Source organism: Geodermatophilus ruber (genome assembly GCF_900114385.1).
Taxonomy (GTDB): Bacteria; Actinomycetota; Actinomycetes; order Mycobacteriales; family Geodermatophilaceae; genus Geodermatophilus; species Geodermatophilus ruber.
In genome coordinates, this window is the sequence record NZ_FOSW01000007.1 from 1 (window position 1) to 43,805 (window position 43,805).

At 74.8% G+C, this 43,805-nt stretch carries 40 protein-coding genes and 1 pseudogene; 16 read left to right on the plus strand and 25 right to left on the minus strand.

The window, feature by feature from the left end:
• Positions 1-379 precede the first annotated feature (379 nt).
• On the plus strand, positions 380-835 hold the full coding sequence (locus BMZ50_RS12330; protein ID WP_091324845.1) for a cupin domain-containing protein: 456 nt from the start codon (positions 380-382) through the stop codon (positions 833-835).
• A 106-nt stretch (positions 836-941) separates the two neighbouring features.
• Here the strand turns inward: BMZ50_RS12330 and BMZ50_RS12335 are convergent, their stop codons facing one another.
• A complete protein-coding gene (locus BMZ50_RS12335; RefSeq protein ID WP_091325402.1) occupies positions 942-1,586 on the minus strand; it encodes a DUF1326 domain-containing protein in 645 nt (214 codons plus the stop codon).
• A 263-nt stretch (positions 1,587-1,849) separates the two neighbouring features.
• Between BMZ50_RS12335 and BMZ50_RS12340 the strand changes: the two genes are divergently transcribed.
• Positions 1,850-3,229, plus strand: coding sequence for an MFS transporter (locus tag BMZ50_RS12340; protein ID WP_177212762.1), 1,380 nt, complete (start codon positions 1,850-1,852; stop codon positions 3,227-3,229).
• 16 nt (positions 3,230-3,245) lie between these two features.
• Here the strand turns inward: BMZ50_RS12340 and otsB are convergent, their stop codons facing one another.
• The 5 genes from otsB to BMZ50_RS12365 form a co-directional block, all read right to left on the minus strand.
• A complete protein-coding gene (gene otsB, locus BMZ50_RS12345) occupies positions 3,246-4,046 on the minus strand; it encodes a trehalose-phosphatase (protein WP_091324846.1) in 801 nt (266 codons plus the stop codon).
• Positions 4,043-7,276: an HAD-IA family hydrolase gene (locus BMZ50_RS12350; RefSeq protein ID WP_177212763.1), complete on the minus strand. Its 3,234-nt coding sequence runs from the start codon at positions 7,274-7,276 to the stop codon at positions 4,043-4,045. The genes otsB and BMZ50_RS12350 overlap by 4 nt, the downstream gene beginning before the upstream one ends.
• 46 nt (positions 7,277-7,322) lie before the next feature.
• On the minus strand, positions 7,323-8,348 hold the full coding sequence (locus BMZ50_RS12355) for a carbohydrate kinase family protein (RefSeq protein WP_091325407.1): 1,026 nt from the start codon (positions 8,346-8,348) through the stop codon (positions 7,323-7,325).
• Positions 8,349-8,447: 99 nt separating this feature from the next.
• Positions 8,448-9,728: an L-fucose:H+ symporter permease gene (fucP, locus tag BMZ50_RS12360; RefSeq protein ID WP_245753610.1), complete on the minus strand. Its 1,281-nt coding sequence runs from the start codon at positions 9,726-9,728 to the stop codon at positions 8,448-8,450.
• 221 nt (positions 9,729-9,949) lie between these two features.
• A complete protein-coding gene (locus BMZ50_RS12365) occupies positions 9,950-10,252 on the minus strand; it encodes a putative quinol monooxygenase (RefSeq protein ID WP_091324850.1) in 303 nt (100 codons plus the stop codon).
• 152 nt (positions 10,253-10,404) lie between these two features.
• Between BMZ50_RS12365 and BMZ50_RS12370 the strand changes: the two genes are divergently transcribed.
• The 4 genes from BMZ50_RS12370 (at position 10,405) to BMZ50_RS12380 (ending at position 13,484) form a co-directional block, all read left to right on the plus strand.
• Entirely contained in the window at positions 10,405-10,866 is a 462-nt protein-coding gene (locus BMZ50_RS12370; protein ID WP_091324852.1) for a hypothetical protein, read from the plus strand.
• Between the two features lie 80 nt (positions 10,867-10,946).
• A complete protein-coding gene (gene pgi, locus BMZ50_RS12375) occupies positions 10,947-12,578 on the plus strand; it encodes a glucose-6-phosphate isomerase (protein ID WP_091324854.1) in 1,632 nt (543 codons plus the stop codon).
• Between the two features lie 129 nt (positions 12,579-12,707).
• A complete protein-coding gene (locus tag BMZ50_RS24185; RefSeq protein WP_177212764.1) occupies positions 12,708-12,881 on the plus strand; it encodes a hypothetical protein in 174 nt (57 codons plus the stop codon).
• Between the two features lie 189 nt (positions 12,882-13,070).
• Positions 13,071-13,484 (plus strand): DUF2267 domain-containing protein, encoded by a 414-nt coding sequence (locus tag BMZ50_RS12380; protein ID WP_091324856.1) that lies wholly within the window; start codon positions 13,071-13,073, stop codon positions 13,482-13,484.
• A gap of 137 nt (positions 13,485-13,621) precedes the next feature.
• On the opposite strand, the gene BMZ50_RS12385 is transcribed toward BMZ50_RS12380, so the two are convergent.
• The 6 genes from BMZ50_RS12385 to BMZ50_RS12410 all read right to left on the minus strand — a co-directional run bounded on the left by BMZ50_RS12385 (position 13,622) and on the right by BMZ50_RS12410 (position 17,488).
• Positions 13,622-13,981 carry a nitrile hydratase accessory protein gene (locus tag BMZ50_RS12385; RefSeq protein ID WP_091324858.1) on the minus strand — a complete coding sequence of 120 codons (360 nt, stop codon included), beginning with the start codon at positions 13,979-13,981 and terminating at the stop codon, positions 13,622-13,624.
• Positions 13,978-14,580, minus strand: a complete 603-nt coding sequence (nthA, locus tag BMZ50_RS12390) for a nitrile hydratase subunit alpha (RefSeq protein ID WP_091324860.1) — start codon at positions 14,578-14,580, stop codon at positions 13,978-13,980. Before nthA ends, BMZ50_RS12385 begins: the two co-directional genes overlap by 4 nt.
• The gene (gene nthB, locus BMZ50_RS12395; protein ID WP_091324866.1) at positions 14,577-15,242 is read right to left on the minus strand and encodes a nitrile hydratase subunit beta; all 666 of its coding nucleotides are present in this window, start codon (positions 15,240-15,242) and stop codon (positions 14,577-14,579) included. Before nthB ends, nthA begins: the two co-directional genes overlap by 4 nt.
• Positions 15,243-15,329: 87 nt before the next feature.
• Positions 15,330-15,821 (minus strand): MSMEG_0572/Sll0783 family nitrogen starvation response protein, encoded by a 492-nt coding sequence (locus BMZ50_RS12400; RefSeq protein WP_091324870.1) that lies wholly within the window; start codon positions 15,819-15,821, stop codon positions 15,330-15,332.
• 55 nt (positions 15,822-15,876) lie between these two features.
• Complete coding sequence (locus BMZ50_RS12405; protein WP_091324872.1) at positions 15,877-16,131, minus strand: hypothetical protein; 255 nt, start codon at positions 16,129-16,131, stop codon at positions 15,877-15,879.
• 1 nt (position 16,132) lies between these two features.
• A complete protein-coding gene (locus BMZ50_RS12410; RefSeq protein ID WP_218146222.1) occupies positions 16,133-17,488 on the minus strand; it encodes an FAD-dependent oxidoreductase in 1,356 nt (451 codons plus the stop codon).
• 128 nt (positions 17,489-17,616) lie between these two features.
• On the opposite strand from BMZ50_RS12410, the gene BMZ50_RS12415 reads away from it, so the two are divergent.
• Complete coding sequence (locus BMZ50_RS12415) at positions 17,617-18,192, plus strand: cupin domain-containing protein (protein WP_091324875.1); 576 nt, start codon at positions 17,617-17,619, stop codon at positions 18,190-18,192.
• Positions 18,193-18,338: 146 nt separating this feature from the next.
• On the opposite strand, the gene BMZ50_RS12420 is transcribed toward BMZ50_RS12415, so the two are convergent.
• Positions 18,339-19,298, minus strand: coding sequence for an amino acid kinase family protein (locus tag BMZ50_RS12420; RefSeq protein WP_091325412.1), 960 nt, complete (start codon positions 19,296-19,298; stop codon positions 18,339-18,341).
• A gap of 125 nt (positions 19,299-19,423) precedes the next feature.
• Between BMZ50_RS12420 and BMZ50_RS12425 the strand changes: the two genes are divergently transcribed.
• Complete coding sequence (locus BMZ50_RS12425; RefSeq protein WP_091324876.1) at positions 19,424-20,122, plus strand: hypothetical protein; 699 nt, start codon at positions 19,424-19,426, stop codon at positions 20,120-20,122.
• A 100-nt stretch (positions 20,123-20,222) separates the two neighbouring features.
• On the opposite strand, the gene BMZ50_RS12430 is transcribed toward BMZ50_RS12425, so the two are convergent.
• The 3 genes from BMZ50_RS12430 to BMZ50_RS12440 are packed head-to-tail and all read right to left on the minus strand — an operon-like array spanning position 20,223 to position 22,630.
• Entirely contained in the window at positions 20,223-21,140 is a 918-nt protein-coding gene (locus BMZ50_RS12430; protein ID WP_091325414.1) for an SMP-30/gluconolactonase/LRE family protein, read from the minus strand.
• Between the two features lie 52 nt (positions 21,141-21,192).
• Positions 21,193-22,014 (minus strand): DUF2182 domain-containing protein, encoded by an 822-nt coding sequence (locus BMZ50_RS12435; RefSeq protein WP_245753611.1) that lies wholly within the window; start codon positions 22,012-22,014, stop codon positions 21,193-21,195.
• Positions 22,015-22,027: 13 nt separating this feature from the next.
• Positions 22,028-22,630, minus strand: a complete 603-nt coding sequence (locus tag BMZ50_RS12440; protein WP_091324881.1) for a DUF1326 domain-containing protein — start codon at positions 22,628-22,630, stop codon at positions 22,028-22,030.
• 157 nt (positions 22,631-22,787) lie between these two features.
• On the opposite strand from BMZ50_RS12440, the gene BMZ50_RS12445 reads away from it, so the two are divergent.
• From BMZ50_RS12445 to BMZ50_RS12455, 3 genes are all read left to right on the plus strand, one after another.
• Positions 22,788-23,165: a DUF2267 domain-containing protein gene (locus BMZ50_RS12445; protein ID WP_091324883.1), complete on the plus strand. Its 378-nt coding sequence runs from the start codon at positions 22,788-22,790 to the stop codon at positions 23,163-23,165.
• Positions 23,166-23,193: 28 nt separating this feature from the next.
• A complete protein-coding gene (locus BMZ50_RS12450) occupies positions 23,194-24,003 on the plus strand; it encodes a DUF2267 domain-containing protein (protein ID WP_091324885.1) in 810 nt (269 codons plus the stop codon).
• A gap of 159 nt (positions 24,004-24,162) precedes the next feature.
• The gene (locus BMZ50_RS12455; RefSeq protein WP_091324887.1) at positions 24,163-25,572 is read left to right on the plus strand and encodes a selenium-binding protein SBP56-related protein; all 1,410 of its coding nucleotides are present in this window, start codon (positions 24,163-24,165) and stop codon (positions 25,570-25,572) included.
• A gap of 11 nt (positions 25,573-25,583) precedes the next feature.
• On the opposite strand, the gene BMZ50_RS12460 is transcribed toward BMZ50_RS12455, so the two are convergent.
• The 4 genes from BMZ50_RS12460 to BMZ50_RS12475 all read right to left on the minus strand — a co-directional run bounded on the left by BMZ50_RS12460 (position 25,584) and on the right by BMZ50_RS12475 (position 29,671).
• Positions 25,584-25,994, minus strand: a complete 411-nt coding sequence (locus tag BMZ50_RS12460; RefSeq protein WP_091324894.1) for a DUF6221 family protein — start codon at positions 25,992-25,994, stop codon at positions 25,584-25,586.
• A 128-nt stretch (positions 25,995-26,122) separates the two neighbouring features.
• Positions 26,123-27,301: an MFS transporter gene (locus tag BMZ50_RS12465; RefSeq protein WP_177212765.1), complete on the minus strand. Its 1,179-nt coding sequence runs from the start codon at positions 27,299-27,301 to the stop codon at positions 26,123-26,125.
• A gap of 8 nt (positions 27,302-27,309) precedes the next feature.
• Positions 27,310-29,133 carry a flavin-containing monooxygenase gene (locus tag BMZ50_RS12470; protein ID WP_091324899.1) on the minus strand — a complete coding sequence of 608 codons (1,824 nt, stop codon included), beginning with the start codon at positions 29,131-29,133 and terminating at the stop codon, positions 27,310-27,312.
• Between the two features lie 97 nt (positions 29,134-29,230).
• On the minus strand, positions 29,231-29,671 hold the full coding sequence (locus BMZ50_RS12475; RefSeq protein ID WP_091324901.1) for an NAD(P)H-dependent oxidoreductase: 441 nt from the start codon (positions 29,669-29,671) through the stop codon (positions 29,231-29,233).
• Positions 29,672-29,797: 126 nt separating this feature from the next.
• Between BMZ50_RS12475 and BMZ50_RS23710 the strand changes: the two genes are divergently transcribed.
• Entirely contained in the window at positions 29,798-29,983 is a 186-nt protein-coding gene (locus BMZ50_RS23710) for a hypothetical protein (protein ID WP_143087164.1), read from the plus strand.
• Between the two features lie 90 nt (positions 29,984-30,073).
• On the opposite strand, the gene BMZ50_RS12485 is transcribed toward BMZ50_RS23710, so the two are convergent.
• Positions 30,074-32,785, minus strand: a complete 2,712-nt coding sequence (locus tag BMZ50_RS12485; protein WP_091324905.1) for a S8 family serine peptidase — start codon at positions 32,783-32,785, stop codon at positions 30,074-30,076.
• A gap of 111 nt (positions 32,786-32,896) precedes the next feature.
• Positions 32,897-33,124, minus strand: a complete 228-nt coding sequence (locus tag BMZ50_RS12490; RefSeq protein ID WP_177212766.1) for a hypothetical protein — start codon at positions 33,122-33,124, stop codon at positions 32,897-32,899.
• Between the two features lie 160 nt (positions 33,125-33,284).
• Between BMZ50_RS12490 and BMZ50_RS12495 the strand changes: the two genes are divergently transcribed.
• A complete protein-coding gene (locus BMZ50_RS12495; protein ID WP_091324907.1) occupies positions 33,285-34,013 on the plus strand; it encodes a hypothetical protein in 729 nt (242 codons plus the stop codon).
• Between the two features lie 9 nt (positions 34,014-34,022).
• On the opposite strand, the gene BMZ50_RS12500 is transcribed toward BMZ50_RS12495, so the two are convergent.
• Positions 34,023-35,297, minus strand: a complete 1,275-nt coding sequence (locus BMZ50_RS12500; protein WP_091324910.1) for an FAD-dependent oxidoreductase — start codon at positions 35,295-35,297, stop codon at positions 34,023-34,025.
• A gap of 211 nt (positions 35,298-35,508) precedes the next feature.
• Here BMZ50_RS12500 and BMZ50_RS12505 point away from each other — a divergent pair, with 211 nt between their 5' ends.
• The gene (locus tag BMZ50_RS12505; RefSeq protein ID WP_091324912.1) at positions 35,509-36,804 is read left to right on the plus strand and encodes a hydroxyacid-oxoacid transhydrogenase; all 1,296 of its coding nucleotides are present in this window, start codon (positions 35,509-35,511) and stop codon (positions 36,802-36,804) included.
• Positions 36,805-36,983: 179 nt separating this feature from the next.
• Positions 36,984-37,400 (plus strand): annotated as a pseudogene (locus BMZ50_RS24770) (aromatic acid exporter family protein); the annotation flags it as partial.
• Between the two features lie 251 nt (positions 37,401-37,651).
• Here BMZ50_RS24770 and BMZ50_RS12515 read toward each other — a convergent pair.
• Positions 37,652-42,580 (minus strand): cation-translocating P-type ATPase, encoded by a 4,929-nt coding sequence (locus BMZ50_RS12515; RefSeq protein ID WP_091324918.1) that lies wholly within the window; start codon positions 42,578-42,580, stop codon positions 37,652-37,654.
• Between the two features lie 78 nt (positions 42,581-42,658).
• Positions 42,659-43,375: a CPBP family intramembrane glutamic endopeptidase gene (locus BMZ50_RS12520; RefSeq protein WP_245753612.1), complete on the minus strand. Its 717-nt coding sequence runs from the start codon at positions 43,373-43,375 to the stop codon at positions 42,659-42,661.
• Between the two features lie 260 nt (positions 43,376-43,635).
• Here BMZ50_RS12520 and BMZ50_RS12525 point away from each other — a divergent pair.
• Positions 43,636-43,805: cold-shock protein (locus BMZ50_RS12525; RefSeq protein ID WP_091324920.1), on the plus strand; the 170-nt coding region annotated here is incomplete at its 3' end.

A 43,805-nucleotide genomic window follows, 5' to 3' on the forward strand; every position in this document is an offset into this window, starting at 1 on the left:
CGACCGGACCGCAACCACGATCACCGCGCTGGCCCGACTCGCCGTCACGCTGATCTGCGCCCGCCGCCTACCGCCGAACTAATGAAACGTCTTCTTACTCGTCTAGGTGCACCGAGCCACGACGTCGGTGACACGGTGGGCCGGACCGTGATCCGGCCGACCTGGGCGCCCCCGGCGAGGTGGAGCAGCTCGAGGCGCCGGTTGTCACCCTCACGGGCCTCATCGGGCGTGTCGAACGACAGGTGTTCCAGGGGTTGCGTCATCGTGGCTCCTCCTCTCGATGCCGTGTCGGGCAACGTTCGCCCGGGGCGGCGCCCTGAAGGGCCCAACGCCCTCATCCCGAGTGATCGAATACGGCCCTCTCGACGAGGGAGGACGCATGACTGTCACGGTCACCGCGCCGGGCGAAGGCGAGCAGTTCCCGGCCGGCCCGGTCCGGTTCCGCATCCTGGAGGACGGCACCAGCGTCGACAAGCGGTTCGGCGTCGCCGAGTGCTACCTGCCGCCGGGCTGGCCGGGGCCGCCTCAGCACACCCATCGCGCGCACGACGAAACCTTCTACGTCGTGACCGGAACGGTCCTGTTCATGAGTGGGACCGACGAACTGCTCGCCCCCGCGGGCAGCCTGGTCACCGCGCCCATCGGCGATCCCCACACCTTCGGCAACGCCGACGCAGACGCCCCTGCCACCCTGCTCTGCACCGTCACGCCGGAGCGCTACCTCGGGTACTTCCGTGACCTGCAGGATCTGCGTCCTGGGCCGGACGGCATGCTGAACCCGTCCGAAGTTCTCGGGATCATGGCTCGCTATGCCACGGAGCCCTATCGCCCGTGAACTGATGCCTCCTCGTCCTGGCTCAACCGGATCGAGGCCCAGTTCCAGATGGCGTAGGTGCGAGGACCTCGCGCCATCGGTGCCCGCCGTGCTGGTGCGTCGGGGGTCACTCGTCCGGGCCGCGCCAGTCGAACGGGAAGTGCTTCGACGACCGGCCGCCCCACTCCCAGGCGAAGCCGAAACCGGGCGTCTCGACGCGCTCGCTCGTCCCGACCGCCCACGTGGCGACCTGCCCGGGGCCGACCTCGGCGCCGGGGGCGTTGTGCAGCTGCACCCGCGCACCCGGCGGCGTGGTCGGTCCGCTGAGCGCCTCGGCCGTGGCGTGCACGCTCCCGGGCACCTCGGCCCGGAAGGTGGACAGGTCCTCGGCCACCTCCACGGTGATCGGCGCCGACACGACCCCTCGGGGATCGTTGACCAGCCCGGCGAGCATGGCCGGCCACCCCCCGGCCTGACCGCCGAAGATCGTCTGCAGCGCCTGCAGCTGCGGCTCGTCGGCGCGGTCGTCGAGGAAGACGCCCATCGCCACGTCCGCCTCCACCCAGACGTTGCCCTCGAACTCCGAGACGGCGAGCACGTTGAGCCCGTCCAGCCGCACGTCGCCGAAGCTGCCCTCCCGGATGTGCCAGGCGAGGATCCCCTGGCAGTGGTTGTTCGTCGGCGGCTGGGCGAAGGTGCACGGACAGGGGACGCTGCAGCTGCAGACGTCGAACCAGTCCCCCACGAGGTGCCACTGCGGGATCTCGCTCATCGCGTCCTCCCCGGCGCACCGCTCGGGCTCGCCGGCCCTGCCGGCCACGGGCGCCGCACCCACCCTGCACCGCGGGCCCCGGCGGAGCCAGGGGCCGACGGCCCTCGATGAGGGTGTGACCACACTCACGACCGGCAGCCCGCGCGGGCGGGCGCGGGGGCATGGCACCGTGGTCGTCGGGTGCCCGAGGTCGTGTGCTCTTCCCGCCCGCTCGCAGCCACCTGTCGACGCGGTGGTCGCGCCCACCCCCGAGAGGTGTGTCCATGCGCACCACTGACCTGCTGTCGCGTGCCTTCTCCCCGGTGACCGTCCTGGCCCGGTCGGCCTCGACGGCCCCCGGGCCCTCGCTGCCGCGGCTGCACCGCGCGGTCGCCGCCGTCTTCGTCCTCGACGGAGCGGTCTTCGGCAGCTGGGCGGCGCGGGTGCCCGACGTCGCCGCGCAGGTCGGCGCCGGGCACAGCGCGCTCGGACTCGCCCTGCTGTGCCTGTCCGTCGGCGCGCTGGCCTCCATGCAGGTGACCGGCGGGCTGTGCGCCCGGCTCGGCCCCGGGCTGGTGAGCACGGCCGGAGCGCTGCTGCTGTCCCTCGCGCTCGTCCTGCCCGGCCTGGCGGCGTCGATACCGGCGCTGTGCGCGGCCCTGTTCGTCTTCGGCGCCGCCAACGGCACGGTGAACGTGGCGGCCAACGCCGTCGGCGTCCAGGTCGAGGCGCGCACCGGCCGGCCGCTCATGTCCGCCCTGCACGCCGGTTTCAGCATCGGCGGGCTGGCCGGCGCCCTGCTCGGCGGTCTCGGCTCCGCGGTCCTCGGTGTCGCCGCGCACCTGGTGCTCGTCGCGGCCCTCGGGCTGGTGGTCACCGCGGGGGTCGCGCCGGCGCTGCTCGCCGCGGCCGGCTCCCCGGCCCCGGCGCGAGAGGCTGCCGGCGAGCCGGGGCCGGGCCGGCCGACTGCCGTCCTGGTCGTCCTCGGCGCGATCGCCGGGTGCACCGCCTTCGGGGAGGGCGCCCTGTCCGACTGGGGCGCGCTGCACCTGCGCACCGAGCTGCATGCCTCCTCCACGCTGGCCGCGGCCGGCTACGCCGGGTTCTCCCTGGCCATGGCCTGCGGCCGCCTCGCCGGGAGCCGGCTGCTGGCCCTCGTGGGGGAGCGCCGGCTGCTCACCCGCGGCACGGTGCTCGCCGCCGCGGGCGGGGTGGTGCTGGTCGCCGCGCCCTCCGCGCCGGTCGCGGTGGCCGGCTTCGTGGTCGTGGGCCTGGGACTGGCCAACGTCTTCCCGCTGGCCATCGCCCGGGCCGGCGTCCTGGACGGCGCGCGGGGCATCGCGCTGGCCACGACCGTCGGCTACACGGGGCTGCTCGGCGGCCCACCCATGGTCGGTCTCGCGGCCGAGCACCTGGGCCTGCCCCTGGCGCTGAGCACGGTGCCGCTGCTCGCGCTGGTCGCCACCGTCCTGGCGGTGTCGCTGTCCGGGGACGCCGTCTGGCGGCCGGCGACGCCGGCCACGCTGGCCCGGGCGGTCCGCGACCGCACCGACACCCTGGTCGAGGCCGTCGTCCCCCGCCTGCAGCCGCTGGTCTCCGGCTTCGGGCACGGCACGGCCGTCTACATCCGCGACCTCTCCGCTCTGGTGCCGCCGCCCCGGTGACGCGCCCCGGGGGTGCTCAGGCGGCGAGCCGGCGGAGGAACTCGAGCACGCCCTCCGGCCCCTCCAGCACCAGGTCGGCGCCGGCCAGCAGCTCGGGTGGGGACTCCGCCGACCGCACGGCCACCCGCAGCCCGTCGACGCCGGCGGCGGCGAGTTCGGTCACCGCGGCGAAGGCCGGGAGGTCACCGAGGTCGTCCCCGATGACGACGACCGCCCGCGCGCCGGACTCGTCCACCACCCGGCGGACGGCGTCCCCCTTGTCGCCGCGCACCGGCGGTCGCAGCTCCCAGACCATCTTCCCGGGGACGATCTCGAGCCCGTGCTCCTCGGCGATCCGCCGGGCGGTCCGGTCGATCTCGTCGGTCCACCGGTCCCGGTCGGGGACCCGGCGGGTGTGCACCGCGATCGAGTACTCCTTGTCCTCCAGCCAGGCGCCGCTGTCGCGCACGGCCGGGGAGTCCCGCAGCGCAGCGGCGGCGGCACCGACCGCAGCGCGGGCCGCCGCCAGCCGCGGGTCCACCCGCACCTCGCCCTCGTGCACCTCCTGCAGCCCGTACAGCCCGAGGTAGCGGACACCGGGGGCGCCGACGTGCTCGGCCAGGTACGGGGCGGGCCGGCCGGAGATGATGGCAACGGCGGCGAACCGGTCCGCGAGGGGGCCGAGCAGGTCCACGATCCCCGCCAGCGGCCGGGCCGCCTGCGGGTCGTCGACCACCGGGCTGAGCGTGCCGTCGAAGTCCAGCCCCAGGGCGACCTCCCCCGCCCGCCCGGCCAGCTCGCGGGCCACCTGCTCCGGCGTGGCCGTGCCCGCGGTCACGGTGCGCTCTCCAGCACGAGCTCCCGCTCCTGCCCGGGCGCGAGCTCCACGGCCTGCCCGCGCACCAGCAGGTTGACCGGGGTCGTACCGCCCGGTCGCGCGCTGAGCCGGATGCGGTCCTCGCCCAGGTCGACGTCCACCCGCTGACCGCGGTAGTGGACGCTGAACCGCAGCTGCTTGACCTCCGTCGGCAGCGCCGGGTCGAAGCGGAGCACCGGCCCGAGGGCCCGCATGCCGGTCAGACAGCGCAGCACGATGTCCACCGTCCCGGCCATCGCGCCCAGGTGGATCCCCTCGGCCGTCGTCCCGCCCTGGACGTCGGAGATGTCGCTCTCCAGCGCGTGCTGGAGGAAGCGCCAGGCCTCCTCCGGGCGGTACCGCGCCAGCACCCAGGCGCTCACCACACCGCTGAGCGTGGACCCGTGCGAGGTCCGCTCCAGGTGGTAGTCCACGGTCCGGGCCAGCTGCTCCGTGCTCAACTCGTACCCCAGGCCGTGCAGCAGCCCGCGCAGCTCGTCGCGGGAGAGCAGGAACAGCAGCATGAGGACGTCGGCCTGCTTGGCCAGCTTGTACCGGTTGGTGCTGTCGCCCTCGGCCTCCAGCAGCCGGTCCAGCCGCTGGATGTTGCCGTAGCGCTCCCGGTAGCCCTCCCAGTCGAACTCCGGCAGCTGCTCGTAGCCCTCGAACTGGGTCAGGACCCCGTCGGCGTGGAAGACGACCTTCATCTTCTTCGTGATGTCCTGCCAGCGGTCGAGCTCGTCCTCGCGGATGGTGAGCTCCTGGACGAGCTCCTGCCGGTAGTGCGGCGGGAGCACCTCCAGCGTCTCCAGCGCCCGCTGCAGGACCCACACCGCCATGACGTTGGTGTAGGTGTTGTTGCGCAGCCCCGCCTCGTCGGAGTCCGGGTAGGCCTCGTGGTACTCGTCCGGACCCACCACGCCGGAGATCTCGTAGCGGTCCTGCGCCGGGTCGTAGGTGGCGATGCTCGACCAGAACCGGGCGATCTCGATCAGCAGCTCGGCGCCGGTGAAGCGCAGGAACGACGTGCTCCCGGTGACCATGTAGTGCTGCCAGACGTTGTAGGCCACGGCGATGTTGACGTGCCGCTGGTTGTGCGAGTGGTCGGGCAGCCAGCGCCCCGACTTGGGGTTGAGGTGGACCTCCTGGGTCTCCTCCCGCCCCGTGGCCCCGCTCTGCCACGGGAACATGGCGCCGTCGAAGCCCGCCGCGCGGGCCGCCGCCCGGGCCACCCCGAGCCGCGCGTGCCGGTAGTCCAGCAGCGCGCTGGCCAGGCTGGGCCGTTCGAAGTTGAGGAACGGGAAGATGAACATCTCGTCCCAGAAGACGTGCCCGCGGTAGGCCTCCCCGTGCCAGCCGCGCGCCGGGACGCCGACGTCCAGGTGGTGCGTGTGCGGGGAGACGGTCTGCAGCAGGTGGAAGATGTGCAGGTGCAGGACCGTCTCGGTCCACTCGTTGGCGCTGTCGAGCTCGATGTCGAAGCGGTTCCACAGGCTGTTCCACGCGCCCTCGTGGCGGACGAGCAGCCGGCCGAAGTCCTCGGCGGTGCCCACGGTCAGCTGGGCGTCGGTGCGGCTGTCCGAGATCGCCCGGTCCCGGGAGGTGTACAGCGCGACGACCTTCTCCACGCTGGTCGGGCGCCCCTCCTCGAGGTCCAGGGTCAGGTCGTGGGCGACGTACCCGAGCTCCTCGACCAGCCGCCGCGGCGCGTCGACCCGCTGCCCGTCGCGCAGCACCCGGGTCCGCGCGGCCAGCGCGATCCGCACGTGCGAGTGCAGGGTCTCGGCCTCCAGGTCGATGGTCTCCGGGTCGACCTGCCCCTGCCCCAGCAGCTGCAGGTGGCGGCCGTTGAGGTCGCGGTAGCGCTTGACCCCGGCGTTGACCACCCGGCCGTCCAGTCCGGAGGACACCTCCAGGCGGCCCGACCAGTTCTCCGCCGTGAAGGTGGTCTCCAGGCCGGCGACGTGCTCGTCCTTCATGCTGACGAACCGGCGCTGGGTCATGCTGGTCCGCCGGCCCTCGGCGTCCTGCCAGGTGAGGTCGCGGGTCAGCACGCCCCGGCGCATGTCCAGCTCGAAGCGGTGGTCCAGGACGCCGGGACGCCGGGCGTCGAACCACTCCCCGCCCTCGATCCGGAACCGCAGCGGCAGCCAGTTGGGGACGTTGACCAGGTCCTCGTTCTCGACCTGCCGGCCGGCCACCTCGGTCACGGCCCGGTCGTAGAGGCCGGCAACGTAGGTGCCGGGGTAGTTCACGTCGTCGGCCCGGGCCTCGGGCAGCGCACCGCGGGTCACGAAGTACCCGTTGCCCAGCGCCAGCAGCGCCTCCCGCAGCCCCTGCCGGGCCGGGTCGAAGGAGTCGTAGACCAGCGTCCACACGCTGGGCGGCTGCTGGGTGAGCCGCCTCCTGATCTCGCCGGCGGCCCGGCGCTCCTCGAGCCGGCCCTCGGCCAGCGCGCGCCGCGAGACGTCGTCCAGCGTGGTGACGACGAGGTCCGCGCCCGCCTCGACCAGCAGGTCGCGGTCGTCGAGCCGGGCCACGCCGAGCGCGGCCATCCCGGCCGCCTTCGCGGCCTGGATGCCGCTGCTCGCGTCCTCGGTGACGAAGCACTCGGCCGGGTTGATGCCGAGTTCCTCGGCGGCGGTCAGGAAGATCGTCGGGTCCGGTTTGCCCCGCGGGAAGTCCCGCCCGGAGATGTCGGCGTCGAACAGCTCGAGCAGCGTCATGCCCTCGTGGACGAAGTCGCAGTCGATCCGCTGCTCCGCGGCGAACAGGTCCAGGCGGATCCGCTCCAGGAAGAGCTTGGCGTTCTTCGAGGACGACGCCGCCGCCACGCGGATGCCCATGGACTTGACGTCGAGGATGAACCGCAGCGCGTCCGGGAAGGCCATGAACCGGCCCTCCTCGATGAGCTTGACGACGTGCTCCTGCTTGGCGGCCGCGTACTGCTCGATCCGCGCGTCGATGTCGGGCACCCCGAAGTGCTCCATGGCCGCGCGGGCACCCTCCATGCGCGGCCTACCGGCCATGACCTCCTGGTAGACGCCCGGCGTGAACCGCTCGGGGGTCCAGCTGGTCCGGTCCCGGATGTCCCGCCACTCGCTCTCCATGAGCGCCTTGAACGCCTCCCGCCAGGCCAGCTCGTGCGGCGAGTCGACCAGGACGCCGTCGACGTCGAAGATCGCGCCACGGAAGCCTGCTGTCTGGGCCATCGGTGTCTCCCTCGCTCGGGTGCGACCCGGGCGGTCGCGCGGGTGGTCAGGTGCGGTGCTGCGTGGGGCCCTGCGTAGCGGAGGGGACGGTGACGCCCGGCGCCGCGCGCGGCGTCACCGGCGGCACGGATGCCGCGGCCGCCGCGCGCTGGGCCTGTTCCGCCTCGAGTTCGGCGCGGGTGGGCGGGTTCGCGCCCGGCCGGGAGCAGGTGATCGCGGCCACCAGGGAGGCCTCGTCCAGGATGCTGATCAGCGTGGACTCGTCGATGGCGGCGAGCGCGTCCCGGCGGGCGCCGCCGATCAGGTCGGCACGCCGCAGCCCGTCGAGCAGGCCGGAGGTGAAGGAGTCGCCCGCGCCCACGGTGTCCACGAGATCGACCGGTGTCGCCGGGCGGCGCAGTTCCAGGTCGTCGGTCACCGCATGGACGCCCTTGCCGCCGCGGGTGACGACGACGAGGACGGGACCTCGCCCGAGCCACTCCCGGGCCACGTCCTCGTCCTCGCGGTCGGGGTAGAGCCAGCGCAGGTCCTCGTCGCTGACCTTGACGACGTCCGACAGCGCGACGAGTCGCTCGATGCCTGGACGCGCCTGCTCCGGTGTCCCGAGCAGCGCCGGGCGCACGTTGGGGTCGTAGGAGATGGTCACCCGGCCCCGCCGCTGCTCCCGCTCCATCAGGTCCTCGACGTGGGCGTTGCCCGGGGGCAGGGCGGTGGCCAGCGAACCGGTGTGCAGGGCGCGGGTCTCGATGGGCAGGGGCTCCAGCGCCCCGATGTCCCAGTCGATGCGGAAGTCGTAGCTCGCGATCCCGGCGGCCAGGGTGGCGACCGCCAGGCTCGTGGACGTGCCCTCCGCCGGCCCGCCGGCGATCCGCACACCGCTGGTCTGCAGGTGCTCGGTGACCATGTCCCCGAACGCGTCACGACCCAGGCGGGTCATGAGCGTCACGGGGTCGCCCAGCCGGGCCAGCCCGAGGGCGACGTTGGCCGGGCTCCCGCCCGGATGTGCGACCAGGGTCCGGCCGCCCCGCTGCCCGACCAGGTCGACGAGCGCTTCCCCGACGACGACGAACATCGGCCCCACTCCCCTTCCGACGACGTACCGGTGCACCGGGCGGGACGGACACCGCCGGTCCGTGCCCGCCCGCCGGGCGCCGGCGTCCGGGGACGCCGGTCAGTGCGCGGCGCCCTCGGCCACGAGCGGGCCGGTGTGCCGTGCGGTCCGCAGGTCGAACAGCGCGTAGAGCGCCACGCCGGCCAGGCAGAGAGCGGGGACGACGAAGGCCTCCGCCGCGCCGAAGGCGTCCATGACCTTGCCGTGGACCATGGGCATCAAGGCCCCGCCGAGGATGGCCATGACCAGCCCGGCTGCACCGAACTTCGTGTCCCTGCCCAGTCCCTGCAGGGCGACGCCGTAGATCGTCGGGAACATCAGCGACAGCGACAGCGAGATCCCGACGACGGCGATCAACCCGACCCTGTTCGGTGAGAACACCGCGACGAGGCAGAACAGCACCCCCAGCGCAGCCATGACGAACAGCAGCCGCGTCGGCCGGAAGATGCCGAGCAGGTAGACCATCACGAACCGGGCGACGAGGAACAGCAGCAGGCTGGCCTGCAGGTACCACCCCGAGGAGCCGGTGGGCACGCCCACCACGTCCTGGGCGTACTGGATGGTGAACGTCCACGCGCAGACCTGGGCGCCGACGTTGAGGAACTGGGCGACCACGCCGTAGCGGTAGTGGCGGTTGTGCCACAGGCGGCCCAGTGCCCCGGTCCCCCTCTCCTCCAGCCCGAAGTGGGCGTGCTCGTCCGGGACGTCGATCTTGCGGAGGGCGATGAAGATCCAGATCACCAGGAGCGCGAGCGCGATCCCGGCGTACGGCCCCAGCACCAGGGACAGGTCCTGCTCCTGCGCCCGCGCCAGCTGGTCGGCCGTCATCGAGGCCTTCTCCGCCTCCGGCGTGATGTTGGGGAGGATCACCACGGCACCGAGCAGGACACCGATGTTCGCGCCGACCGGGTTGAACGCCTGGGCCAGGTTCAGCCGCTGGGTGGCGCTCTCCTCCGGGCCCATGGCGATCACGAAGGGGTTGGCCGAGGTCTCGAGGATGGACAGGCCGGCCGCCAGCACGAACAGCGCGATCAGGAAGAAGCCGTACTCGAGCAGCCAGCTCGCCGGGAAGAACAGCAGGCCGCCGAGCGTGGCCAGGCCCAGCCCGGTGAGCACGCCGGCCTTGTACCCGAACCGCTTGTTGATCAGCGCCGCGGGGATGGCGAGGGAGAAGTACGCGCCGTAGTAGGCGAACTGCACCAGTGCCGACTGGAAGTTCGACATCGAGAAGATGTGCCGGAACACGCCCACCAGGACGTCGGTGAGGTTGGCCGCCGATCCCCACGCGGCGAAGCAGGTGACGACGAGGATGAAGGGGAGCGTCAGGCCGGGATAGACCAACCCTGGTTTCCGTGCGCCCCCGGCTTCCGGTCTCGTCTGCACGACGGACACTCGTGCCATTCGGACCACCCCTCCCCGCCCCCTGGACAGGGGTACGTGGGTGTGTCGTGGGTCACACGGCGTGTGAGCGACGATAGCGGCCGCTCGCGTTCCCTTCCAGAGGCGCAGCCACGGACGGCGCGACGTCCCTGCGGACTCCCCGTCCGGACCGGCCGGGGCGGCTACTTCTCGTCGAGCAGGCGCAGCTCCGAGGGCTCGCGCAGCAGGCTCTCCAGGATCTTGTTGCCCTCGACGTTGTAGGGCTGCTGCATGTGCTCGTCCCACGCCGCGCGGGACCGGAACATCTCCAGCATCACCCAGTTGTCGGGGTCGTCCTGCGGCTGCGTCAGGTGCATGAAGACGCAGCCGGGCTCGTTCAGGGTGTTGCGACGCATCGACTGCAGCTGCGCCTCGGCTTCCTCGAGCCGGTCCTTGCGCGGCTTGATGGTCACGACGAGGAAGAGTGGACGGTCGGGTTCGCTCATGCGCGCGTTCCTACACCCGGCCGCCCCGCCCCAGCGGGTTCCCGGCTGCGCCGGCAACCGTTCTCAGCGCGCCCGGACAGCGGTAGCGTGCCGCCGTCGGCCCGGTGGCGCCGTACGCCCACCGGTGTCCGCGCGCTCGCCCGGGAGGCGCCATGCACCGGTATCTGATCGTGGCCAACCAGACGCTCGACAGCGACGAGCTCATGGAGCTCGTCCGGGAACGCGTGGCCGCCGGGCCCTCGGAGTTCTGGCTCGTCGTGCCGGCGACGCCGGTGAAGGACCTCGCACAGAACGCCGTGGCGATCCCGATGCCGGTCATGGGCGGGGTGCTGACCCTGCCGGGGCCCCCGGAGGAGGCGCGCCGACTGGCGCAGGTGCAGCTCGATGCGGCGGTGAAGAAGTTCACCGGCGCGGGCGCGACGGTGAGCGGCACGGTGGCCGACTCCGATCCCATGCGGGCGGTGGAGGACACCATGGGCGACCGGGAGTTCGACGAGATCATCGTCTCGACCCTCCCCGCGCGGCTGTCCCGTTGGCTGCACCACGACCTGCCCGGGCGCCTCGAGCACGCGTTCCACCTCCCGGTCACCCACGTCGTCACCCGGGACGTCTGAGCCGGCTCCCGCAGGCCCCACCGGCGAATCTGCGAGAGGCTGCCCGGTACGGCTCGGGCGGGACGGACCAGGAGGGCGGCATGGGCATCAGCGGGACCCCGGAGTGGAAGGCGCTGGCCGACCACCACCTCCAGGTGCGGGATGCACACCTGCGCGACCTGTTCGCGGAGGATCCCGAACGGGGCACGCGATTCACCTGCCGCGCCGGCGACCTGCACCTCGACTTCTCCAAGAACCGGCTCACCGGCGAGACCCTCCGCCTGCTCGCCGCGCTGGCCGAGCGCGCGGGGCTGCGGGCGCGCACCGAGGCGATGTTCCGCGGCGAGCACATCAACACCACCGAGGACCGCGCCGTCCTGCACACGGCACTGCGGGCGCCGCGGGACCGGGTGCTCGTCGTCGACGGGCAGGACGTGACCGGCGACGTCCACCGGGTCCTGGACCGGATGGCCGACTTCGCGCAGCGCGTCCGGAACGGCACGTGGAGGGGGCACACCGGGGAGCCGATCCGCGCGGTGGTCAACATCGGCATCGGCGGCTCCGACCTCGGGCCGGCGATGGCCTACACCGCCCTGCGCGACTACTCCGACCGGTCGCGCACCTTCCGGTTCGTGTCCAACATCGACCCGACCGACCTCGCCGAGGCCACCCGCGACCTCGATCCGGCGACCACGCTGTTCATCGTCTGCTCCAAGACGTTCACCACGCAGGAGACGCTGGCCAACGCGACCGCCGCGCGGCGCTGGCTGGTCGACGGGCTCGGCGGCGACGACAACGCGGTGGCGGCGCACTTCGTGGCGGTGTCGACCAACGCCGAGAAGGTCGCCGAGTTCGGCATCGACCCGGCCAACATGTTCGAGTTCTGGGACTGGGTCGGCGGCCGGTACTCCTTCACCTCGGCGATCGGCCTGTCGCTCATGGTCGCGATCGGCCCGGAGCGGTACCAGGAGATGCTCGACGGCTTCGCGACCATCGACGAGCACTTCCGGACGGCGCCCTGGGAGCAGAACCTGCCGGCGCTGCTCGGGCTGATCTCCGTCTGGTACATCGACTTCTTCCGCGCGCAGACCTCCGCGGTGCTGCCGTACTCCCTCTACCTGGCACGTTTCCCGGCCTACCTCCAGCAGCTGTGCATGGAGTCCAACGGGAAGTCGGTGACCCTCGACGGCACCCCGGTCGACGTGCCGACCGGGGAGATCGTGTGGGGCGAGCCCGGGACGAACGGCCAGCACGCCTTCTACCAGCTGCTCCACCAGGGCACCCACCTCGTCCCGGCGGACTTCCTCGCCTTCGCCCAGCCCCACCACGACCTCGACGGGATGCACGACCTGCTCCTGGCCAACTTCCTGGCCCAGCCGGCCGCGCTCGCCTTCGGCCGCACCGCCGAGGAGGTCGCGGCCGACGGCACCGACCCGGCGGTGGTCCCGCACAAGGTCATGGCCGGCAACCATCCCTCCAACGCCATCGTCGCGCCGAAGCTGACCCCGAACGTGCTGGGCCAGCTCGTCGCCGCCTACGAGCACCGGGTCTTCACCCAGGGCGTCGTCTGGGGCATCAACCCCTTCGACCAGTGGGGCGTCGAGCTCGGCAAGGTGCTCGCCCAGCAGCTTGCGCCCAAGCTGCAGTCCGACACGGCCCCGACCTACGACGCGGACTCCTCCACCAACGCGCTCGTCCGGCTGCTGCGGCAGCTGCGCGGCCGGCCCGCCTGAGTTCCCGTTCCCGTTCCCGGGCACCGGCGCACCGGGAGGGGTAAGCGCCCTCACGGCGGAGAGCCGGAACAGCGCCTCCTCGCGCACCGCTGCCCTCAGTGGAACCTGACGACGAGCGAGGAGATCCAGATGCGCACCGCCCTGTCCACGCTGACCGCCCGCCTCACCGCGGTTGCCCGCCGGAACGCCGACACGTACCTCCCCTGGAGCCCGCTGTCCGGCATCGGGCGGGCCGGCGAACTGGCTGCACAGCACCCGGCCTTCGCTCCCACCGCCGAGCCCGCGCCGCGGCACGACGCCTGACACCGCCCGCCGCGCTCAGCGTGGGGCGGCCGATCGACGTCGAACGCCATCGCCCCGCGCTCGTCCCGCCGCAGGCCGAGCACCAGGCAATCGAGCGGCACGGCGCTCGGGCGGCGGGACGCATCGCGTTCGGGGCCGGGCTCGCCGGGTACGCAGCGGGGTGTCGGGAACTCCCAGGGGAGGCGCCGCGTGGACCACGACCAGTTCATCGAGCTCGTTCGCCAGCGCGCCGGCGTCCCGGCGTCCCGGCGCCTGGACGCCATGCCCCTCTCAGACACGGAGATGGCCGAGATCCTCACCCGGGCCACGCTGCAGGTGCTCGCCCAGCGGATCAGCGGTGGCCAGGCGCGCGACCTCGCGCTGCAGCTGCCACCGGGGGTGGACGTGTGGCTGCAGCCGGAGCGCGAGAAGGCCGAGCCGTTCGACCTCGAGGTGTTCATCCAGCGCGTCGCCGACCGCGCCCTCGTCGACTTCGACGCCGCACGGGCCGGCGTGCGGGCGGTGTTCCAGACGCTGCGCGACGCGGTGACCGGCAACGAGTGGAAGGACGTGCTCTCCGAGCTGCCCCGGGAGTACACCGCGCTGCTGGAGGAGACCGACTGACCGTCCTCGCGGGCGGTGACCGGGTCGGCCAGGCGCACCTCGATGCCGGGCGCGTCCGCGACGGCCTGCACCGAGCACAGCCCCCTCCCAGGTGGCGACGGCGGTGTTCGTCCCGCCGCGCTCCGGGGCGGCGGCCATCAGCCGGCGGAGTCGTGCCGGTGGTCGTGCCCGGCCGGACGGTGGGCGAAGGCCGCGGACCTCTCCTCCACGTCCCTCGCCGAGACCAGCCCCGCTCCGGCCGTCACCTGCTCCAGGGCCTGGAGCCAGCAGCGGTAGTAGCGGAACTCCTCCCCCGGCGGCGGGTCCGCCTCCCAGGCCGCGATCCGTTCGATCAGCGCGGCCCGGAAGGCCCCGTAGGAGATCGTGCCGCCGTGCACCAGGGCCATGGTCAGCCCGAACGCCCGCCCCTCCCACGGCTCGGCGAAGACCAGCTCGCCGTTCGAGCGCGGCGGCGCCGCCGGGCCCTCGATGTCGAGATCGAGCGTCGGCGTGGTCACGGCGCCGCGACCTTCCGCACGCCGACCATCGCGTCACGGGTGACCAGCGCGGCCAGCTCCTCCTCCGACATCGATTCCGTACCCGGCGGGCGTTCGGGCAGAACCAGATACCGCACCTCCGAGCTGGAGTCGTAGACCCGGAGCTCGACGTCCGGCCCCAGCTCGGTGCCCCACTCCGCCAGCACCGCCCGGGGTTCCTTGACCACCCGCGAGCGATAAGCCGGGTCCTTGTACCAGGACGGCGGCAGCCCGAGCACCGGCCACGGGTAGCAGGAGCACAGGGTGCAGACGACGACGTTGTGCACCGTCGGCGAGTTCTCCAGCACCACCATGTGCTCGCCCTGTGGGCCCTTGAAGCCCAGCGAGGCGATCGCCGCGGTGCCGTCCTCGAGCAGCCACTGCCGGTACTCCGGATCGCTCCAGGCCTTCGCGACGACCTTTGCCCCGTTCATCGGCCCGACCGCGGTCTCGTAGGTGCGGATGAACGTCTCGACGGTGGCGCTGTCGACCAGCCCGCGTTCGAGCAGCAGCGACTCCAGCGCCTCCACGCGCAGCGCCGGGCTCAGCGTCGGGTCGGCGGTCTGCCGCAGGTCGGTCATCGCGCGCGCTCCAGGTAGCTCTCGTAGAGGTCGACGGTCACGCTGCCCGGTTCGGCGTCCGCGCCCCACAGCTCCCGGGCGTCGAACCGGACCTCGTAGACGTGCTGCGGGTTCTCCCCGGTGAACTGCGCGGCGGTGTCGGGGAAGACCTGGGCCGGGCGCAGCGCCACGACGGTTCCGGTCCTCCCGCGGGCGTACCCCGGCAGCCGGGTGTGCGGCGCGGGCTCGTCGGCCCGGGCGGTCACCGGGTCGCCGACCGCGAATGCCGGTGCCGCCTCGACGGTGCGCAGGTTGCCCGGGCCGCCGCTGGGCATGCCCGGCTTGTGCGGCTCCGGTACGGGGGGCTCGCCGACCTCCTCCCCCTGGAGCCGGCGGGCCCGGGCCTCGACCGCGCCGGGCGCCAGGATGCCGCTGTCGAGCAGCAGGAGCTCGGCGCTGGCCAGCCACCGCTGGTAGTACCCCGACAGGTACTCCTCCTCGGGCACCCGCTCGATCGCGTGCCGGAAGGCGTGCAGGTTGGCCCCTGAGACCCGGTTGGCCAGCAGTGCGAGTGCGAAGGTCCTCGCCTCCCAGACCTCGTGGAAGACCGGTTCGTCGGGGTCGATCGGCGGGAGCGGCCCGAAGTAGCGGGTCCGGCCGCCCATGTCGTGCACGCGTGCCATCGCGGTTCCCTCCTGGAACACGCTCGCGGCGGCCCCCTGCAGGGACCCGTCCCCAGCGTGCGAGCGGTGGGGGCAGGGGGTCCTTTCTCAGACGGTCCAGGTGTTGAGCTGGAAGGCGCCTTCCTTCCAGGCGGTCAGCGCCGAGTCGAGGACGTCGAGCGGGTGGAAGGCCTTGATCCCGTCGATGAGGTCGTCCTCCCGGAAGCCGTACAGCGCGCCCATCGCGAAGCGGCAGGCGTAGACGTTGGCGCCCTCCTTGAGCAGCGTCTTGATCTGCTCGTTGACCGCGAGGTTGCCGGGGAACCCCTCGGTGCCCACCGACGGGAAGCCGCGGGTCCGGGAGCCGAGGAGCACACCGGGGCCGTAGAGGACGATGTGCACGTCGAAGCCCTTGCGGACCAGCCGGGTCGACGTCTTCAGGTTCACCAGCGCCACCGACCCCTCGAACGGGACGGTGTGGATGAACACGAACGCCTTCTGCCCCGGCTCGGCCTGGACGTCGGGGAACACCTTCTCCTCGAGGTCGTAGAGGACGTCGCCTTCCTGCGCCCTGGGGATGTCGACGGTCTTGGTGCTCATGACGGGTCCTCCTGGACTCGGTGGCTACCTGGTGACAGTTCCTTCGTGCAGGTCGTCAGACGGCCGGGCCGCTCCCCTGCTCGGGCGGGTGCCAGGTCCGGCGGTGACTGCCCGGCATCGCCTGCATCACCGCCGCGCGCAGCTTCCAGGGGAGGCGGTGGTAGACGGGGACGTAGACCTGCTGCCAGAAGCGGTCCACGCCCCGCGGTGGCAGCGGCGGCAGCGTGCCCAGCCGCGCGGCGACGTCGCGCTGCGCGGCGGTCATCAGCTGCCGTTCGGAGACCGCGCGCACCCGCCGGGCCAGCCCCATGTCAGCTCCCCAGCCGCGCGAGCGCGTCCTGCGCGGCCAGCGCGATCGGCTCGTTGAGCGCCCCGATGGGCGGCGAGTAGACGTTCTCCATCGTGGCCAGGTCGCGCAGCGTGATGCCCGTGCGCACGGCCATCGCCAGGAAGTCGGCCCGCTCCTTGATCCCCTCTCCGCCCACCATCTGCGCCCCGATCAGCCGCAGCCGGTCGGGCTCGGCGAGCAGCTTGACCATGACCGGCTTCACGTCGGGGTAGTAGCGGGCGCGGGAGATGCCCTGCGCCTGGCCGGTCACGAACGGGATGCCCAGCGCGGTCGCCAGCGTCTCGCTGAAGGAGACCCCGCCGATCATCCACGTGCCGGCGACCATCGCCCAGGGCACGTACACCGGCTGGTAGGCCCGCCGTCCGCCGGCGGCGTTGACCCCGGCGACCTTGCCCTGCGCGTACGCGTGGCTGCCGGACAGCCCCTGGATCGGCACGTTGCTGACCCCGTGCGGGATCTCCGCGCAGTCCCCGGACGCCCAGATGCCGGGCACCGAGGTGGCCATCGTCTCGTCGACGGCGAACCCGCCGGCCGAGCCGACGGCGAGCCCGGCGGCCGCACCGAGGTCGGTGCGCGGCTCCTTGTGGGTGCACACGACGACCAGATCGCAGGGGATCTCGCCGTCGGTGGTGGCGACGGCGCGCACCTGCCCGTTCCCGTCGCCGCGGATCGCCTCGAGCTTGGTGTTGAAGTGCAGCCAGGCACCCATCTCCCGCCAGGACTCCTCCACCGGCGCGACGATGTCGGGGTCGGTGGCCATCGACAGCGCCCACGGGCCCGGGTCGACCAGGTGGGTCTCGATGCCGCGGTGGCACAGCGCGGTGACCATCTCCATGCCCAGCGGGCCGGCCTCGAGGACGACGGCGCTGCGCACCTCCTCGAGCACCTCGTGCCACCGCATCGCCTCGCGGATGTTCTTCATGTAGTAGATGCCGGCGAGGTCGGCACCCGGGACGTCGGGCCGGCCGTAGTCCCAGCCGGTGGCGATCACCAGCGCGTCGTAGGGCACCGGGGGGCCGTCGCCGACGCGCACGTTGCGCCCGCGCGGGTCGATCGCCCGCACCGGGGTCCGGTAGCGGATGTCGATGCCGGCGTCGGCGTACTGCTCCTTGGTGCCGAGGAACAACCGGGCGAAGTCGGGGATCTCACCGCCGTGCACGTAGGGGATCCCGCACGGGCTGTAGGCGGCGTCCTCGTATTCGGTGTAGACGGTGATCTCGGCGTCCCGGTCGGTGCCCCGCGCCGCACCCGCGGCGCCGATGCCCGCGGCCCCGCCCCCGACGATCACGATGCGCCGTGAACTGGTGCGCTCGGCCACGAGGGCCTCCTTCGGCGGGATGGGACCCGCTGTGCCGTTCAGCATGGAGAACGAGGCGTGCACTATCCTCAGCAGGCCGCCCAGTGACGTCAAGGGGCCCGACGACGGCCGCGCGCGAAGGGCGAGAGATGACCGAGGACCTCACCCGCATCGTCTCGGGGATCGGCCCCAAGCTGCGCGCGCTGCGCAAGCAGGCCGGTCTGTCCCTCCAGCAGCTGGCCACCCGATCCGACGTCTCCGCCGCCGCGATCCACAAGATCGAGCAGAGCGGCATGGTCCCGACGATCACCACCCTGCTCAAACTCGCCGGGGCGCTCGGCCGCCCGGTGGCCTACTTCGTCGACGAGGAGGGGGTGCCCGCCGACCCGACGGTGTTCATCCGCGACGGCGAGCAGCGGCCGATCCTCACCTCGCACACCGGCATCGACCTGGCCGGGATCAGCGGCGCCTACGGGCGGTTCTTCCTGGCCGGTGCGCGGGCCACCGTCGTCCCCGGCGCCAGCAGCGGTGAGCGGGCGATGGAGCACCCCGGCGAGGAGCTGGTGTACCTGCTCGAGGGCGAGCTGGAGTTCGACGTCAACGGGCAGAGCTACTGCCTGCGCCCCGGCGACTCGCTGCACTTCCGCACCGTGCAGCCGCACTTCTGGCGCAACCCCGGCAGCGCCGATGCCGTCGCCCTCTGGATGGCCTTGCGCCCGCAGTAGAAGGACCCCGCTGCTCCCCACCGCTCGCACGCTCGCGGTGGGCCCCTGCAGCGGGGCCGTTCCATGGCCTCACCAGGCCGGGGCGCGGTCGAGCGCGGGGTAGACCGTCAGGTGGGTGGCGCGGTGCACCCGCAGGCCGCGGACGGTCATGGCACGTTCACCACCGGGACCGGGAAGCGCTCGATCTGGGTGCCCGCGCCGGGCACGCCCTCGGCGGCGGCCCGCAGCAGCCGCGCGGAGGTGATGATGGCGCGGTGCCCGCCGTCGCGCACGAAGGCCAGGGCCGCGGTGATCTTCGGCCCCATGCTGCCGGGCGGGAACTGCCCGGCGGCCAGGTGCTCCGCGGCCTGCTCGGGGTCGAGCCGGTGCACCGGCCGCTGCCGGGGGGTGCCGTGGTCGAGCAGCACGCAGTCGACGCCGGTGAGCAGGTAGAGCTCGTCGGCGCGCACCGCGGTGGCCATCGCGGCGGCGGCGAGGTCCTTGTCGACGACCGCGTCCAGCGGCGCCATCGACCCGCCGTCCACGGCGATCCCTCCCCCGCCCGCGGCGAGCACGACGGCGCCGGCGGCGAGCAGCATGCGGACGGCGGAGAGCTCGACGATGCCGGTCGGCCGCGGCGAGGGCACCACCCGGCGCCACCCGCGGCCGGCGTCCTCGGCCACCGTCCAGCCGCGCTCGCGGGCCAGCGCCCCGGCCGCCGTCCGGTCGAGGAACGGGCCGATGGGCTTGGTGGGGTGGGTGAAGGCCGGGTCGGCGGGGTCGACGGCGACGTGCGTGACGACGCAGACGGCCAGCCCGGCGCCGCACTCCGCGTCGATCGCCCGGACCAGGACGCCGCCGAGCTGGGCCTGGGTCATCGCGGAGAGCTGGTGCAGCGGCTGCGCCGGCACGGTGGTGGCCGCCTCCTGCTGCAGCGCCAGGTTGCCGACCTGCGGGCCGTTGCCGTGCACGACGGCGACCCGCCGGCCGGCCCGCACCAGCCCCGCCAGGGCCGCGGCCATGTCCGCCGCGTTCGCCGCGATCTCCTCGGCGGTGCCGCGCTGGTCGGGCCGGGTGAGGGCGTTGCCCCCGACGGCGACGACAGCGGTGCCCGCTCGCGGCTGCATCACGGCCGGTCCGCTCCGCGCCCGGCAGGCCCCGGCCGGTCCCGCTCCGCGCCGGGCCCCACCGGGCCGCGTCGGATAGGAGACGGCATGTTGATGATGGTTTACCGCCTGCCCGGAGGAGCGCAATGAGCACCGACGCCGTCCCGCCGGATCCCTTCGCCGGGCCGGCTCCGGGTGCGCCGGACCCCGACGACGGCCCGGTGCCCACCCTGCTGGCCGCCTCCTGGGAGCAGGCCGAGGCCCGGCTCTACCCGGTCGTCCTGGAGCAGACGGAGGTCTACCAGCGGATCGTCCGGCTGGTCCGCGCGACCGCCGACCGCCTGCGGCTGCTCGGCCCCGGCACGAGCGCCCTGGTCGCGGCGGCCGAGCGGGGGCCGGAGCTGGTCGCCGCCGCCGTCGACGACAGCGGCGTCCCGGCGGCGGGTCTGGACCTGGAGCTGCTCGCCCGCGCCGCGCTGGCGCTGCGCTACCGCGAGCTGCGCGGCGAGCAGGCCGCGCGGCGGCGGCTGCGCCGGCTCGGGGAGGGCCGCACCGCGGGCGCCGCCTGGGTGGTGGTGGAGGAGGCCGGCGACCCCGCGGGCGACCCGTTCCGCCCCTACTCCCGGCTCGAGGTGGCGTCCGCGAGCGGCCGGGGCGTGCTGGTCACGACCGCGCCCGACGACGCCTACCGCGCCGTCACCCACGCCGTCCGGCGGGTGCTCCTCGACCTCGGCACCGGCGAGGTCGAGGAGGACCCCGACGAGCCCGACGCGCTCCCCTGCGCCGACGCCGACGCGCGCGAGGCCACCGCCGCTGCTCTCCGGAGCCGGATCGCCAGCTTCTGACACGGGCCCCCGCCGGTCAGGTGGGCGCCGGCGTCGCCGAGGCCCCGCTGGGCTGCTTCCGCGCCGCCCTGCTCGACCTGGACGCGCGCCTGGCCGGCGGCTAGACCTCTCTCAGGTCACGCAGCGGGCCCCGATAGGGCGAGGAGGCCCGGCCCAGGACGTCGGGGATGCGGGCGGTGAACAGCCGGCCGGCGTCGGGCTGCTGCGCCCGCTGGTCGTCGGAGAGCCCCTCGGCGGCCGTGGTCACGACCAGGGTGTCCAGCAGAGGGCCGGCGAAGGCGCAGCCGCAGGTCCCGGTCACCGGCACGCGCACGATCTCCTCCAGCCCCCGCCGGGTGCTGTACCGGCGCACCTCCCCGGCGCCCTCCAGGGCGATCCAGAGATGACCCTCCCGGTCCACCGCCAGGCCGGCCGGGGTGCCGGGCTCGTCGTCGGCGAACTCGAGCAGCACCCGCGGCTCGCCCAGCGTGCCGAGGTCCACGTCGTAGTCGAAGGCGGTGACCGTGCGCGCGCCGGAGTCGGCGAGGTAGAGGACGTCGTCCTGCGGTGACCAGGCGATCCCGCTGCTGGCCGTCAGCCCGGTGAGGGCGACGCTGATCAGCCCGTCGAGGTCCACCCGGTACAGGGAGCCCGTCCCCGGCTCCCCCTGCAGGCCCGTCGTGCCGGCGAAGAACCGGCCGGCCCGGTCGCAGGCACCGTCGGTCATCCGGGTCCGCCCGGCGCCCTCCCCGGACAGGTCCAGCAGGAAGGTCACCTGCCCGTCCGGAGCCAGGTAGCGGAACCCGCCGCTGGTGGCCAGCAGCCAGCCGGGGCCCGTCGTGGGGGTGACCGCGGCCACCGGCTCGCCGACCGGCCGCATCGCCTGGTCGCCCACCGCGCCCGCCGGGTCGACCCGCGCCCAGCGCACCTGGCCGGCCGCGGAGTCCACCCAGAGCAGCTCGCCGTTCCCGTCGTCCCAGACCGGTCCCTCCCCGCGCCGGGAGGGGCGGACCGGCGCCGGCTGGGCATCGAGATGCATCACAGAGCGGTTCTGCCCACCGCGCGGGACCGTCACACGACCGGCGGCGGCCTCACCGCGCCCCCATCGGGGTCATCCCGCCCATTCCCCCGTCCCCGGGGACGGTGAGGGCGGGGACGGCGTCGGGGACGGCGAGCAGCAGCACGCCGAGGACGAACAGGAACGCCGCCGTCCCCCAGGTGGCCACCCGGCGCCACGGCAGGGTCTTCTCCACGGCGATCAGCCCCGCGACGACGGCCATCCAGGCGACGCTCATGACGCCCAGCGCGAAGAGCGAGGCCATCAGCGCCCAGCAGCAGCCCACGCACCAGGCGCCGTTGTTCGCACCCATCCGGAGCGCGCCCCAGCGGCCGTCGCGCCACGCCCCCAGCAGGAAGCCGAGCGGGCTGCGGCACTTGCCCAGGCAGACGTCCTTGAGGGGGGTCAGCTCGTAGACCGCGGCGACCAGGAGCGTGACACCGGCGGCCCAGCGGCCCGCGCGGTCCCACGCCAGCGCCCCGCCGGAGATCCGGGCCGCGACCGCCGCGAGCACGAATGCGCCCACCCCGGCGGCGGTCCAGGTGAGCAGGTACCCCGCCGCGAACAGCAGCGGCGACAGCGGTGAGCGCTGCCGGGTCATCCGGGAGTACAGCGCGATCGTCGGCGACACCGACGGGAACATCATCGCGGCCATCATCACGACCCACACGCCGAGGAACCAGCCCAGCGAGCCCAGCGCGGTCCACGGACCGGTGTCCATGCCGCGCATCCGGTCGACCGTCCACCACCACCCGAGGGCGGCGAGGGCGAACAGCAGCGCGACCAGCCCCAGCCGGACGCGGGCCGCGGCGAACGCCGGGGCGAGGCTCTCGCCGGGGCGGAGTCGCTGCTGCACCGAGGCGCTCCGGTCAGCCCGACCAGGAGAACTCGGCGGTCGACAGGCCGGTCTTCCCCTCGTAGCGGATGCCGAAGGCATCGATCCGGGAGCGTCGCGCCTCGGCCATCGTGAGGTCCGGCGCGACCGGGTGGAACATGCCGTCGAACCGGACCGGCCGGCCGTCCTCCTTCCCGAACGGCACGATGTCCTCGACCTCGAAGTCGATGACGTCCCCGACGCGGACGCTGTGCCGCAGCCCGTCGTCCCGGACCTCGATCGCCGCCCGCTCGACCCCGACCACCTCGCCGACGAGCGGCGCGAGTGCGGCCATCGGGCCGCCGAGCTGCCCGCCGAAGACCTGGACCAGCTTGTCCAACTGCTCCTCGCTCGCCTGGTCGTCGACGAAGACCCCAAGCCGCCAGTTCCCCTCGGTCATCACCTTCGGGGTGTCCGCGATCAGCGCCACCCGGCGGCCGCCGATGTCGGTGCCGTCCACCTCGCCGGTGCGGATGCTGAACACCAGGGTGACCCGGCAGAAGTCGTACGTGGCGCCGTGGTCCAGGCTGAGGTTGCACGGGCACATCAGCTCGCACGAGCAGGTCTCGACGTAGCTGCCCCTGAGGTTCCACGCCATCGAAGGCTCCCTCCGCGGGCCGCCAGTGTCCAACCGGCGGCGGAGAGCGGTCAACCGCCTCGGCATCGGCGGATCGACCGATGCGCACGGCCGCCGGGCGGCCCTAGCGTCGACAGACGCCGACGACGGCGTCGCGAGCGGCTCGGAGGGCGCAGCGTTGGACTACCAGACGTTCACCAGGACCGCGGCCCAGCGGGCCGGCGTGCCCGAGGAGATGGCCGAGCGGATCGAACACGCCACGCTCGAGGTCCTCGCCGACCGGATCAGCGGCGGTGAAGCGGAGGACCTGGCCGCCCAGCTGCCGGCAGAGCTCAAGGAGTGGCTGCGCCCCCCGCGGGAGGAGGCCGAGGCGTTCGACGTCGACGAGTTCGTGCGTCGCGTCGCGGCCCGGGGTCACGTGGACCCCGCCGAGGCCCGGACCGGCGCCGCCGCCGTTCTGCTCACGGTGCGCGAGGCGGTCACCCCCGGGGAGTTCGACGACGTCCTGTCCCAGCTGCCGCAGGAGTACCGGGAGCTGGTCGGCCCCTGGGCCTGAGGACACCGAGCGGGACGGAGACCCTGCCGTGCACGCCTTCGATCGCTTCATCACCGCCGTCCAGCTGGGGGCAGACCTGGACCGGGGATCGGCCGAGCGGGTTGCGCAGGCCGTGCTCACCACGCTGAGCGAGCGCCTCTCGGGCGGTCAGGCCGACGACCTGGCCCAGCAGCTCAAACCCCCGGACGGCTTCCTGCCCGGCACGGCCACCCTGCGCAACCGGCAGGCGGAGTCCTTCGAGCTCGACGAGTTCCTGCGTCGCGTCGCCGGGCGGGAGCAGGCCGACGAGGACGCCGCCCGCGCGCACACCACCGTCGTCCTGCACGCGCTGCGGCTGGTCGTCCCGTCCACGGAGGTCGAGGACGCGGTCGCCCAGCTGCCGGCGGACTTCGCCGGGCTCCTGTCGTCGCCCTGGCGTTCCCAGCGCCCGGTGAGCGCGGGCCGGGACCTGGTGCAGCTCGTCACCGCCCGCGGCGGGCCGGACGGCCAGGAGGCGCGGCGGGTCACCGAGGGTGTGCTCGAGGTGCTCGCCGAGCGGTTGCCCGACAGGGAGGTCGGCGCCCTGGCGCAGCAGCTGCCCGACGACCTGCGCCCCGCCCTCGAGCGCGGCCGCGCCGCGCGCACCGCACCCCGCCGGCTCACCGCCGAAGCGTTCCTCGAGGTGCTCGCCGAACGCCTGCAGACCGATCCGCTGCAGGCCCGTGAGCACGCCCGGGCGGTGCTGTCGGCGCTGGTGGAGGTCGTCGACGACGCGCTCCTGGCCGGCCTGCTGACCGAGCTGCCCGACGACTACGCGGATCTGCTCGTCCCCCGGCGCTCACCGGCCGGCTCCGGCTGACCGCACGGACCCGGCACCTCTTCCCCCCACCCCGGCACCGCGGGAGCATGACCGCGCCCACCGGGCGTCGAGCCGGGGCGGTTCGGGGTGCCGGGCGCGTCGCCCGCACGGATCCAGGCGGTACGGAGTTCCGCCGACCGGTTCGCTCGAGGTAGACCGATGAGCAGCACCGACCCGACGTTCTACCGCAGCCCGGCCGAGGCGATCGCGGCCCCCACCGAGCGCCTCGCCTACGTGGCCGCGTTCGACCGCGCCGGTGTGCTCCCCGACGCGCTCGCGGTCGTCGACGTCGACGAGGACTCCGACACCTACGGGACCGTCGTGGGCTGGACCGGCCTCCCCACCACCGGTGACGAGCTGCACCGCTTCGGGTGGAACGCCTGCTCCAGCGCGCTCATGCACGAGGGCCACGACATGGGCGGCGCCGGCCTGCAGCGCCGGTTCCTGCTGCTGCCCGGGATCCGCAGCTCGCGCATCCACGTCTACGACACCCAGCCCGACCCGCGCTCCCCGCGGCTGCACAAGACCATCGACCCCGAGGAGCTGGCGGCGCGGGCCGGCTACTCCCGGCCGCACACCCTGCACTGCGGGCCGGACGGCGTCTTCCTCACCTGCCTGGGCGGGGCCGACGGCAACGACGGGCCCGGTGGCGTCGCGCTGCTCGACCACACCACGTTCGACGTCCTCCGGGCGTGGGAGACCGAACGGGGGCCGCAGTACCTGGCCTATGACGCCTGGTGGCACCTCAACCAGAACGTCCTCGTCTCCAGCGAGTGGGGCACGCCCTCGATGATCGAGGACGGCCTGGTGCCCGAGCTGCTGCTCGGGCAGGAGTACGGCCACCGGCTGCACTTCTGGAGTCTCACGGACGGCCGCCACCTGCAGGCGGTGGACCTCGGCCCCCAGCACCAGATGGTCCTGAAGTTGCACCCCGCGCACGACCCCGAGGCGACGTGGGGGTTCGCCGGCGTCGTCGTCGACACGACCGATCTCTCCTCCTCGGTGTGGCGCTGGCACCGGGACGGGGCGGAGTGGCGGGCCGACAAGGTCATCACGATCCCCGCCGAGCCGGCTGATCCGGCCGACCTCCCCCCGGCGCTGCAGCCCTTCGGCGCCGTCCCTCCGCTCATCACCGACATCGACCTCTCGGTCGACGACCGGATGCTCTACGTGTCCTGCTGGGGAACCGGCGAGCTCAAGCAGTTCGACGTGACCGACCCGGCAGCCCCCCGCGAGGTCGGCTCGGTCCGGCTCGGCGGGGTCGTGCGCCGCACGCCCCACCCGGCCGCGCCGTCGGAGCCGCTGTCCGGCGGCCCGCAGATGGTGGAGGTCAGCCGCGACGGGCGGCGCGTCTACATCACCAACTCGATGTACGGCGCGTGGGACGACCAGTTCTACCCCGACGGCGTCGGCGCCTGGATGGCCAAGATCGACACCGACCCGGCCACCGGGGGCCTCGACGTGGACGAGCGGTTCTTCCCGCACGGCGAGGACTTCCACGGGCGCCGCGTGCACCAGGTCCGCCTGCAGGGCGGGGACGCCTCCTCGGACTCCTACTGCTCCCGCTGAGCCCTGCCGGCTCAGGGGCGCCACTCCGGCCGGTAGTCGTGGTGGCCGGCGTACGGCAGCGCGAGCAGGGCCAGGGTGAGCGCCGCCAGCTGGTGCTGGTCACGGGGAGCGAGGAAGAAGTCGGCCAGGCCGCGGGGACGGGCCCCGAGGAAGGTCATGTCCGGCCGGGAGTCGCGGCAGGCCAGCGCCAGCCGCCGCTTGGCGGAGCACTCGGCCAGCAGGCGGGCCGGATCCTGCCGCGCGACGTGCTCGGCCACCCCGCGCGGCTCCGGTCCGAAGGGAACGTCGGCGGTGGTCCACGCCTCCCGGCCGCTGGCCGCGGCCGCCTCGGCGGCGATCCGCTTGTCCTCGGCGATGCGGGCGAGCACGAACTCGTCGAGGTTGGGCAGCAGGTCCGGCTCCAGTCCCGACTCTCCGTCCATGCCGGCCATCCTGCCGCCTGGCGTCGACCCGCGGATGACGGCGGACATCGAGGTCGATCGAACGCGCGCCCCACGAGGCCCCTCCGGGAACCGCGCCGTCCACCCCGCCCCGCCCGGCCGGCCCCGGCTCAGGAGGCAGCCGCCGCCGGCGTGCGGGACGCCGGCCGGCGCAGGAGCAGCAGACCCGCGGCCGCGGGCAGCAGGGGCACCGCGGCCAGCCCCAGGAGCACCGGCCGGTCCCCGGCGACGGCGAGGAGCGAGCCCCCGGCGACGGGGGCCAGCAGCCCGGCCAGCCCCCAGCCGGTGAACACCCGGCCGTAGGCGGTCGCGAAGGCATCGGGGCCGGCCCGGTCCCCGGTGGCCGCGGGCACCAGCGACGAGACGGCGCCGTAGGCGACCCCGGTGCCCAGGAAGCCGGCGAGGACGACCGGTGGTGCCGTCGGGCCGGCCAGCAGGCCGACCGAGACCGCGGCGGCGGCCAGCGCCGCGGCCAGCGCGGGCACCCGGCCGATCCGGTCCGACCACCACCCGGCGACCAGCCGCCCGGTCAGGTTCCCGGCGGCCAGCGCCGAGACGGCCAGCCCGGCCGCCTGCGGGCCCAACTGCCGGTCGGCGGCCAGGGGGACGGCGTGCGCGAACAGCAGCAGGCCGGGTGCGGTGCCGCCGGCGAAGACCAGCCACAGCGGGGACACGACCCGGCGCGGTACGCCGGCAGCCCGGCCCGGGCGGCCGTCCGGGTGCGCTGTCCCCGCGGGGGCCAGGCGGGCGGCCGCGGCCAGGAGCGCGGCCACCACCACCGCCAGGACGGCCAGGCAGGTCCGCCAACCGACAGCCCGCAGCGCCGACGGCGCGACCAGCCCGAGCAGCACGGGGCCGGCGGCGTAGGCGGCCACCACGACGCCGGTCGCCGTCCCGCGCCGGGCCGCCGGCACCCGGGCGGCGAGCCCCACGGCGACCCCGTAGGCCAGCCCACCGCCGGCCCCGAAGAGCAGTGCGACACCGCTCCACAGGGCCACCGGCCCCCGCACCACCGCGGCGAGCAGCAGGCCCCCACCACCGAGCACGGCGGCGATGACGAGCAGCCGGCGGGGTCCGACCCGCCGCTGGGCGGGCCCGGCGACCAGCACGGCCCCCGCGAGGACGACGATCGCCGTGGCGAAGACCCCGGCCGCGGCGGAGCCGGACATCCCCACGCCGGCCGCCGCGTCCTGGGCGACGAGGCTCCAGCCGAACAGCGTGCCGGCCGCGAGGTTCGCCACGGTCGCGGCGAGGACGAGGCGGGACGGGCCCGCCGTCCGGGCGGTCACGGCGCTGCTCAGCTGCGGTGGTGCACCTCCTGCAGGGCGTGGACGGGCGTCGGGATCCCCTCGTACCGGGCCTTGAGCTGCAGGGCCAGGTAGAGCGAGTAGTGCCGCGACTGGTGCAGGTTGCCGCCGTGGAACCACAGCCCCTCCTGCTGGGTGGGCTTCCACATGTTCCGCTGCTCGCCCTCCCACGGGCCCGGGTCCTTGGTGGTGTCCGAGCCCAGCCCCCACACCTTCCCGACCGTGTCAGCGACCTCCTGGCTGATCAGGTCCGCGGCCCACCCGTTCATCGAGCCGTAGCCGGTGGCGTAGACGACGAGGTCGGCCGGCAGTTCCGTGCCGTCGGCCAGGACGACGGAGTCCTCGGTGAGCCGGACGACCTGCCCGTGCACCAGCTTCACGTCGCCGTCGGCCACCAGGTCGGCGGCACCGACGTCGATGTAGTAGCCCGAGCCCCGGCGCAGGTACTTCATGAACAGCCCCGAGCCGTCCTCACCCCAGTCGTGCCAGAAGCCGGCCTTCTCCAGCCGCTCGTAGAAGTCGGCGTCGCGCTCGGCCATCTGCTCGTACAGCGGGATCTGGAACTCGTGCATGATCCGGTACGGGATCGAGGCGAAGATCAGGTCGGCCTTCTCGGTGGTGACCCCGTTGGCCACGGCCTGCTCGCTGTAGAGCGCGCCGAGCCCGATCTCCATGAGGGTGTCGCTCTTCACGATGTGGGTCGAGGAGCGCTGCACCATCGTGACGTCGGCGTCGTGTTCCCACAGGGCGCCGCAGATGTCGAAGGCGGAGTTGTTGCTGCCGATGACGACGCACCGCTTGCCGGCGTAGGCGTCCGGGCCGGGGTGGGCCGACGAGTGGTGCTGGTCGCCGCGGAAGACGTCCCGCCCGGGGATGTCGGGGATGTTCGGCTTGCCCGACATGCCCGTGGCCAGGACGAGGTGCTTCGGGCGCAGGGTCAGCGCGTCACCCTCGCGCTCGGCCTCGACGGTCCACTCGCCCTTCTCCGGTGAGTAGTGGGCGCTGGTCACCGCCGTGCTCGACCAGTACGGGACCTCCATGGCCTCCACGTACGCCTCGAGCCAGTCGCCCATCTTGTCCTTCGGTGAGAACACCGGCCAGGTGTCCGGGAACTTGAGGTACGGCAGGTGGTCGTACCAGACCGGGTCGTGCAGGCAGAGGGACTTGTAGCGGCCCCGCCACTGGTCGCCGGGACGCGGATGCTTGTCGACGACGAGCGCCGGCACGCCCAGCTGCCGCAGCCGCGCGCCCAGCGCGATGCCGCCCTGCCCACCGCCGACGACCAGCACGTACGGCTGCTGCGAGATGCCGAGCTCGGCGCGCTCCTTCTCCCGCCGCTCCAGCCAGGTCAGCCGCTCCCTGTTCACCCCGTGCTCGGCGCCCATCGGCCGCCGCGGGCCGTGCGGTTCCTCGTGGCCGGTGAGCTCGTACAGCGTGGTGAGGAACGTCCATGCCTTCGTCGCACCGCCCTCCTCGACCAGCCGGGCCAGGCCGCGACCGCGGCCGGCGGCGGTCGCGAAGGCGAACCAGACGGTGAGGACGCCGTCGGCCTCCTCGGGCGGTTCCTCGACGGTGAACCCGCTCGGGTCGGTGCACTCGAGGGTCGCGGTGAGCAGGTCGGCCACCCCGGCCGGGTTCTCGACGGTGGTGATGTTCCAGGTGAAGGAGACGAGGTCGCGCCAGAAGCTGGTGGCGGCGAACATCCCGGCCGCCCGCTCGACGTCGCGGGTGCGCAGCGCCTCCTCGAAACCGGCCAGCCAGGTCTCCGCCCGCAGCGCCGAGGTCAGCGGGGGCGAGTCCAGGGTCTGCGTCATGCGGTGTCCTCTCAGCGGCCACGGGGGTAGGTCATGTGAGGGAGAGCACACCGCACAACGGCCGGCCGGGGAAGCGATGCCGCGCCGGGAAGACCCCCTACAGCTGCACCGCCACCGTCGCCGCCAGCTCGCGGCACGCCTCGAGGTCGGCCGGGCCCGGCGGACCGGTGAGGCTCAGCGGCGCGGCGACCTGCTTCCAGCGCAGCGCCCCGGTGATGCGCGCGATGGCAGCCAGCGCCCCGGCGGTGTCGTCCCCACCGTGCACGTACACCCCGTAGGGCAGACCGACGGTCGCGTCCAGGCACGGGTAGTAGACGGTGTCGAAGAAGTGCTTGAGCGCGCCGGACATGTACCCGATGTTGGCGGGGGTGCCGAGCAGGACGCCGTCGGCGGCCAGCAGGTCGGCGGCACCGGCCGACAGCGCCGGGCGCAGGCAGAGGTCGACGTCGTCGACGAGCGCGGCGCCCTCGCGCACCGCTTCCAGCACCGCCTGCAGGTTCGGCGAGGGCGTGTGGTGGACGACGAGCAGGCGCGGCACCCCGGCATCCTCTCCCGGGGCGGCGCCGGGAGCCTTGTGGCCGGGCGGCCGGCGCGCGCAGCATCGGATGCGCCCGTCCGGTGCCGCCGCCCGCGGCACGAGCCCCTGCCGCAGGGAGTGGTCCGCATGAGGCCCGACCAGCAGAGCCCCGGGGACTACGGCTACGACCTGGTCCACGAGGAGACCGGCCGCACGCCCGCGCCGCCCGACCCGCCCGACCCGCCCGACCGGCAGGCCGGCAGCCCGCGGCACCCGGCGGCCGAGCCGGCCGGCGAGGAGGACCTCGGCTACGACGAGGCCCACGACTTCTGACCGGTTCCCCCTCGCAGAACGGCGCCGGGAACAGCGACGGCCCCGCCGCGCACCGGAACGGTGCGCGGCGGGGCCGGCGGCCGTGCTGGGCTACACCGCCAGGCCGCTGCAGGTGCTCGAGCAGTTCACGCTCCAGATCGCCGAGCCCAGGGACGCGAACCGGGCCGAGTACAGCAGCCGCTCACCGTTCGGGCCGATGACCCCCGAGCGCGGCGTCGCCGGGTTGCTGCCACCACCGGGCTGGTTGCCCGGGGCCGGCGTGGTGCCCGGCCGTTGGCCGCCCGGGTCGCTGCCCGGCTGCTGGTCCCCCGGCATCGGCGTCGTGCCGCTGTCGACCTCGACGTAGGTCAGCCCGGCGGCGAGGACTGCCTCGGTGCCGTCGGGGGCGAACACGTGGACGTCGTAGACGCCGGCCACCCGCGCCGGCGTGGTGAACGTCAGCTGCGTGGCCGAGACGGAGGTGACCGCCGCTCGGGCGGCGTCCCCGACCCGGACCCGCGCACCGGCGGGGATGGCGGTGCCGGTGATGGTGACCTCGGTGCCCCCGGAGGTGGTGACCCGCGTCGGGTCGATCGACGTCAGCCCGAACGTCCCTGTCCCCGGGTAGGTCTTCTCCCCACCGGGCTGCTGCGTGGGCGGTGGCTGCTGGCCGGGGATGGGAGTGGTGTCGCCGGGCTGCTGCTCACCCGGGGTCGGCGTGGTGCCCGGCTGCTGCTCACCGGGAGCCGGGATGGCGCCGGGCTGGGTGCCCGGCTGCTGCTCACCGGGAGCGGGCGTGCGCCCCGGCTGCGAGCCACCGCCCGGCTGGGTGGGGTTGCCCGGCCGCTGCTCACCGGGAGCCGGGATCGCGCCGGGCTGGGTGCCCGGCTGCTGCTCACCGGGAGCGGGCGTGCGCCCCGGCTGCGAGCCACCGCCCGGCTGGGTGGGGTTGCCCGGCTGCGAGTCACCGCCCGGCTGGGTGGGGTTGCCCGGCCGCTGCTCACCGGGAGCGGGCGTGCGCCCCGGCTGCGAGTCACCGCCCGGCCGGGTCGGGTTGCTCGGCTGCGAGCCACCATCCGGCCCGGTCGGGTCGGCGCCCTCGACCCCCACGAGCAGCGGCGCGGCGTACTCCCGGCCCAGCGGCTCCCCGTCGAGGAACAGCTGTGCGGTGAGCACGTACCGGCCCGTCTCCAGCGGCACCGACGGGGACAGCGGCAGCGAGCCCAGCGCATCGCGGTGCCCCAGGTCGAAGGTGACCGAGCCGTCGTCACCGGTGGTGCCGGTGCCCCCGTCGAGGGTCACCGGCACCTCGGTGAGCGCGTACACCTGCCCGTCGTGCTCCATACCCAGGGCGAAGGTCACCGCGTACTCACCGGCGGCAGCCGAGCCGCTGGCCACGATCTGCGCGGTCACGGAGCCCGGCTCGGCCGACATGCCGGTGAAGGCGTACCGGACTCCGACGACGGTGTCGCCGAGCGCGGTCATCGACAGCCGCGCGGAGCTGTTGGCCTTGCCGGCCAGCGACGGCAGCACCTCCGCGTCGCCGACCAGTCTCGCGGCCAGCTCGGCCGCCGTGGCGTCGGGGTACACGTCGCGGTACAGCGCGGCCGCCGCGGCCACCTGGGGCGCGGCGATCGACGTGCCCGAGACCAACGTGTAGGCGCCGCCGGGCACGCCCGTGTAGACCAGGGTGCCGGGGGCGTACAGGTCGACGGTGTTCGCACCCCACGCGCTGCTCGACGAGGGCCTGTCTGCGGCGGTGGTGTTGCCGACCGTCAGCATGCCGGGCACGTTGATGCTGGCCGGGTAGAACTTCTCCGCGTCTCGGTCCCTGCCGTCGTTGCCGGCGGCGGCGACGACCACCGCGCCCTTGCTGACGGCGTACTGGATCGCCTCCCGCAGCATCGTCTCCCCACCGAGCCCGCCCCAGGAGGCGTTGATGACGTCGGCGCCGTGGTCGGCGGCGTACCGGATGGCCTCTGCCCCGAGGTTGAGCCAGACCTCCCTCCCGGCGCCGATGACCAGCGGCATGATCGTCACGTCCGGCGCCACCCCGGCCGAGCCGAGGTCGTTGCGCCGGGCGGCGGCGACGTAGGACACGCTGGTGCCGTGGCTGTTGTCGAGGCCGGCGTTGGTGACGTCCGCGGTGTTCTTGTAGAAGTTCCACCCGTGGCAGTCGCCGGCCTTGCCGTTGCCGTCGACGTCGGTCGACCCGCAGGGCTCATCGGGGTTGGTCCACAGCGCGCCGGCCATGTCCGGGTGCATGTCGAAGCCGGAGTCCACGATCGCGACGACCAGGCCGCGGCCGGTCGAGGCGCCCCAGCCGGAGGGGGCGTCGACGTCGGCACCGGCGACCCCGGTCTGGGAGTAGGAGTTCGACCCGGTGTTGCGCAGATTCCACCCGTAGGCGGCCCAGCCCGGGTCGGTGACGGTCTCGGCGGTCACCTCGCCGGGAACCGCCGGGGTCACGGTGGCGGTGGGCAGGGCAGCGGTGACGGCGGCGGGGGTGATGCCGTCACCGGCGACGAGCGCGGAGCCGTCGTGGAGCCGCTGCGCGCTCTCCACCCCGGGCAGCGCGGACAGCGTCACCACGGCGGTGTCGTCGGCGCCGCCGGGAACGCTGACGACCAGCCGGGTGAGGCCGTCACCGGGGCCGTAGTCACCGGCCTCGGCGATCGCCGGCGCGGGCAGCAGCAGCGTGTCGATGACCGCCGCCCCGCCGAAGCCGACTGCGATCGCCGCGACCGCGGCGACCGCCCTCGTGCGGCGTGGTACGCCCCGGGTGGCCTTGCCGCCCGTGCCAGTTCCTGCCGCTGCACCCATGCGCGTCCCGCCTGTCGGTGAACCCCGCCGATCGCGGGGCTTCCCGGACACATCGACCGGATCCGGGGCGTTCCGGATCGCTGGATCGGATGCTGATGCATGGAACGGTGATCACGCCGCGTGACCGGCGGGGCAGATCAGCCCGGCATCGCCCGCAACGAGACCGAGGCCGACGTCGGCGAGCACCTGCACGTCCTCGGGCCGGCCGAGATCGAGCACGTGCGGGCCGATGAGCACGCCGCCGGCCAGCAGCAGCACGACCTGCGGTACGGGCGCTCGCGGCCACAGCCCGACGACGATCGCGGCCACCAGGGTGTCGATCGCGAGGACGTCGTCCACCCGGCTCTCCCGTCGTCCGCGAGGGCGGGGCCGCGTCGGATGCGGCCCAGCCCCCGCCCGGCGGTCCAGGGCCGTCCCGCCCGGGAAGGGGGTCCGCCCGCATCGACGCCGGCGGCACGATCGGGGCAGCCGACATGCCCGGGAGCGCAGGGGAAGCGGAGTGGACGTCGATCTGGAGTTCGTGCCGCCGCTGGACGGCCGGCGCCTCGCGGTCGCCTGGATGCTGGGTGCGTTCCTCACGACCTTCCTGACCACCCGGTTCGTCACCCGGGCCATCCGGACCGGCCGCGGGCCCTTCCGCGACGCGAGCGTCGGCGGCGTGCACCTGCACCACGAGGTGTACGGCATCTTCCTGATGCTCGGTACCGGGACGGCGGAGTTCACCTACCGCCCCGGGCCGCCCTGGCTCTACGTGCTCGCCGCCGCGTTCGGCGCCGGCGCCGCCCTCACCCTCGACGAGTTCGCCCTGTGGCTGCACCTCCAGGACGTCTACTGGTCCCGGGAGGGGCGCAGCTCGGTCGACGCGGTGCTGATCGCGCTGGTGGTCGGCGGTCTGCTGCTCGTCGGCGCGAACCCGTTCGACGTCGACGAGGGCGCCGGTGAGGCCGACCTCGCGGTCACCGTCGCTGTCAACCTGGCGTTCGCACTCGTCGCCATCCTCAAGGGCCGGGTCGTGCTGGGCGTGATCGGGGTGTTCGTGCCGCTGGTCGCGGCCGTCGTCGCGGTCCGGCTGGCCCGGCCGGCCTCGCCGTGGGCCCGCCGCTGGTACCGGTCCGGTGGGCGCCGCCGGCGCCGATCCCTGGTGCGGTTCCCGCCGGGGCGGCGCACCCGCTGGGACGCGCTGGTCGATCTGTTCGCCGCCGTCCCGCCCCGGGCCGGCGGGAGCTGAGGCCGGCGGTCAGCGCGTCGCAGCCGGTAGGCGACCGCCGCCCCGCGGCCGGTCCGCCCGCGGAGCGGCGTGCTCGGGCAGCACACCGATGCCGACGACCCGCGCCGGGACGCCCTGCAGGGCGGGGTGGCGGTCCAGCAGGCGCAGCAGCCGGGGCGTGCCGACCGGCCCCTCGCCGGCCAGCACCCGGCGGAGGAAGCGGCTCTGGATCAGCCGCTGCACCAGCTGGGTGAGCACGGTCGGGAGCAGCCGGCGGCGCCGCACCCGGGCCAGCGTGCGCGGGGCCACCGCGCCCCGGCGCAGCGGGCCGGCGACGATGCGGGCCGCTGCGACGGCGTCCTGCACGGCCAGGTTGATGCCCACGCCACCGATCGGCGACATGGCGTGCGCGGCGTCCCCGATGAGCAGCAGGCCCGGGCGGTGCCACCGGGGCAGCCGGTCCACCCGCACGCTGAGCACGCGCACGTCGTCCCAGCCGCGCAGGGCCGGCAGCACGGGGCGCAGGCCGGGGACCAGCGCGGCGAGGTCGGCGCGGAACGCCTCCAGCCCGCGAGCCTGCAACGCGTCGTACCCGCCCTTGGGGACGAGGTAGGCGCACTGCCAGTAGTCGCCGCGGTCGAGGCGCACGAGCATCCGCCCGCGGGTGATCCGGCCGAGGCCCCCGAACGGCGGGCCGGCGGCGTCGGCCGCCTTCGGCAGGCGGAACCACAGCACGTCCATCGGCGCGCCGAACGCGTGCGGCGGCAGCCCGGCGGCGGCCCGCAGCGTGGAGTTCCGCCCGTCGGCGGCGACGGTCAGCCGCGCCCGGACCTCGTGCTCGCCGCCGTCGGGGGTCCGGTAGCGGACGCCGGTCACCGCCCCGTCGGCCCGCAGCAGGTCCACCACCTCGGCGTCCATCCGCAGGGCGAAGGCCGGGTACCGGCGCGCCCGGTCGGCGAGGAAGTCCAGGAAGTCCCACTGGGGGACGAAGGTCAGGTACGGGAACCGCCCCGGCAGCCGGGAGAAGTCGGCGACGGCGAAGGTGCCCTCGTCGGTGGTGACCCCGATCCGCGGAACCTCCTGGTGGGGCAGCGCGAGGAACTCCTCGGCCAGCCCCAGCTCGTCGAGCAGTTGCAGCGTCGACGGGTGGACGGTGTCACCGCGGAAGTCCCTCAGGAAGTCGCCGTGCTTCTCCAGCACCAGCACGTCGACGCCGCGGCGGGCCAGGAGCAGGCCGAGCATCATCCCGGCCGGCCCGCCGCCGGCGATGCAGCAGCTCACCTCGGTCGGTCCGGCACCTGTCATCGCGGTCCTCACCGTGGGCCCGGGGGCAGCGGTCCTCCCCTGTCCGACGAACGCCCACTCTGGCGCACTCCCCGCCACGGTGGCGTGCCGTTTGACACGGTCCGACGGCGGGAGCAGGCTCGGCCGGGCCGATCCGGCCGCACCACCCCCGCTCCGCCGACGGCGGCGTGCGGCCCCGGCGTCCGCCCCGCCGCGCGACCGAGGAGCGACGATGACCGCACCGGAGACCGGAGCCCGGACGGAGGAGACGATCTTCACCTGGGGGGCGCCGCCCCTGAAGTTCGGGCCGGGGGCGGTCGACGAGATCGGCTTCGAGATGTCCCAGTACGGCGTGGGACGGGTGCTGATCCTCACCGACGCCAACGTGCACGCCGCCGGCATCCCGCAGCGGATCGCCGACTCGCTGGGCCGGTACGGGATCGGCTCGGAGATCTTCGACGGGGTGCACGTCGAGCCCACCGACGACAGCATGGAGAAGGCGGCCGGGTACGCCCGCGAGCAGGGGCCGTGGGACGGGTTCGTCGCCGTCGGTGGCGGCTCGTCGATCGACACCGCCAAGGCGGTCAACCTGCTGGTCACCGACGGCGGCGAGCTCAGCGACTACCTGAACAAGCCGATCGGTGCCGGACGCCCACCGTCGGGGCAGCTCCGGCCGCTGGTCGCCGTCCCCACCACCGCCGGGACCGGCTCGGAGAGCACCGCGATGTGTGTGCTGGACGTGCTCTCGATGAAGGTCAAGACCGGGATCAGCCACTGGCGGCTGCGCCCGACCCTGGCGGTGGTCGACCCGCTGCTGTCGCTGTCGGTCCCACCGGAGGTCAGCGCCTCGGCCGGGATGGACATCGTCTGCCACGCGCTGGAGTCCTACACCGCCCGCTGGTACCAGACCTTCGACCGGAAGCAGCCCGAGGAGCGGGTGACCTACTGCGGGGCCAACCCGATCTCGGACCTGTGGTGCGAGCGGGCTCTGACCCTGCTGGCGTCGTCCTTCCGCACCGCGGTGCACCGCGGCGAGGACGTCGCCGCGCGCAGCGACATGATGCTGGCGGCGACCTTCGCCGGCATGGGGTTCGGCAACTCCGGGGTGCACATCCCGCACGCCAACGCCTACCCGATCGCCGGCATGGTGAAGGACTACCGGCCGCCGGGCTACCCCCAGGACGAGCCGATGGTGCCGCACGGCATATCGGTGTCGCTGACCGCGCCGGAGGCGTTCCGGTTCTGCTTCGAGTCGGCTCCCGACCGCCACCTGCGCGCCGCGGCGCTGCTGGCCCCCGACCGCGACCGGCTGGACGACCCCCGCGAGCAGCTGCCCACGGTGCTGGTCGAGCTGATGCGCGACATCGGCATCCCCAACGGGATCGGCGCGGTCGGCTACACCGAGGCCGACATCCCCGGCCTGGTGCCCGGGACGATGAAGCAGCAGCGGCTGCTGGCCACCGCGCCGCGGCCGGTCACCGAGGAGGACATCGCCGGCATCCTCGCCGGCTCCCTGCAGAACTGGTGAGCGCTCCCCTCCTGCGCTGACGTTCCGCCGAGGACGCGGTTACCGGGCGTCGCGTCCGGGGCACGGGATCTGTGGCACGGCCCAGACCCCGGCAGGAGGAAGCGATGTCCCCGACCACCCGGTCCGCCGGCCCGAGGACCGTCCGGCCCGGCCGCAGCCACTGGCGCAGCCTGCGCCGGATGTGGGCCCGCCACCCGCGGGTGGGGCTGGCGGTCAAGACCGCGCTGGCTGCCTCGCTGGCGTGGCTGCTGGCCCGGCTGGTCCCGGGCCCGGCGGCCGAGTACCCGTACTACGCGCCGCTGGGCGCGGTGATCGCGACGTCCACGACGCTGGCCGGGTCGGCCCGCGAGGCGGTGCAGTCGCTCACCGCCATCGGTCTGGGCGCCGCCGTCTCCGTGGCGGTCGACGCCGTCTTCGGCCCCAACGTGGTGACCCTGGCCGCGGTGGTCGCCATCGGCGTGCTCCTCGGCGGGTGGCGCCGGCTGGGCAGCGCACGCAGCTGGCTGCCCACCTCGGCGCTGTTCGTGCTGATCATCGGCAACACCGACCCGGACGGCTTCGTGCTGGGGTACGTCGGCCTCACGTTCCTCGGCGCGGTGGTCGGGCTGGCCGTGACCGCGGCGTTCCCGCCGCTCCCCCTGGCGCCGGCGCAGCTGCGGCTGCGGCTGCTGCGCGACACCCTGGCCGGGCAGCTGGACGACCTCGCCGACGGCCTGGGCCAGGAGCACCCGCCCACCGAGGACGAGTGGCGGCAGCGGATCCACACGATCGATCCCGTCCTCGGGCAGATGCGCGAGGCGGTCGAGCAGGCCACCGAGGCCCGCCGCGGCAACCGGCGGGTGCGCCGCTACCGGACCGACGTCGACCAGCAGTACCGCCTGGCGCGGGCCCTGGAGCGGCTGGCGCTCCTGGTCGAGGAGCTCACCCAGCTGATCGCGGAGACCGAGCGCGCGGAGTTCGAGCGCGTGGCGCTCGGCCCGGCGCTGCGCCCGCCGGCCGCCCGGACGCTGACGGCCCTGGCCACGGCGCTGCGGTCGGTCGACCAGGCGTCCGCGGACCCCAGCGCGTTGGCCGAGGGCCAGGACGCCCTCGCCGCGTTCGTCACGGACCTCCGCCGGGCGCGGACCACCACCGACGACGACCTGTTCGTGGCCGGCAACGTGGTCGCGGACGTGCGCCGCGCGCTGGCCGCCATCGCCCCCGACGACGCGAACGAACAATCCCCCTGAGCCGGGTCATCCCCCCAGCCGGTCGGCCACCGCCGGGCCACCTCGGCGCCGGCGGTCGCGGCGGCCGCGCACGCCAGCACGACCAGCCAGGACAGCGGGTCCAGCGGGATGCAGCCGAAGAACCGGCTCACCCCGGGGGTCTGGACGACGCCGGCCAGCACGGCGAGCGACCCGGCCGCGGTGACCAGTACCAGGGGACTGCGGCGCCCGGCCCAGGCGGTCTGGCCCAGCTGGGTGGCGATCAGCGCGGCCAGGCCCATCGTGCCGGCCCGGCCCCGGGGACCGGTGAGCCGCCCGATGCCCCACGCCGCGGTCGCGCCGGCCGCCGTCGCGGCACCGCGGACCAGCACCAGCCGCCGCACCTCCCGGGTGAACCCGCGCCGGGGGCCGGCCCGCAGGGCCTCGGCCAGCCGGTGGCCGGCCAGCGGCCCGTCGTCCTCCGCGGGGACGGCGCCCCGTGGCGCGGCCACGGCGACGGCCATCGCCGGGAACATGTCGGTGAGCAGGTTGACCAGCAGCAGCTGCCGGGTGTTGAGCGGTGCCCGCCCACCGAACGCCGTGCCGAGCACGGTGAAGGCCACCTCGCCGGCGTTGCCGCCGACCAGCACCGAGACCGCGTCGCGCACCCGGGACCACAGGGCGCGGCCCTCGCCGATCGCGTCGACCAGCCGGGTCAGGTCCAGGTCGGTGAGCACCAGGTCGGCGGCGGCCCGCGCGGCGGGCGATTCCGCGCCGGAGACGCCGACACCGACGTCGGCCAGCCGGATCGCCGCGGCGTCGTTCACCCCGTCCCCGGTCATCGCCAGGGTCGCGCCGGCCCGCCGCAGCGCGGCCACCAGCGCCACCTTCTGCTCCGGGGAGAGCCGGGCGAACACCGCCGCCTCCCGGACCAGCCGCGTGCGCTCGCTGTCCGGGGCGCGGGCGAGCTCGGCGCCGGTGACCACCCGGTCGGCGTCGGGCACGCCGGCCTGCCGGGCGATGGCGCTGGCGGTCCCCGGGTGGTCACCGGTCGCCACCACCACGCGGACCCCGGCGGCGGTGAGCTGCTGCACGGCCCGCACCGAGGAGTCCCGCACGGTGTCGGCCAGGCCTACCAGCCCCCGCAGGGTGAGCCCGTGCGCGGCCTCCTCCAGGTTCCCGGGCGGGCCGTCGAGCGGGCGCTCGGCGACCGCGAGCACGCGCAGCCCGTCGCCGGCCAGCTCCCGGACCCGCGCGCGGACGTCCCTGGCCGCCGGGCAGCGCGCCAGCACGACCTCCGGCGCGCCCTTCACCACCAGGCGCCCGCCGCGCACCGCCGCGGAGAAGCCCCGCCCGGCGGCGAACGGCAGGCTGTCCCCCGCCTCCCCGCCGGCGCCCAGGCCGCGTGCCGCCGCGGCCTCCACGACCGCGCGGTCCGTCTCGTGCGCCCGCTCGTCACCGTTGCCGACGCCGGCCGCGGCCAGCCCCAGCAGCCCGTCCTCGCCGGGGTCGTCCGGGCCGAGCGGCAGGAGCCGGACCACCCGCAGCCGGTTCTCGGTGAGCGTCCCGGTCTTGTCGAAGCAGACCGTGTCCACCCGGCCGAGCGCCTCGAGCACCCGGGCGCTGCGAACGACGGCGCCCCGCCCGGACAGCCGCCGGGCGGCGGCCTGCTGCGCCACCGTCGCCACGAGCGGCAGCCCCTCGGGTACCGCGGCCACCGCGACCGCCACGCCGTCCCGGACGGCGGCCCGCAGCGGGCGGCGCCAGAGCACGCCGAGGGCGGTGACCGCGGCGCCGCCGGCGAGGGTCAGCGGCAGCACCTGGCGGGTCAGCTCGCCGAGCCGGGCCTGGACGCCGGCCGGTGGCGCCGCGGCACCGGCCGCCCGCGTGGCCCGGCCCGCCTGGGTGGCGTCCCCCACGGCGACCACGACGGCGCGGCCGCTGCCGGCGACCACGGTGGTGCCCGCGAAGAGCATGCAGCTGCGCTCGGCCACCTCCGCCCCGGGCGTGGCGGCCACGGACTTCCCCACCGCCAGCGACTCCCCGGTGAGGGAGGACTCGTCCACCTCCAGGTCCGCGGCCGCCAGCAGCCGGGCGTCGCAGGCCAGCACGTCGCCCGGCTCGACCTGCACCACGTCACCGATCCGCAGCGCGCTGCCGGGGACGTCCTCGCGGCCGCCGCCATCGGTCTCCCGGTGCACGACGACGTCCTGCTCGAGCAGCAGCGACTCCAGCGCGGTCTCCGCGCGCAGCCGCTGCAGCCCGCCGATCAGCGCGTTGCCGGCGGTCACGCTGCCCACGAGGACGGCGTCGGTCGCCTCGCCGAGGATCGCCGTCGCCGCGGCGCCGGCGGCGAGGACAGGGGTGAGCGGATCAGCGAGCTCGGCGGCGACCGTCCGGGCCAGCCGGGCCGGCACCCGCACTCCCGGATGCGCCCGGACCCGCTGCAGCGGCGCCAGCAGGGACGGTGGACGGCGTGCCGGCTCCCGGGGTAGGTCCGCCAGCCGGCGCAGCACCTCCTCGGCGTCGAGTGCGTGCCACGGGGTGTGCCCGGCCGGCGGCGGGATCGGCCGGGCGTCGACGCGGACGGCCGCCGCGGCGCCGGCCAGCATGGTCACCGCCGTCGCCGTCTTGCCCGGCGTGGTCGCCCGCCGCTGCCCGGCGCGAGGGCTGCCCACCGCGGCGAGCAGGCTCCCCAGCACGTTGCCGGTCAGCGCCGTCGCCACCGACCGCCGGCTCACCGCGCGGGCGTCGGCGGTCCCGGCGACGAGGCGGCAGGCGTCGGCCAGCCCGGGCCGCGTGACCAGGTCGGCAGCCCACGCGGGCGCGCACCCGGCGCGGAGCGGGGCGACGGCGACATCGGCGGCCAGCAGCCCGGCACCGTCCTGCGCGGAGACCAGGAGCACCCCGGAGCCGGCCGCCTGCAACCGGCGCACCGTCCCGACCAGCGGCTCCTCCGGCGGGGCGACCTCGTCGGCGGCTCCGGCGAGCTCGCCGATACCGGCGTGCGCGGTGAGCACGAGGCGGTGGCCGGCGTCGGCGGCGGCGGTCAGCAGCGCCTCGGCGTGCGGGTCCAGCTCGGGGGCGACGGTCACCGAACCGAGCCGCCGCCGCCCCTGGAACAGGCGGTGGACGGCGGCGCCCGGCACGTCCGGCGAGGGCCGGGGCGGGCCCAGGCGCAGCCGCCCGCCGTTCTGCTCCGCGGCCCCGTCCGCCGGGCCGGTGGCCCCCAGCAGCCGGGCGGCCGCCGACCAGACGGCGGCGTCGTCCCACCCCCGGGCCGCCGCGCACGCCGCGATCACGACCGGCGGCCCGGTGCACAGCGCGTCCCCGTCGGCCACGACGACGTCCACCCGGTCCAGCCGCCGGTAGGCCGAGCCGTCCATGGGCAGCACGTCACGGCGGCACATCAGCAGGTCCAGCGCTGCGGCGAACGCCTCCCGTCCCTGGACGGCGGGTTTGGGGGTCAGCACCTTGAGCAGGTCCGCCGACCGGTCGGGGCGGCCGGTCAGCAGCAGGAGACCGACTGCGGCGGCGAGCTCGGTGGGGCCCAGCCTCGCCTCGTAGGTCTCGATCGGCCCCGGGGGCAGCGGGCGGGGGCGCGGTCCCGGCGGCTGCAGCGGCTCCTCGGCGCCCTCGTCCGGCTCACGGCCGCAGAGCTCCCGCTCCCGGCGCCGCCACACCTGCCTCCGGGCCCGCATCTCCACGGCCGCCTGCAGCGCCGCGGCGGCATTGAGCGTGGGCACGGTCGGGCTCTGGGTGAGCGCGTGCAGCAGCGCGCTCGTCCCGGTGAACACCAGGTCGGTGCCGATCGGCCCGATCCGCCGCTCGAGCCCCTCCTTGATCCACTGCTGGGAGTCCAGGAGGGCGACCGCGAGCGTGGCGTGGCGGGTCAGTGCCGGGATCGGCAGCACCTTGGCGGCGTAGGCCACCCCGACGGCGGCGGTGTCGATCGCGGCTTCCACGAGGGCGGCCAGCAGCGGCTCGAGGTCGGCCGGGTGGTCCTGGGTCCGGGGGAACAGCCGGCGCCGGCCGCGGGCCTGCTCGATCGCGGTCACCGCGCCGACGACGTCCTCGGCGGTGATGCGGCGGGCGTCGAAGGCGACGAGCACGCGGCCGACGACGTCGTTGACCGTGGCCCACTCGACGCCCTCCAGCCGCTCGAGGTGGCGGCGCAGGGTGCGGCGGGCATCCGGGGGCTCGCCCTCGGCGGGCGTGCAGAGCTCGATCTGCACGCGCCCCCGATCGACCCACACCCGGCGGGTGTGCCGCGCCAGTGGCGGCTCGACCATGCCCTGAGCGGCGTCCACGAGGTCGTGCAGGTGTCCCTCGGGAAGGGGATCGCCGCCGGTGACCAGCGTGCCGACGGCGCGGGTGCCGGAGACCACCACGGTCCGGGTCAGCGCGAGGGAGTCGCGGGCCAGCGCGGCACCCGCCCCGACCGCGGCCCGCACCGTCCCGCGGGCGGTCCGGGCCGTCTCGCCCAGCAGACCGGCCGCCAGCACGGCCCCTGTCGGTGCCGCGGCGGCGAGCCGGGCGGCGGCGCCCGCGGTGGAGGGCACCGACGTGATCCGGCGGAGCAGGGACATGGCGGTTCCTCGGGCTGGCTCCCCGGACGGTACGCCCGAAGGCGCACCCCGCGGGGTGGTGGGGGGGGAACCGCGGGATCAGCCGGCGCGCCGGGCGGCTGCCGCGGCGAGCGCACCGAGGCAGTTGGTCGCCAGGTGCAGCAGCACCGGGGCGAGCAGGCTGCCGCTGCGCAGCCGCAGCCAGGTGAACACCAGCCCGGCGGCCGCGGTGCCGAGGCAGGCCAGCAGCACCGCCAGAACCCGCGCCGCGCCGTCCCCGGCCAGGTCGTTGGCCGCCAGCGCGCCGAGCGTCGGGCGGACGTGCCAGACGCCGAAGACCGCGGCGGCCAGCCCGGCCGCCGCCGGCAGCGGCAGCACCCGGGCGAGGGCGGCCAGCAGCACGCCGCGGAAGGCCACCTCCTCCCAGACCACCGTGCCGAGCGGGATGCGGACGAGCACCTGGACGGCGAGCGCACCGCCGGGCAGGCCGGCCAGCCGCTCGTCCTCCAGCAGCGGCCGGAGGGAGGGCACGGCGAGGGCCACCGCGTAGCCGGTCGCCACGACGCCCGCGGCCGCACCGCCCCAGCGCGCGCCCGCGGCCCACCGGCGGCGGTCGAGCCCCAGTTCCGCCCACGAGAGGCCGACGGCCCGGGCCGCCGCCAGCAGCAGGGCGGTCGCCGCCAGGTTGACCCCCACGTAGACCGTCGTCGTGCCGGGCAATGCCGGTATCACGAGGTTGTTCCAGCCGGCGAGGACGAGGGCCAGCGAGGCGGCGAACACCGCCTCCCACCGGCGTCCGCGGGGGTGGGCATGCACCCGTGGTGGATGCCCGGTGCGTGCCGGCTCACGCTCGCCGTCGGCGCCGCCACGCGGACCTGGCCGGGCCGGGGTGCGGTGCTGGGGAGCCGGCTCCGGGTGGGGAGCCGGTTCCTGACCCGGTGACCGGCTCGCCGGTGCAGCCTGCGGGGTGGGACCGTGGACGGGTAGGAACCACGGAAGTGCCGGCGGGACGCGGCACCGTGGGTGGAGCTGGCGAGGCAGACGCGCCGGCGCAGCGAGGTTCAGGAGCACAGGAAATGCCGCAGGGCACGGTGAAGTGGTTCGACGCGGAGAAGGGCTTCGGGTTCATCGCCCCCGACGACGGCGGGCGGGACGTGTTCGTGCACTTCAGCGCGATCGACGACCAGGGCGGGTTCCGCACCCTCGACGAGGGCCAGGCCGTGGAGTACGAGGCCAGCCAGGGGCA

What these genes read in the sequence shown, in the direction of transcription:
- BMZ50_RS12330 (WP_091324845.1), top strand. Translation starts at nt 380, where the DNA reads ATGACTGTCACGGTCACCGCGCCGGGCGAAGGCGAGCAGTTCCCGGCC.
- BMZ50_RS12335 (WP_091325402.1), bottom strand. Translation starts at nt 1,586, where the DNA reads ATGAGCGAGATCCCGCAGTGGCACCTCGTGGGGGACTGGTTCGACGTC.
- BMZ50_RS12340 (WP_177212762.1), top strand. Translation starts at nt 1,850, where the DNA reads ATGCGCACCACTGACCTGCTGTCGCGTGCCTTCTCCCCGGTGACCGTC.
- BMZ50_RS12350 (WP_177212763.1), bottom strand. Translation starts at nt 7,276, where the DNA reads ATGGCCCAGACAGCAGGCTTCCGTGGCGCGATCTTCGACGTCGACGGC.
- BMZ50_RS12355 (WP_091325407.1), bottom strand. Translation starts at nt 8,348, where the DNA reads ATGTTCGTCGTCGTCGGGGAAGCGCTCGTCGACCTGGTCGGGCAGCGG.
- BMZ50_RS12365 (WP_091324850.1), bottom strand. Translation starts at nt 10,252, where the DNA reads ATGAGCGAACCCGACCGTCCACTCTTCCTCGTCGTGACCATCAAGCCG.
- BMZ50_RS12370 (WP_091324852.1), top strand. Translation starts at nt 10,405, where the DNA reads ATGCACCGGTATCTGATCGTGGCCAACCAGACGCTCGACAGCGACGAG.
- pgi (WP_091324854.1), top strand. Translation starts at nt 10,947, where the DNA reads ATGGGCATCAGCGGGACCCCGGAGTGGAAGGCGCTGGCCGACCACCAC.
- BMZ50_RS24185 (WP_177212764.1), top strand. Translation starts at nt 12,708, where the DNA reads ATGCGCACCGCCCTGTCCACGCTGACCGCCCGCCTCACCGCGGTTGCC.
- nthA (WP_091324860.1), bottom strand. Translation starts at nt 14,580, where the DNA reads ATGACCGACCTGCGGCAGACCGCCGACCCGACGCTGAGCCCGGCGCTG.
- nthB (WP_091324866.1), bottom strand. Translation starts at nt 15,242, where the DNA reads ATGGCACGCGTGCACGACATGGGCGGCCGGACCCGCTACTTCGGGCCG.
- BMZ50_RS12400 (WP_091324870.1), bottom strand. Translation starts at nt 15,821, where the DNA reads ATGAGCACCAAGACCGTCGACATCCCCAGGGCGCAGGAAGGCGACGTC.
- BMZ50_RS12405 (WP_091324872.1), bottom strand. Translation starts at nt 16,131, where the DNA reads ATGGGGCTGGCCCGGCGGGTGCGCGCGGTCTCCGAACGGCAGCTGATG.
- BMZ50_RS12415 (WP_091324875.1), top strand. Translation starts at nt 17,617, where the DNA reads ATGACCGAGGACCTCACCCGCATCGTCTCGGGGATCGGCCCCAAGCTG.
- BMZ50_RS12420 (WP_091325412.1), bottom strand. Translation starts at nt 19,298, where the DNA reads ATGCAGCCGCGAGCGGGCACCGCTGTCGTCGCCGTCGGGGGCAACGCC.
- BMZ50_RS12425 (WP_091324876.1), top strand. Translation starts at nt 19,424, where the DNA reads ATGAGCACCGACGCCGTCCCGCCGGATCCCTTCGCCGGGCCGGCTCCG.
- BMZ50_RS12430 (WP_091325414.1), bottom strand. Translation starts at nt 21,140, where the DNA reads ATGCATCTCGATGCCCAGCCGGCGCCGGTCCGCCCCTCCCGGCGCGGG.
- BMZ50_RS12440 (WP_091324881.1), bottom strand. Translation starts at nt 22,630, where the DNA reads ATGGCGTGGAACCTCAGGGGCAGCTACGTCGAGACCTGCTCGTGCGAG.
- BMZ50_RS12455 (WP_091324887.1), top strand. Translation starts at nt 24,163, where the DNA reads ATGAGCAGCACCGACCCGACGTTCTACCGCAGCCCGGCCGAGGCGATC.
- BMZ50_RS12460 (WP_091324894.1), bottom strand. Translation starts at nt 25,994, where the DNA reads ATGGACGGAGAGTCGGGACTGGAGCCGGACCTGCTGCCCAACCTCGAC.
- BMZ50_RS12470 (WP_091324899.1), bottom strand. Translation starts at nt 29,133, where the DNA reads ATGACGCAGACCCTGGACTCGCCCCCGCTGACCTCGGCGCTGCGGGCG.
- BMZ50_RS23710 (WP_143087164.1), top strand. Translation starts at nt 29,798, where the DNA reads ATGAGGCCCGACCAGCAGAGCCCCGGGGACTACGGCTACGACCTGGTC.
- BMZ50_RS12485 (WP_091324905.1), bottom strand. Translation starts at nt 32,785, where the DNA reads ATGGGTGCAGCGGCAGGAACTGGCACGGGCGGCAAGGCCACCCGGGGC.
- BMZ50_RS12500 (WP_091324910.1), bottom strand. Translation starts at nt 35,297, where the DNA reads ATGACAGGTGCCGGACCGACCGAGGTGAGCTGCTGCATCGCCGGCGGC.
- BMZ50_RS12505 (WP_091324912.1), top strand. Translation starts at nt 35,509, where the DNA reads ATGACCGCACCGGAGACCGGAGCCCGGACGGAGGAGACGATCTTCACC.
- BMZ50_RS12515 (WP_091324918.1), bottom strand. Translation starts at nt 42,580, where the DNA reads ATGTCCCTGCTCCGCCGGATCACGTCGGTGCCCTCCACCGCGGGCGCC.